Below are 56,461 nucleotides of genomic sequence, written 5' to 3'. Positions count from 1 at the left end.
GTCGACAGGTCGACGTATCGCCGCAAGTCCGAGCCAAAAACGCTGGCGGCCGTCCTGAGCGCGGCGGGTGCGCGGGGGGCGTACGTCGTCCCGGAGGGCGGCAGCAACGCCCTCGCCGTACGCGGGTGCCGGGCGCTCGGCGAGGAGCTGCGCGGGCTGGCCGACGTGGTCGCGGTCGCGTGCGGCACGGGCGGCACGCTGGCGGGCCTGGCCGCCGGGCTCGGCCCCGGCCGGCTGTCCCTGGGCGTTCCCGTCCTCAAGGGCGGCTTCCTGGCCGACGACATACGGGAGCTGCAGGCCGAGGCGTTCGGCGGGCCGCGGGGCGACTGGCGGCTCGACGAGCGGTTCCACTTCGGCGGTTACGCCCGTACGACACCGGAGCTCGATGCCTTCGCCGAGGACTTCGAGGAACGGCACGGGGTGCCCGTGGAACGTCTCTATGTCGCCAAGTTGCTGTACGGGCTTGTCGCTCTCGCCGAGGAGGGTGCCTTCCGTCCCGGCACGACGGTCGCGGCCGTCGTCACCGGGGCCCCGTTCGCCCCTCACGCCGCCTCCCGATAGGCGGCCGCCTCCTCCAGGTCCAGCCTGCGCAGCAGCGTCCGCAGCATCTCGTCGTCGATATAGCGGCCGTCCCGCAGCTTCACGAACACCGCGCGCTCGGCGCCGATGACCTCGCGGGACAGCCGCCGGTAGGTGTCGTCCACGGACTCGCCGGTGACGGGATTGGCCTGGCCCAGCCGTTCCCAGACGGAGTTGCGGCGCCGTTCCAGGACCGCTCGCAGACGCTCGGCGAGGGGGTTGGGAAGGGCGTTGCGTTCGTCGGCGAGGAGTTCCTCCAGGCGGCGTTCGGCGGCCCGGGAGGCCTGCGCCTGGGCGTTGGCCTCGGCGAGGGTCTCGGCCCGCAGGTCCCGGCCGGGGAGCTTCAGCAGGTGGATCAGGGGCGGCAGCGTCACGCCCTGGACGACGAGCGTGCCGATGACCGTCGTGAAGGTCAGGAAGAGGATGAGGTTGCGCTCGGGGAACTCCTCGCCGCCGTTCACCGTGAGCGGGATCGAGAAGGCGATGGCCAGCGAGACCACGCCGCGCATCCCGGCCCAGGAGATGATGAACGGCGCCTTCCAGCTCAGGCCGCCCTCGCGTTCCCTGATCCGCGCCGACATCATGCGCGGCAGGAACGTCGCCGGATACACCCACACGAACCGCGAGACGACGACCACGAGGAAGACGGCGACCGCGTACCAGGCGGCGCGACCGCCCTCGTACTCCCCGAGGCCCTTCAGGACCACCGGCAGTTGCAGTCCGATCAGCGCGAACACCGCCGACTCCAGCACGAACGCGACCATCTTCCACACCGCCTCCTCCTGGAGCCGGGTGGCGAAGTCGACCTCCCACGCGCGGTGTCCGAGGTACAGCGCGACGACCACGACCGCCAGCACTCCGGAGGCGTGCACCTGCTCTGCGGCCGCGTAGGCGACGAACGGGATCAGGAGGGAGAGCGTGTTCTGGAACAGCGCTTCCTTCACGTGCGTGCGCAGCCAGTGGATCGGCACCATCAGCACCACCCCGAACCCGATGCCGCCGACCGCCGCGAGCAGGAACTCGCCGATCCCGCCGGCCCAGGTGGCGCCCTCGCCGACGGCGGCCGCGAGAGCGACCCGGTACGCGGTGATCGCGGTGGCGTCGTTCACCAGGGACTCGCCCTGGAGGATCGTGGTGATCCGGGACGGCAGGCCCACCCGGCGCGCGACCGCCGTCGCCGCGACCGCGTCGGGCGGCGCCACCACCGCGCCCAGCACCAGCGCCGCCGTCAGCGGCAGATCCGGTACGACGAGGTAGGCGGCCCAGCCGACGGCGAAGGTCGCGAAGAGGACGTACCCGACCGACAGCAGCATCACGGGCCGCATCTGAGCGCGCAGATCGAGATACGAGCTGTCCGTCGCCGCACTGTGCAGCAGCGGGGGCAGGACCAGCGGCAGGACGATGTGCGGGTCGAGGGTGTACTCGGGCACTCCTGGCAGGTACGACACGGCGAGCCCGGCGGCGACCAGCAGCAGCGGCGCCGGCACGGGCGACCGCCTGGCGGCCGCGGCCACGGCGGCGCTCCCCGCCACCAGCAACAGCAGCGGCATCACGTCCATGCTTCTCGCCCGCCCCTCGTTTTTTCCGCGCGGCCATCCTCGCCGCCGTCGTAACCTGGCAATCATGAAACAGTGCACGCACGCCGACGCGCTGCCGCTCCCGGAACCCGTGGCGCTGAACGAGACGTGTCCGGAGTGCCTGGCGGAAGGCATGCACCCCGTACAACTGCGGCTCTGTCTCAGCTGCGGGCACGTCGGCTGCTGCGACTCCTCACCGGGGAGGCACGCCACAGAACACCACAAGGAATCCGGTCACCCGGTGATGCGGACCTTCGAGCCGGGCGAGGAATGGCGTTGGTGCTTCGTCGACCACGTACTCGTGTGACCCTGGATCCGGACGGTTCGACCGTCTGACGTCTGGGTACGTCAACCCGGCGCGCGCTCTTCCCAATTGGAGCCGCAGACCCCTAGACACGGAGCGTATCCACAGGTTTACTGTGAGTGACGGCAAGGGGTTGGGGTCCTGGGGACAGGAAAGTTCAGAGCGCGATAGCGTCACCGCTGAACCACACATCGCGTTACCCCGGGGGGCGACCCTCGGCCCCGAGAAGCTTGTACCACCTTGGAGGTGAGGGTGTCCCAGATCGCAGGCGAGCCCGCGACCCAGGACTTCGTGGAAGTCCGGCTGCCGGCCGCGGGTGCCTACCTGTCGGTGCTGCGTACGGCGACTGCCGGCCTCGCGGCCCGTTTGGACTTCACCCTCGACGAGATCGAGGACCTGCGCATCGCGGTGGACGAGGCCTGCGCGATCCTGCTTCAGCAGGCCGTGCCCGGCTCGGTGCTCAGCTGTGTCTTCCGACTCGTCGACGACTCGCTGGAGGTCACCGTCTCGGCCCCGACCACGGACGGCCATGCCCCCTCCAGGGACACCTTCGCCTGGACCGTCCTGTCGGCCCTCGCGGGCAAGGTCTCCTCCGCCGTGGACGAGGACAAAACCGTTTCGATCAGCCTCTACAAACAGCGCGGCGCGGGACCCGGGCCGGCGTGAGGAACGGGGACGGGCCGGTGCGGGACGAAGAGCGCGGCACACGGGAGCTGCCGGACGGCGCTGCCCCCTGCTCGGACGGAGCCGAGATCATGGGGGCGGGCCCGAGCGGTCCGAGCGGTTCCCGACGCATGACGGACGGCATCGACGCCATCCCCGAGCAGGCCCGGCCACACCCGGAGGACGACTCCGTGGAGGCCGGCTTCCTGGCCGACGGACGGGATGACGAAGGTGCCGTGCAGGGCGCGCCTCTGGGCGGGCGGATCGGGGTCTCCCCAGTCCGCGTGGAGGCGAGGGCTCGGGAGAGGGCAACGGGCGGGACGATGAGCGAGCACCAGCGAAACGCCGAGGACGAGGCGACGAGCGCGCACAGCGTGCCGGCCACGCGGCACGACCCCCAGGACCGCAGCGGGGCGCGCGCCATGTTCATCGAGCTGCGCAAGCTCCAGGACGGCAGCACCGAGTACGCGGAACTGCGCAACCGGCTGGTCCGGATGCACCTGCCGCTCGTCGAGCACCTCGCGCGCCGCTTCCGCAACCGCGGCGAGCCGCTCGACGACCTCACCCAGGTCGCCACCATCGGCCTGATCAAGTCGGTCGACCGCTTCGACCCGGAGCGCGGCGTCGAGTTCTCGACGTACGCGACCCCGACGGTGGTCGGCGAGATCAAGCGTCACTTCCGCGACAAGGGCTGGGCGGTCCGCGTTCCGCGCAGGCTCCAGGAGCTGCGCCTCGCCCTGACGACGGCCACGGCCGAGCTGTCCCAGCAGCACGGCCGCTCCCCCACGGTCCATGAACTCGCCGAGAAGCTGGCGATCTCGGAGGAGGAGGTCCTGGAGGGCCTGGAGTCCGCCAACGCGTACTCCACGCTGTCCCTGGACGTCCCCGACACGGACGACGAATCCCCGGCGGTCGCGGACACCCTCGGCGCGGAGGACGAGGCGCTGGAGGGCGTCGAGTACCGCGAGTCGCTGAAGCCGCTGCTCGAAGACCTCCCGCCGCGCGAGAAGCGGATCCTGTTGCTGCGCTTCTTCGGCAACATGACCCAGTCGCAGATCGCGCAGGAGGTCGGCATCTCCCAGATGCACGTGTCCCGGCTGCTGGCGCGCACACTGGCGCAGCTACGGGAAAAGCTCCTGGTGGAGGAGTGACGGCCGACTCGGAGCCGAAGCCGCCGAACCGCTGCCGCTACCGCTGCTTCTGATCAGGCGCGTTACCGGGCCCCCGGATCCCGAGGGCCTGGGTCGTCTCCTGGTTGATCAGGAACACGAGCGTGGCGATCGCGACCATGGCGAGCGCGATGCCCGCCGGAATCGCGATGCTGTCGGCCTGGAGCAGGCTGTAAGCCACCGGCAGGGCCAGAATCTGCGTGATCACGGACGGCCCACGACTCCAGCTGCGCTGAGCGAAGAGGCCCCGCGCGGCGAGCAACGGCAGCAGGGCGAGAACCACCAGCGTCACCCCGAGGGTGACGGCCTGCTGCCGATCGTCCGGATCCCCGGCGAGCCCCAGCACGAGCACCCAGACACCCCCAACGGCGAGCCCCAGCCCTTCCAGCGCGGTGAGTACCGCCGCATACGTCAGCCGCCGCGGACGCGGACCGGCGGTTTCCGGGGTGGTGGGGGTCTGCTCCTTGGTCACCCCTGAAGGGTAGCCCTCCGCACTACCGCCCTCCCGCCTGCACCTGCTGACGCGGCCCGCGCCATCTCAGCCCGTCCGGGGTTTGAGGACGAGGCCCCTCGAGGGCCGAGAGAAGAGGGGCCTTCAAAGCGGGGTCTGGGGGCGGCAGCCCCCAGCACGGCCCGCGCCGACACCGCCACCCCTCAGCGGACGGCATCGACAACCGCGGCTCGAGCGACGGAGTCCCCCGTGTCGAGGCTCACGCCCGATCTCTTACTAGATCCCCACCTCGACCTGTGCCCGGGTACCCCCCAGTAGGTACGCTGCCACTCATGCGTGCACTTCTCGTGGTCAATCCGGCAGCAACCACCACAAGCGCACGTACGCGCGATGTCCTGATCCATGCGCTCGCCAGCGAGATGAAACTCGAGGCGGTCACCACCGAGTACCGCGGCCACGCACGCGACCTCGGCCGACAGGCCGCGGACAGCGACGACGTCGACCTGGTGGTCGCCCTCGGCGGCGACGGCACGGTGAACGAGGTCGTCAACGGACTGTTGCACAACGGCCCCGACCCGGACCGCCTCCCCCGCCTCGCCGTGGTCCCCGGCGGCTCCACCAACGTCTTCGCCCGCGCCCTCGGCCTGCCCAACGACGCCGTGGAGGCGACCGGCGTCCTGCTCGACGCCCTGCGCGAAGGCAGGGAACGTACGGTCGGCATGGGTATCGCGGCAGGCACACCGGGTACCGAGGACGAGGCCGTGCCGGGCCGGTGGTTCACCTTCTGCGCGGGGCTCGGCTTCGACGCGGGCGTGATCGGCCGGGTCGAGCAGCAGCGAGAGCGGGGCAAGAAGTCCACGCCCGCGCTTTATTTGCGCCAGGTGGTGCGCCAGTTCCTCCAGGAGCCCAACCGCCGGCACGGCACGATCACCCTGGAGCGTCCGGGCCAGGACCCCGTGACCGATTTGGTGCTGTCCATAGTCTGCAACACCGCTCCATGGACGTATCTGCTCAATCGTCCTGTGTACGCGGCACCTAAGGCTTCGTTCGATACCGGCCTCGATGTACTCGGTCTCAGCCGCATGTCCACGGTCGCGGTTGCCCGGTATGCGACCCAGTTGCTCACTTCGTCCCCCGACCGTGGGGCCCACGGCAAGCATGCCGTCACCCTCCACGACCTGGACCAGTTCACCTTGCATTCGAAGGTCCCGTTGCCCCTTCAGATGGACGGCGACCACCTCGGGCTGCGTACGAGCGTGACGTTCACAGGCGTACGCCGTGCACTGCGTGTGATTGTGTGAGCGGAACGGGCTAAAGTCCTTTCACTCGAACGTTTAGGCCAGGATCCACCCCATGGAAGTACGGCTGTGACCTAGTCGACACCGAGGAATCAAAAAAAACTTTCCGGAAGGGGTTGTATCCGTCGCTGAGGTTTGCGAGTCTCTACATGGCGATCGGGACGGCCCGCAACACCAGCCTCCACGGATCACCGGAATCCCCCTTCAAATCACAGGACCCACGCCAGGGAACCTGGCGGTAGGCCCTTCACTTGTTGAGGGATTCGTGAAAGCGTTCACATTCACAAGCAACCTGCAAGTAATATTCAAGGAGAGGTAGCAGCCATGGACTGGCGTCACAACGCCGTTTGCCGCGAGGAAGACCCCGAGCTCTTCTTCCCCATCGGCAACACCGGTCCTGCGCTGCTGCAGATCGAGGAAGCCAAGGCCGTCTGCCGTCGCTGCCCGGTAATGGAGCAGTGCCTGCAGTGGGCGCTCGAGTCCGGCCAGGACTCCGGCGTCTGGGGTGGTCTCAGCGAGGACGAGCGCCGCGCCATGAAGCGCCGCGCCGCCCGCAACCGGGCCCGTCAGGCCTCCGCCTGACACACCCGCCCCGCTACAGCCTGAGCTTGGCGGCGCGTACAGCGAGTACGCATCTCCCGCCCCCGAGCCGCAGCGCGCAGTACCCCCGATGCGCTTAGCGATTGCAGAGCAGCAACGAGCACTGGCCCTGGACCACATGGTCCAGGGCTCTTTGCTGTGTACGGCACCGGGACCATGTGTGCGCGTGGACCACTTCGGCGCTCGAACAGCTTCCGCGTGGACTACTTCTGCGTGCGCACCGGGATGTCCAGGATCACCCTGGTCCCCCGCTCCGGCGCCCTGACCATGTCGAACGTGCCGCCCAACTCGCCCTCCACCAGGGTCCGTACGATCTGGAGGCCGAGATTGCCGGCGGTATGCGGATCGAAGCCCTCGGGCAGACCCACGCCGTCGTCCTGCACGGTGACCAGGAGCCGGGCCTGCTGGGTCGTACCGCCACGGACCGCCGAGACCTCGACCGTGCCGGTGTCACCCTCGCGGAAGCCGTGTTCCAGGGCGTTCTGAAGGATTTCGGTCAGGACCATCGACAGCGGGGTGGCGACCTCGGCGTCGAGGATGCCGAAGCGGCCGGTGCGCCGGCCGGCGACCTTGCCGGGCGAGATCTCGGCGACCATCGCCAGCACCCGGTCGGCGATCTCGTCGAACTCCACACGCTCGTCGAGGTTCTGGGAGAGCGTCTCGTGCACGATCGCGATCGAGCCGACCCGCCGTACCGCCTCTTCGAGGGCTTCGCGGCCGCGGTCGGACTCGATGCGCCGGGCCTGGAGGCGGAGCAGGGCGGCCACCGTCTGGAGGTTGTTCTTGACCCGGTGGTGGATCTCCCGGATCGTCGCGTCCTTAGTGATCAACTCGCGCTCGCGGCGGCGCAGTTCGGTGACGTCCCGGAGCAGTACCAGTGAACCGATGCGCGTGCCCTTGGGCTTGAGCGGGATCGCCCGGAACTGGATGACGCCGTCGCCCGACTCGATCTCGAACTCACGCGGCGCCCAGCCGCTGGCGACCTTGGCGAGCGCCTCGTCCACCGGGCCGTGGGTCGGGGCGAGTTCGGCGGTGGTCTTGCCCAGGTGGTGGCCGACGAGGTCGGAGGCGAGGCCGAGGCGGTGGTAGGCGGACAGCGCGTTCGGGGAGGCGTACTGGACGATGCCGTCGGCGTCGACACGGATCAGGCCGTCGCCGACGCGCGGCGAGGCGTCCATGTCGACCTGCTGATTGGCGAACGGGAACGCGCCGGCCGCGATCATCTGCGCGAGGTCCGAGGCGCTTTGGAGGTACGTCAGCTCCAGCCGGCTCGGGGTGCGGACGGTCAGCAGGTTGGTGTTGCGCGCGATGACGCCCAGGACGCGCCCGTCCCGTCGTACCGGAATCGACTCGACGCGGACCGGCACCTCCTCGCGCCATTCGGGGTCGCCCTCCCGCACGATCCGGCCCTCGTCGAGCGCGGCGTCCAGCATCGGGCGGCGGCCGCGCGGGACGAGGTGGCCGACCATGTCGTCCTGGTACGAGGTCGGGCCGGTGTTGGGCCGCATCTGCGCGACGGAGACATAGCGGGTGCCGTCGCTGGTGGGGACCCACAGGACGAGGTCGGCGAAGGAGAGGTCGGAGAGCAGCTGCCACTCCGAGACCAGCAGGTGGAGCCACTCGAGGTCGGAGTCGTCGAGGGCCGTGTGCTGGCGTACGAGTTCGTTCATGGAGGGCACGTGGCCGAGCGTACCTGGCGGTACGGAGATCGTTCGAAACCAGCCACTACAGGAGGCGATCCGGCCCCGGAAACACCCGCGGGCCGCGGCGCCTGAGAGGGACCCTCAGCCCTCCCGGCACCGCAGCCCGGAGCAACATCGGCCGTGGGGTGTGCGGTCCCGGTCGGCCGAAGGATGAGGAGCCGGGGCAGTCAGGGCAGAGAGCTCCGGTTCCTCGGTCCGTCTTCCTGTGCGGGGAAGACGGAAGTCGGTGCGTTCTCGTACTACGCACTCCCCGCAATTGTGGACTAGACCACTCTCGTGTGTCCATGCGTTGAAGCCTGTTTGCTGTTGACGCTTCTTCGCGGGCCCCGACCAGTTGGAGTACTAGTAGGACGCCCTGGTATCCAACACGCAGCCTAACCCGTGTGGGTTCATGTGCGGGGCCAGTTGGCCATGGCAATTTCCGCGAGCGCCTCCAGTTCCTCCCGGCTCGCCCCGTCGCGCGCCTGTTGTGACATGCCCTGGATCATCGCGCCGGCATGCCGGGCGAGGGCGGCGGTGTCGACCTCGGCGGGGAGGACGCCGGTGGCGACATCCGCTTCGATACGGCTCCGGATGGCGGCGATGTTGGCGTTGCGCCGTTCTCGCAGCGACTCCTCCACCTCGGGCGTCGAGCAGTTGGTCGCGGCGTGGACGATCAGGCAGCCGTGCGGACGGGTCGGGTCGGTGTATTCCGACGCGGCCTCGTGCAGCATCCGCCCCACGGCGGCACGGGCGGTGGGTTCCTCGGCGAGGGCGCGATCACCGAAGGCGCCGTACCGCACGCCGTACTCGCGGACGGCCTCCTCGAAGAGGGACTGCTTGTCACCGAAGGCCGCGTAGAGGCTCGGGGCTCCGATGTCCATGACGCGTGTGAGGTCGGAGACGGAGGTCGCCTCGTATCCGTGCTCCCAGAAAGCGCGGATCGCCTTCTCCAGGGCGGTCTCGCGGTCGAAGGAGCGGGGGCGGCCGCGGGGTTTGGATGCCGGACGGGCCGTCGCCCCGGCCCCCTCGCTCTCCTTGTTGCTCACCATGGAGTGCATTTTATAGCGGGCGCTAGACAAATGTCAGCGGCGTGATCTACGGTCATTTCTGTAACGACCGCTAGGTAAATGCGAAGGGGGCGCCGGCATGGGTGCGCTTGCGGGCAGGACGGCTCTGGTCACTGGGGCGAGCAGGGGGATCGGGCGTGGGATCGCCGAGCGACTGGGGCGTGACGGCGCGCGGGTCGGCGTGCACTACGGCAGGAGCGAGGCGGCGGCGAAGGAGACGGTGGCCGCGATCGAGGCGGCCGGCGGCTCGGCGTTCACGATCGGCGTCGAACTGGGGGCGCCGGGAGACGCCGAGGCGCTGTGGGAGGAGTTCGACCGGCACGCGGACGGGCTGGACATCCTCGTCAACAACGCGGGGATCGGCACGTCGTCACACCTCGGGCAGATCGAAGAGGAGGAGTACGACAGGGTCTTCGCGGTGAACGTGAAGGCGCCCCACTTCATCGTCAAGCACGGCCTCGGCCGGCTGCGGGACGGCGGCCGGGTCGTCAACATCTCCTCGGGCCTGGCACGCACCGCGGCGATGCCGGACAAGATGGCGTACGCCATGACCAAGGGGGCGCTCGACGTCTTCACGCGGGACCTGTCCAAGGTGCTGGGCAGCCGCGGAATCACGGTGAACTCGGTGGCGCCCGGGATCATAGACACGGACAACACCGCCGAGTTCCTGCATGGCACCGAGGGCGGGTGGGCCCAGGCCGAGGCATATTCGGCACTGGGCCGGGTGGGGACACCGGCCGATGTGGCGGACGTGGTGGCGTTCCTGGCCTCGGACGCGGGCCGATGGGTGACCGGGAGCTGGGTGGACGCGACCGGGGGGTCACTGACGTAGCGGCCCTGCCGAAAGGCACCAGGGATGCGGCGCTCGGAGCGCCCGCGCTCAGCGCGTCTCCGTCACCTTCGCCAGGGCGCGCGGCGCGTCCGGGTCCTGCCCCCGGGCGATGGTGACCTCGTACGCCAGGAGCTGGAGCGGGAGGATCTCCAGGATCGGCTGGACCTCCTCGGCCACTCCCTCGGTGGGCAGGACGAAGCCGGCTGAAGCCTGCTCGACCTGGTGCCGGGCGCCGATGACGACCAGGTCGGCTCCACGGCCGCGGAGCCGGTCGAGGACGGGCTGGAGCACCTCGCCGCCCTTGCCGTCGGTGACGACCGCGATGACCGGGGAGACGTTGTCGACCATGGCGAGCGGGCCGTGCAGGAGGTCTGCGCCGGAGTAGGCGAGGGCTGGGATGTAGCTGGTCTCCATCAGCTTGAGGGCGGCTTCCTTGGCCGTGGGGTAGCCGTAGCCACGGGAGGTGATCACCATGCGTTCGGCGAAGCGGTAGCGGGCGGCGAGAGCGCGGATCTCGTCCTGCCGGGCGAGTGTCTGCTCGGCGAGGTCCGGGAGTGCCTCGGCGGGGGCGCCGTCGCCGCCGCGCAGCCCCTCGACGAAGAGATACAGGGCGAGAAGGGAGGCCGTATAGGTCTTGGTCGCGGGGAGGGCCCTCTCCGGTCCGGCCATGATGTCGAGGTGGTACTCGGAGACGGCGGCCAGCAGAGAGTCGGGGTTGTTGGTCACCGCGAGGGTGATCGCGCCGGCCTCGCGGGCGGCCCGGGTCGAGGCGACCAGGTCCGGGGAACCACCGGACTGACTCACGGTGATGACGAGGACGTCGGCGAGGTCGGGGCGGGCGCCGTAGGCGGTGGTGGTCGACATCGAGGTAAGACCGCAGGGCAGGCCGAGGCGGATCTCCAGCAGGTACTTGGCGTAGAGCGCGGCGTTGTCGGAGGTGCCACGGGCGGTGAGCAGGACGAAGCGGGGTGCGCGGGCGGCGATCTCCCGGGCGACCCGGCGGATGACGGGGGCGCCGTGGGAGAGGATCCGGCGCAGCACGGCGGGCTGTTCGGCCATCTCGCGGGCCATGATCAGGCCGGGCAGTTCGTTGTGCGGGGCGTGGGGGTCCGGAGGGTATGGGGTCGTGGCGGTCATGGGGCCCCTTTCCTGCTCTCGCGCTCGTCGTGCCGGGCCGGGCGTCCGGCGCTTCGGACGGACAGTCTCCATTCCACTCCCCCACGCGGGATGACGCCTTCCCGACGGGCTCCCGAAATGTCCGCGAGGCTTCCGTTCACCTGGGCCGCGGGACTCCGCTCTGTTAGATTGGTCTAAACCACATGCCCCTTCAGGGTGCCCTTGAAGTCCCTCTTCAGATCGGCAGGCCAGCGTGGAAGTTGTCATCGTTCCGGACGCCAAGGCGGGTGGCGAGCTGATAGCCGAGGCCATGGCCCAGCTGCTCGGGCGCAGGCCCGACGCCCTGCTCGGCGTGGCCACCGGGTCGACACCGCTCCCCGTCTACACGGCGCTCGCGGCCAAGGTGCGCGCCGGCGCCGTGGCCGTCGCGAGGGCGCGGATCGCGCAGCTCGACGAGTATGTGGGCCTGCCCGCCGAGCACCCGGAGTCGTACCGGTCGGTGCTGCGCCGGGAGGTGCTGGAGCCGCTCGGGATCGGGATGGACGCGTTCATGGGGCCGGACGGTACGGCCGAGGACGTCCAGGGGGCCTGCGCGGCCTATGACGCGGCGCTGGCCGCGGCCGGGGGCGTTGATCTGCAGTTGCTCGGGATCGGGACCGACGGGCACATCGGGTTCAACGAGCCGTGCTCGTCGCTGGCCTCGCGGACGCGGATCAAGACGCTGACCGAGCAGACCCGGGTCGACAACGCGCGGTTCTTCGACGGCGACATCGAGCAGGTGCCGCAGCATGTCATCACGCAGGGGATCGGGACGATTCTGGAGGCGCGGCATCTGGTGCTGCTGGCCACCGGGGAGGGGAAGGCGGACGCGGTCGCCGCGACCGTCGAGGGACCGATCGCGGCCGTCTGCCCGGCCTCGGCGCTGCAACTGCACCCGCATGCCACGGTCGTTGTCGACGAGGCCGCCGCGTCCAAGCTGAAGCTGGCGGACTACTTCCGGCACACGTACGCCAACAAGCCGGACTGGCAGGGGATCTAGGCGACGGCCCGGGCCAGGGTGCGGCGCATGGACCGTCCAGGAGACCGTCCATGCGTACGGCGGGCACCCGCATCCGCATCCGCGTCGGGGAGCCCGCCGTGCGCTGCGCCCGGCTCTGCGCCGGACCTGGCCCGGTTCCCGCCGGGTACGAGCTGCCCCTAGAGGACGGCCGGCTCGTCCTCGGTCGGCTCGTCCTGGGCGGTCAGGCCGGCCACCCAGAGCGGCATCAGCCAGTGGGCCACGAGGACGGTGGCGAGGACGGGTGCCGCGTAGAAGCGGAGGGCGTCGCCGTCGGCAGCGCCCGCCGCGAGCAGGCCGGCGACGGATCCGGCCAGCAGCCAGGTCATCAGGCGGTGGGCGCGGGCGAGCACCCGCATGCGCTCCGCCGACTGGCGCTCGTCCAGGGCGCGTTCGCGTAGTTCCAGCAGGCCGCGGGTGGCGCCGTTGATCACGCCGGTCGCCGTCATCCAGGGCAGCATGAGCACCGCGGCGACGGCGGCGGGCCACACCGGCTCGGCCCGCGCGAGGCAGAAGTAGCCGGTCAGCGCCACGATGGCCACGGTGAGTGTGACGTGCGCGGCGACGACCAGCCGGCGGCGCTTGGTGGTGGCGTACAGCGGGCGCCCTCGGCGGTCGTTCATCAACCGCAGCATGCTCCGGTCGTAGCGCGTCAGCTGTGTGGGCGTCATGACTGTTTCCTCCCGTAGACCTCATCCGTGAGCGGGCGGAACGGTTCGAGGGAGAACAGGGCCTCGACCGGCAGATCGAAGAACTTCGCGATCTTCAAAGCCAGGTCGAGGCTCGGGTTGTACTGCCCCCGCTCGATATAGCCGATGGTCTGGTAGTGGGCTCCCACTGCCTCGGCCAGGCTCTGGCGCGACACCTTGCGTTCGGCACGCACCATCGCCAACCTGTTGTGCACCTGCTCGCTCATGTATAAGAAGTACTACATTCGAGGGCACAGCTGCAACAGCTAAGGTCGCGCTGGGAGGGCTCACGCCCCGGCGATGACCTCCGCCGCGGCGAGCCCGCACACGCGTGCCGCGCCATGTGTGGCGAGGTGCAGGGCGCCGCGGGGCTTCGCCTGTGGCACGCCCATCTCGACGACGATCGTGTCCGGGCGGGCCCGCAACAGGGTGTCGAGCGCCGTTGCCATCCAGGGGTGGCGGTGTTCGTCACGGACCACGGCCACCACTCGGCGCCCGCCGGCCGCTTCCAGGACCGCACGGCCGGCGTCCTCACCCGTGTAGCTGCCGGTCTCCGTGCCGGGCAGCAGCCGGGCCAGTTCGGCGGCGACGCCCCACGGTGTCTCGTCACCGACCGCGATGTTCGCGACCGGAGTGAAGGCGGCGACATAGGGCGGTTCGGTGAGAGGGGTGAAGGCCCCCTCACCTGCCGCGCCGGTCACCCGCAACGCGCGCCGGGCCGCGACGAGGCCCACGTCCGTCCGGCGGTCGCCGTCGGTCGCCGGTGCCGCGGTCGCCGTCCAGCGGGCCAGCTCTCGGACCCGTTCCGCGGCCTCCGCCAGTCGCTCCTCGGGGAGTTCGCCCGAGCGGACCGCCCCGACCAGGGCGTCGCGCAGGCGTCGTACCGTCTCGTCGTCGGCCAGGCCGCCGCCCACGCAGATCGCGTCGGCGCCGGCCGCGATGGCGAGGACGCTGCCGCGTTCGATGCCGTAGGTCGCCGCGATGGCCTGCATCTCCATGCCGTCGGTGACGATCAGGCCGGTGTAGCCCAGGTCGCCGCGGAGGAGGTCGGTCAGGACCGGGCGGGAGAGGGTCGCCGGGTGGTCGGGGTCCAGGGCGGGGACGAGGATGTGCGCGCTCATCACCGCCCTCGTGCCGGCGGTGATCGCCGCGCGGAACGGGGAGAGTTCGCGGTCGGCCAGCACCGAGGTGTCCGCGTCGATGCGGGGCATGGCGTGGTGGGAGTCGACCGCCGTGTCGCCGTGGCCCGGGAAGTGCTTGGTGCAGGCCGCCACTCCCGCCGACTGGAGGCCGGTGACGTAGGCCGCGGTGTGGCGGGCGGCCAGGGCGGTGTCGGCGCCGAAGGAGCGGACGCCGATGACCGGGTTCGAGGGGTTGGAGTTCACGTCGGCCGACGGGGCCCAGTTGAGGTTCACCCCGCAGGCGGCGAGGCGACGGCCCAGTTCGGACGCCACCTCCCGCGTCAGCTCCACGTCGTCCACGGCGCCCAGGGCGTGGTTGCCGGGGAAGGAGGAGCCGGTGCGCACCTCCAGGCGGGTGACGTCGCCGCCCTCCTCGTCGATCGCGACGAGCACGTCGTCCCGCTCGGCGCGCAACTGGGCTGTCAGGGCGGCCAGTTGCTCGGGCGAGGCGATGTTGCGGCCGAACAGGCCGACGGAGGCGAGGCCCTCACCGAGGCGGCGCAGCAGCCAGTCGGGGGCGGTGGTGCCGGTGAAACCCGGTTGAAGGACCGTCAGCGCATCGCGCGTGAGCCCGTCTTTCGAGGTCGTACCGCTGGCGAATGTCGTCATCGCTTTGCGTTATCCCTTCACCGCGCCGGCCGTCAGTCCGCTGACAGCCCTGCGTTGCAAGAAGACGAAGAGGACCAGGATCGGAATGGCGAAGAGGGAGGACGCCGCCATCGTGGCGCCCCAGTCGTTGCCGAAGGCGGTCTGGAAGCTGGACAGCCACAGTGGCAGGGTCTGTGCCTCCGCCTCCTTGTTCAGCACCAGGACCAGAGGGAATTCATTCCATGCGGTGATGAAGCCGAAGAGCGAGGTGGACATCAGGCCCGGCGCCAGCAGCGGCAGGATGACCTTGCGGAACGCCTGGGACCGGGTGCAGCCGTCGACCATCGCGGCCTCCTCCAGCTCCCGGGGCACGGCGGCGACGAAGCCGCGCAGCGTCAGGATGGTGAAGGGCAGGATCATCATCATGTAGAAGACCGTGAGCGGCACGAGGCTGTTCAGCATCGACGCGTCCCGCACGATCATGTACATCGCGATGATCATGACTTCCCACGGTGCCATCTGGGCCAGCATGAAGCCGATGACGAAGCCCCGCCGCCCCTTGAACCGCATCCGGGCCAGCGCGAAGGAGCCCGCGAGCGCGACGACCAGGGCGAGACCGACCGCGCACAGCGTGACGATCAGCGAGTTGGAGACGTACGTCCAGAAGTGGTCGACGCCGGTCGCCTTCCTGAAGTGCTCGAAGGTGATGTCGGTCGGGAACCAGACCGGGTCCCGCGAGATGATGTCGCCGGTCGGCTTGAAGGCCGTGGAGAACATCCAGTACACGGGGAAGACGAAGCCGATGAACAGGACGACGGCCGTGACATTGGGCCACAGGCGGCCGAAGAGCGAGCGCTTCACAGCTCGTCCTCCTCTTGCTTGAGCACGATCCGCAGGTAGTAGGCGGTGAGGCCGAGCAGGATCAGGATGGTCAGGACGGCGATCGCCGCACCCATGCCGTAGTGCTGGTTGCCGACGCCCTCGATGTAGGCGTAGACGGGCAGGATCTCGGTGAGCCGGTCGGGGCCGCCGCCGTTGATGGTGAAGACCTGCACGAACGCCTTGAAGACCCAGATGATCTCCAGGAAGGTCGTGGCGTAGAGGAAGGGGCGCAGGAACGGCAGCGTCACCGTGGTGAAGCTCTTCCAGGCGCCCGCGCCGTCCAGCGCCGCGGCCTCGTACAGCTCGCCCGGGATGGTGGTCGTAGCGGCGTAGAGGTTGATCGCGACGAACGGGATCGACATCCAGACGATCAGCAAGGTGACCACGAAGAACGTCGACATCTGGCTGCTGGTCCAGCTGTAGTCGGCCATCGAGTGCCAGCCCAGCTTGTCCAGGACCCAGTTGACGACGCCGAATCGCTGCGCGAACAGCCACTGGTAGACGGTGCTCGCGGCGACCACGGGCATCGCCCAGGCCAGCACGAGCCCGACCAGCAGCATGACCCGCATCCGTCGGCCGAGGCGGGCGAGCAGCAGGCCGACCAGGGCGCCGATGACCATGATCAGGACGACGTTGACCGCCGTGAACAGGATCGAGCGCAGGGTGACGCGCCAGAAGTCCTCGCCGGTGAGGACCTCCTTGTAGTTGTCGATGCCGTTCCACTCGGTGACGTGCTGGATCAGCTGCGCCATGTTGAGGTTCTGGAACGACAGCAGGACGTCCTTCAGCAGCGGCCAGCCGAGCAGCAGCACGGTGGCCGCGCAGGCCGGCAGCAGCAGGAGGTACGGGGTGAGCGCGCCCGCGCGGAACGCGGCTCGGGGCCGCGGGCCGGCGGACCCGCTCTCATCCCTCTTGGTCACGTCCACCGGGCCGGAGGGCGGCCGTTCGGTCTGCACGGTCATGCTCGCGATCTCTCTTCTCGACCTACGTACGTAGACCCGCGTGCGGTCGCCGGGGCGGGGGCGGCATGCGCATCCCCGCCCCGGCGCGAACACCGGCGCCTTACTGCTGCTGCTTACTGCTGCTGCGACAGGCGCTTGTTGAACTCGTCCTCGACCTGCTTGGCGGCCTCGGCCGGCGACTTACCGTTCAGCACCGCGGTCATGTACGTCTTGATCGGGTTGGGCGCGTTCTCCACGGCGGCCCACTCCGGGATCAGCGGCGTGGTGCCACCGCCCGCGGCGGCCGGCGCGGCGGCCTCGGCGACGGCGTTGCCCTTGAGGTTGGTCTGCAGCGACTCCTTGTTGGGGATGACGCCGTTGAGCTTGGCCAGCTCGCCCTCGTACTGGTCGGACAGGGCGATCCTCAGGAACTCCTTGGCCAGCTCCTGCTTCTCGCTGCCCGCGGCGACCGCGAGGTTGGAACCGCCGAGGAAGACGCCCTCGGGCTTGTCGGCCGTGGCACCCGGGATGGTGAAGTAGCCGATCTCCTTCTCGATCTTCGGGTTGGCCTTGATGGCGATGCCGGCCTCCCAGCCCATGCCGATGAAGGCACCGACGTCGCCCTTGCCGAAGACCTCGCCCTGCTGCGGGGTGGCCTCGTCCTTGTCCTTGGGGGCCTTGGACAGCGCCTGGAACTTCTTGTACGTCTCCATGGCGGCGGCGATCTTCGGGTCGTCGAGGTTGGAGACGTACTTGTCGCCGTCCTTCTTGACCAGTTCGGCGCCCTCACCGATGGTCAGGCCGACGAAGTGGTACCAGTTCTGGCCCGGCAGGTAGATGGGCTCGGCGTCGGTCTTCTCGCCGATCTGCTTGAGGTCGGCGTAGAACTCGTCGCGGGTCTTGGGGGTGTCCTTGATGCCCGCCTCGGCCCAGACCTTCTTGTTGTAGAGGACGACGCGGTTGGCGAAGTACCACGGGGCGGCGTACTGCTTGCCGTCGTAGATGGACGACTCGTTGAGGGACGCGGTCCAGTCGGCGCCGATCTCGGTCTTGAGGTCGGCGAGGTCGGCGAGGCCGCCGGTCTTGGCGTAGGCCGGGGTCTGGGTGTTGCCGATCTCGAAGACGTCCGGCGGGTTCTCCTCCGACAGGGCGGTGGTCAGCTTCTGCTGGATGCCGTTCCACTGCTGGATCTCGAACTTGACCTTGGCCTTGGTCTTCTTCTCGAAGGCCGCGGCGACGTCCTTCTGCCACTGGTCCGGGGAGGAGCCGTCCATCACCCACACCGTGAGCGTCTGGCCCGCGTACCCGTCCGCCCCGGCCTTGTCCCCGCCGTCGCCGTTGTCGCCCCCACACGCCGCCAGGGAGATCATCATGCCCGCGACACCGATCGCGGATATCAGCTTGCGCTTCACGCCACCCTCCTCAGGGATGCCCACACCTCCCCCGCCAACGGGCCGGGACCTGGACCAATGGTGTAGACCAGTAGGGGGAGCTTGGACCAGGCCACGAAGCGTGTCAAGGGTGGCCGAATAGCCCCTGACCAGCCGTTATGGGACCTACATATGCAGGAACCTTTAAGTAAGAAGGCAGCGAAAAGACCGACGCCGGAGTACTCTCGTCCGCTAGACCACATGCAGCTGTGGACTAGACCAAAAGAGGCGGGCGACGGTATACAGAAGGGATCACGATGTGACCCGCATCCGGAGCCGGGAAGGCAGACCATGAGTACCGATGTCAGCAGTGCGGAGAACGAGGGTGGGGCAGGCGTTCGTACCGCGCGCGTGCCCAAGTACTACCGCCTGAAGAAGCACCTGCTCGACATGACGGAGACGCAGTCGCCCGGCACGCCGGTCCCGCCCGAGCGCACCCTGGCCGCCGAGTTCGACACCTCGCGCACGACCGTGCGCCAGGCCCTCCAGGAGCTGGTCGTCGAGGGGCGCCTGGAGCGCATCCAGGGCAAGGGCACGTTCGTCGCCAAGCCGAAGGTCTCCCAGGCGCTCCAACTCACCTCGTACACCGAGGACATGCGCGCCCAGGGCCTGGAACCCACCTCGCAGCTGCTGGACATCGGCTACATCACCGCCGACGACCGCCTCGCCGACCAGCTCGACATCACCGCCGGCGGCCGGGTGCTGCGCATCGAGCGACTACGCATGGCGAACGGCGAGCCGATGGCCATCGAGACCACCCATCTGAGCGCCAAGCGCTTCCCGGCCCTGCGCCGCTCCCTGGTCAAGTACACCTCCCTCTACACCGCGCTCGCCGAGGTCTACGACGTCCATCTCGCCGAGGCCGAGGAGACCATCGAGACCTCCCTGGCCACGCCGCGCGAGGCCGGCCTGCTCGGCACCGACGTGGGCCTGCCGATGCTGATGCTGTCCCGCCACTCGCTGGACCGGCAGGGGCAGCCGGTGGAGTGGGTGCGGTCGGTGTACCGGGGGGACCGGTACAAGTTCGTGGCGCGGCTCAAGCGGCCGCAGGATTAGCCCCCTTGCGGTGGCGCACGCGGTGTAGCGCTTCCCCTCTTCCTGTTCTACGTTCCTCCCGTCGCCGCATGGACGGGAGGACTTGCCGATGCATCACGACCGTACGGCTGCCGTGCACACCAATCCTCCACATCCGATATGCGGACAGGGTCTTCCGCTGTAGTTGCACCGTCACCTACATTGCCCGGGCGTTTCACAGGTGATCAGTGAGGGGACGGAGCCGTCAGATGTCAGATGCCCCAGAGGTGAACAGAGGGGTGGTGACACCGGTGCGTGTCGTCATCGCGCTCTGTCTCGTCGCGCCCTTCGTGGCGATGTTGTGGGTGGGTTCGTACGCCAAGACCGACCCGGAGCTGGCCGGCATCCCGTTCTTCTACTGGTACCAGATGCTGTGGGTCCTGATCTCCACCCTGCTGACGATGGTCGCGTACAAGCTGTGGCAGCGTGACCAGCGCGCGCGTGCCTCCCAGAAGGGCGGTGCGTCGGAATGAACGACGGCGTGAACGGCGTCGCGCTCGGCGTCTTCATCTTCTTCTTCCTGGCCGTGACGGTCATGGGCTTCCTGGCCGCGCGCTGGCGCAAGGCCGAGAACGAGCACAGCCTCGACGAATGGGGCCTGGGCGGCCGGTCGTTCGGCACCTGGGTGACCTGGTTCCTGCTCGGCGGCGACCTGTACACGGCGTACACCTTCGTCGCCGTACCCGCGGCGATCTACGCGGCGGGCGCGGCGGGCTTCTTCGCGGTGCCCTACACGATCCTCGTCTACCCCCTGATCTTCACGTTCCTGCCCCGCCTGTGGTCGGTCTCCCACAAGCACGGCTATGTGACGACCTCGGACTTCGTGCGCGGGCGCTTCGGCTCGAAGGGCCTGTCGCTGGCCGTGGCCGTCACCGGTCTCCTGGCGACCATGCCGTACATCGCGCTCCAACTCGTCGGCATCCAGGCGGTGCTGGACGTGATGGGCGTGGGCGGTGGCGAGAACACGAACTGGTTCATCAAGGACCTCCCCCTCCTCATCGCCTTCGGTGTGCTGGCGGCGTACACCTACTCCTCGGGGCTGCGCGCCCCCGCGCTGATCGCGTTCGTCAAGGACACGCTGATCTACATCGTCATCGCGGTGGCGATCATCTACATCCCGATCAAGCTGGGCGGGTTCGACGAGATCTTCACGGCGGCGAACGAGAAGTACACGGCGGCCAAGGCCGGCGGCCTGGTGCCGCCCGAGGCGGGTCAGTGGACGTACGCCACGCTGGCGCTGGGCTCGGCGCTCGCGCTGTTCATGTACCCGCACTCGATCACCGCGACGCTCTCCTCCAGGAGCCGTGAGGTGATCCGCCGCAACACCACGATCCTGCCGCTGTACTCCCTCATGCTCGGCCTGCTCGCCCTGCTGGGCTTCATGGCGATCGCGGCCGGGGTCAAGGCCACCAACCCCCAGCTGGCGATCCCGCAGCTCTTCGAGGACATGTTCCCGGCCTGGTTCGCGGGCGTCGCCTTCGCGGCGATCGGCATCGGCGCCCTCGTCCCGGCCGCCATCATGTCCATCGCGGCCGCGAACCTCTTCACCCGCAACATCTACAAGGACTTCATCAAGCCGGACGCCACGCCCGCGCAGGAGACCAAGGTCTCCAAGCTGGTCTCGCTGCTGGTGAAGGTGGGCGCCCTGGCCTTCGTCCTCACCATGGACAAGACGGTCGCGATCAACTTCCAGCTCCTGGGCGGCATCTGGATCCTGCAGACCTTCCCGGCCCTGGTCGGCGGCCTGTTCACCCGCTGGTTCCACCGGTGGGCGCTGCTGGCCGGCTGGGCGGTCGGCATGGTCTACGGCACGGTCGCCGCGTACGGCGTCGCCTCGCCGACGCAGAAGCACTTCGGCGGCTCGTCGAAGGAGATCCCGGGCATCGGTGAGATCGGCTACATCGGCCTCACGGCGTTCGTGCTCAACGTCGTCGTCACGGTGGTCCTGACCTTCGTCCTGAAGGCCGCGAAGGCCCCGGAGGGCATCGACGAGACCAAGCCCGAGGACTACACGGCGGACGCGGGCGACGCGGGCGTCCAGGTGGAACTGCCGCCGGCCACGGCGGGCACCTCCCACTGAACCACGTGACATCGGCAGGCCGTCGGAGGAGATCCGGCGGCCCGTCGTCGTACCCACCGTCGGCTAGTCCCGCGTGCGCCTGGCCATCGCGCCCCAGAAGTAGTCCAGTTCCCGCACCCGCATACTGACCCAGTGCGGCGTCTTCCTCCGCACACCCCTGGGCAGCCACCGTCGCAGACGTCCCGGCAGGAGCGCCTGCTGCTGGCGGCAGAACGGCTCCCGGATCTCCCCTCGCGGTACGCAACCGCGGGGCGGGTAGGGGCAGAGCTGGAACTTGCAGTCGGGCAGGCAGGAGGTGCCCGGCGTGGGCGGGTCCGAGATGCCGGCACGCAGGTCGGGCCGGAGCGGCCCGCGGTCGCCGCGGATGCACGGCGGCAGCGACATCCGCGGCTGCTCCGCGCGGGCCATCCGCTCCTCGACCTCGTCCGGGTGGCCGTCCCGTTCGACAAGGTTCAGCATCACCAGCACGTCGGCGACGAGACGCTGGGCGCGCGCGTCGAGGGTGCTCCACCCGACCGAGGGCGGGATCCACAGGCTGTGCTTGCGATATCCCTCCGGGTGGCCGGTGCGCGCGCCGATGTTGTCGGCGACGCCCTTCTCGTCGATCCACAGGAAGCGCTCCGGCTGCCCGGTCTCCAGCGCGAGGGCCACCAGGTCGCCCGCCTCGGCGACGAACGGATGCAGGGGCCGCCGGGACGGGTCGCCGTTCGCGTGGGCCTGGCCGGGCGCCCTGTTCACCGTGCCGGCCATCGACAGCCAGCGCTCCACGGTCCGTATCGCGGTCGCCCCGCCCATGACCTGGGTCGGCTCGCGTGGCCCGTCACGGTCGCCCGGGGCCGCCGCTGCCTCCTCGTCGTGCTCGTGGACGCCGTCCGGAAGCTCCCACAGGCACAGTGCCTGGAGCAGGATGAGCTGCGAGTACCAGCACCGGGACTGCTGCAGCACGGTCTCCGCCTGGCGGATCAGGTCGGCGCGACCGCCCGAGTATGCCTGCGGATGCCGTATGCGACGGTTGGCCGCGTACTTGAATCCCTGGGCCAGCGCGGCCTCGAAGGCGAGGGGGAGGTCGGGTGCGCCGCCCGTGGCCTTCGGGTCGAGGTGGCGCAGCCACTTGGTGAGGCGTTCCCGGGCCTCGTCACGGTGGGCCTCGTCGACCGAGCCCAGCAGCATGGGGATCAGCCAGGCACGCATCACGAACTCCCGGAACAGATCGACCCGTTTCCTGCGGTAGTCCCGGTTCAGTGTCCGCCGGTCCTGCTGTAGGCGGCCGATGCGCTCGGACCGGGCCCGTGAAGGTGCGGCGGCCCTCGCCACGCCCATGCGCTCGGCCCATTTCTCGTACTCCTGCCGCTTCCATGCCTTCAAGGCCCCGAGCCTGTCGTCGTACTCCTTGATGGGGTCGCTGTGCAGCCCGACCCGTCCGCGGATCACGGCGAACGCCGCGTTGCCGCCCGTGCCGAACTCCTGCGCCGCGGCCAGGCGTATGGAGTAGGAGGGCTCCCGCACGCCGATCTCGAAGAGCTGTGCGTACAGCGGGGTGGTGTCGATCCGGTCGGAGACGCCCCGCAACGCGGCTCCGAGTTGCTTGAGCAGTCTCAGTTTCGCGTCGCCCAGGGTGCGCCGATCGCCCTTGAAACCGGCCCAGCTCCTGCGCACCCGCTCCACGATGTCGCCGAGCAGTCGCGGCTCGTCCTCCACGCTCTCGATCTCCACCGCGGCCACGTAGAGGTCCAGGGCCTTCGGGTCGTCGGTACGGCGGTCCGCTGCCCTGCACAGCCGGTACGCCAAGGTGTGCCCCCGCACGGGTGACTGACGGACCAGCTCCTCGATCTCCTTCTTCACCTCGGCGCGGACGCCTCCCCCGCGGGCCCTGAGCTTCGCCGCGCGCCGGCGGGACAGCAGCACCAGAGCGATGAGCAGTTCACGACTGGGCCCGGGCGGCTGAAGCGCCTGCTCGACGAGCTCTCCGGCGCCCCGTTCGCCCAGGTGGTTCAGGACGCGGTAGCCGTAGTAGGCCTGGATGATGCTGTGCGGGAACCGGACTCTGCGTTCGAAGCCCTCCACCAGGGAGAGCTTGTCCGCGTTCCTCACGAAGCGTGCGAGGGCGGCACGGCACTGGTCCATGTTCCCCTCGCGCAGCCGCTTCCGCTCCTCCTCGCCGAGCCGCTCGCACAGCGCGTCCCAGATCTGCTGCCGGTGCCACTCGGAGAGGACGTTCCCGCGTCTTCCGTACCGGTCGAAGGCGCGCCGGCTGGTCCACAGGTGTGTGGCCCTGACCTGCGCGCGCCGCGTCGGGCCGGGGTGGACGTCCGTGTCCAGCAGTTCCCCGAAGCCCACCTCCAGCTTGTCCTGGAGGAGCCCGACGCAGGCCATGGCCGACACCACCTCCAGGGTGTCCCGGCGCTCCTGCGGGGTGAGCGCGACGTCCTCGCGCAGCCGGCCCTGGCACACCGCGTGGTCCCACGTCTCCAGCAGCCACAGGCGCAGCGTGCCGCGGTCCCGGCCGCGGGTGCTCATATGCTGCGGGTCGGTGTCCGGCCGGTCGTGCTCCAGGGCTCCGTGGCGGTGCAGTTCCCGGGCGACCTGGAGATAGACGGGTGACTCGGTCACCTCCGCCGTCTCCACGATCCAGTCCACGCGGCGCTCGTCCGTCTCCGGGCCATGCGCCTGGACGAAGCGCAGGGCCTCCTCCTCGCTGAGCGGTTCCAGCTCCACGATCGCCGCCGAGGTTCTCTCCAACGGGCTGTGCGGTCGTGAGGCGATGACAAGGGGCAGCTTCTCCTCGTGGGCGCGCTCGATGGCCCGCCGGATGATGTTGTCCCGGTTCTGCTGGTGGCCGTCGCCCTGGAGGGCCTCCTCCAGGCCGTCCGCGATGACGACCGGCTTGTCGTCGGCGAGCAACTGCTGCCAGACCCGCTCGGTCTTGCCGCGGGCGAGGATGCCCCTGGGCGCCTCCTCGGCGAAACGACGCCTGGCCATGCGTTCGAAGTTCAGCTCGGTTCCGTCGGTCGCGTCCCGCAGCCGGATCGGTACGGGTACGGCGTTCTGCTGGGCCAGCAGTTCGGTGAGCCGTACCAGGACGGCGGTCTTGCCCACCCCGACGCCGCCGACGAGCAGATAGGGCCGGCGCGTGTCGCGTTCCCGCAGCCGTTCGGCGAGCACCTGGGCGATCTCCTCCCGGCCCACGATCTCGGCGGTGTCCGGTCCGGCGGTGGGCACCAGCCGCCAGGGATCGTCCCGCGCCTTCGCGAGGTAGCGCCGCTTGGTCCACCGGTACCACCAGAACAGGAAGAGCGTGGCGGCGACCGACGCGGTGAGCACCGGGCCGACGAAGCGCAGGACCGTTTCGAACCCCTCGTTGCCCTTCCGCCACTGCTCGAAGCCGGTCGTGTCCTGCGTGATCAGGATGTACAGGCCCTCCACGCACCAGGCGAGCAGCGCGAGTGCGGCGACCAGCCAGATGGCCCGGGTGACGTTGGTGTAGGAGATCCATCGACGCCACTTCCTGGGGCGGGTGGCGCCGCGGCGGGCCTCCAGACGGATCGTCAGCGCATGCCAGTGGCCCACGAATCCGTGCCTGGCCCAGCTGCCCGCACGTCTCGGGGCCAGCGTCGCCATCGGCGCGTTGCGCGGCCGCTCCTTGCCGGGCGGGCGGCGGACGACCCTCGTCATCGTGCGTCTCCTTCCGAGAAGGCTCTCGAAACGGAGCGACCGCGGGCGCCGACACCTACCTCCATGGAAGCACTCGCGGAACTCCCCGCAACCCGGCGCACCATGCGCGGCGCCCACCGCCGCCGCGCACTCCCGGGTCTCGCCGGCATCACTCTGCTCACCCATGAGTTGACGCTCTGAAACCACCGCGACACAACATCTGGGGGTGACACGACAGCCCGGCACAAGATGTATGCTCATGCTCGCTGTCGTCGCAGGGGAATCCGGTGCGAATCCGGAACTGTCCCGCAACGGTGTACTTGTGCATGTCTGTGCACAGGAGTCAGTCCGAGGACCTGTCGACAGTGCGCCCGGCCACCCGGTCGGCGCGCCTGACGTCCGGGCCTCGTGGAGTGGGCCGGTGGACGCGACGCCGCGTGCGCTCGTGTGCTGCCCCCTGCCCTCCGCCAGGCCCCCGTGCCGAGCGAGGGAGAGCCCCCACGTGACCATCGCGCCAGCAGACCCGGCCTCAGCCGTCCCGACTGTCGAGGACGCTCCGGGAACCGCGTTGCTGCGGACCCTGACCGAGCTGACCGCCGACCTCCCCGACGCCGACCCCGGCCGGGTCGCCGCCGCCGCGCTGCGCGGCCGGTCCGCCCTCGCGGACGAGGCGGAGCTGCGGGAGCTGGCGACCGAGGCCGCGGCAGGTCTGATCTCCGAGGACCCCGCCTACTCCCGGCTGGCCGCCCGGCTGCTGACCATCGGCATCCGCGAGGAGGCCGCCTCGCAGGGCGTCACGTCCTTCACCGAGTCGGTCGCGGTCGGGCACCGCGAGGGCCTCGTCGCCGACCGGACCGCCGACTTCGCGCGCATCCACGCGGCCCGCCTCGACGCCCTGGTCGACACGGGCGCCGACGACCGCTTCGGCTACTTCGGCCTGCGCACCCTGCACAGCCGGTACCTGCTGCGGCACCCCTACACCCGCAAGGTCATCGAGACGCCCCAGCACTTCATGCTGCGCGTCGCCGCCGGTCTCGCCGATCACACTGCGCTCAATTCAAGAACGGGCGTCCGCGCGCTGGACGAAGTCGCCGCGCTCTACGGGCTCATGAGCCGCCTCGACTACCTCCCCTCCTCCCCCACGCTCTTCAACTCCGGCACCCGCCACCCCCAGATGTCGTCCTGCTACCTCCTCGACTCCCCCAAGGACGAGCTGGACTCCATCTACGACCGCTACCACCAGGTCGCCCGTCTCTCGAAGCACGCCGGCGGCATCGGTCTGTCGTACTCCCGCATCCGCTCCCGGGGTTCGCTGATCCGCGGCACCAACGGGCACTCCAACGGCATCGTCCCGTTCCTGAAGACGCTCGACGCCTCGGTCGCCGCCGTGAACCAGGGCGGCCGGCGCAAGGGTGCCGCCGCGGTCTACCTGGAGACCTGGCACTCCGACATCGAGGAGTTCCTCGAGCTGCGCGACAACACCGGTGAGGACGCCCGGCGTACGCACAACCTGAACCTCGCGCACTGGATCCCGGACGAGTTCATGCGCCGGGTCAACGCCGACGGGCTGTGGAGCCTGTTCTCCCCGTCGGACGTGCCCGAGCTGGTCGACCTGTGGGGCGAGGAGTTCGACGCGGCGTACCGGAAGGCCGAGGAGAGCGGTCTCGCGAAGAAGACCATCCCGGCCCGTGACCTGTACGGCCGCATGATGCGCACCCTCGCGCAGACCGGCAACGGCTGGATGACCTTCAAGGACGCCGCCAACCGCACCGCCAACCAGACGGCCCTGCCGGGCCATGTCGTCCACTCCTCCAACCTCTGCACGGAGATCCTGGAGGTCACGGACGACGGGGAGACGGCGGTCTGCAACCTGGGGTCCGTCAACCTCGGCGCGTTCGTGGACACGGCGACCGGTGACATCGACTGGGAGCGGCTGGACGCCACCGTCCGCACCGCCGTCACGTTCCTCGACCGCGTCGTCGACATCAACTTCTACCCGACCGAGCAGGCGGGCCGGTCGAACGCCCGGTGGCGGCCGGTGGGCCTGGGCGCGATGGGCCTCCAGGACGTCTTCTTCAAGCTGCGGCTGCCGTTCGACTCGGCCGAGGCCAGACAGCTCTCCACGCGCATCGCCGAGCGCATCATGCTCGCCGCCTACGAGGCCTCCGCCGACCTCGCCGAGCGCAACGGCCCGCTGCCGGCCTGGGAGAAGACCCGTACCGCCAAGGGTGTCCTGCACCCCGACCACTACGGCGTCGAGCTGACCTGGCCGGAGCGCTGGGCCGCCCTGCGCAGCCGTATCGCCACCACCGGCATGCGCAACTCCCTGCTGCTGGCCATCGCGCCCACGGCCACCATCGCGTCCATCGCCGGCGTCTACGAGTGCATCGAGCCGCAGGTGTCCAACCTGTTCAAGCGCGAGACGCTGTCCGGCGAGTTCCTCCAGGTCAACTCCTACCTGGTCGACGAGCTGAAGGCGCTCGGCGTCTGGGACGCCCGGACCCGTGAGGCGCTGCGCGAATCGAACGGCTCGGTGCAGGACTTCGCCTGGATCCCGGCGGACGTACGGGCCCTGTACCGCACGGCGTGGGAGATCCCGCAGCGCGGACTGATCGACATGGCCGCCGACCGGACGCCGTTCCTGGACCAGTCGCAGTCCCTGAACCTCTTCCTGGAGACGCCGACCATCGGCAAGCTCTCCTCGATGTACGCGTACGCCTGGAAGCAGGGCCTGAAGACGACGTACTACCTGCGCTCACGCCCGGCGACCCGCATCGCCCGCGCCGCCCAGGGTCAGGCCGCCCAGCCCGAGAAGACCATCCCCGTCCAGCAGGTCGCCGAGCCCGACGCCGTCGCCTGCTCCCTGGAAAACCCCGAGTCCTGCGAGGCCTGCCAGTAATGACCGCCCGTAACGCCAATCTCCTCGACCCGGGCTTCGAGCTCACCCTGCGCCCCATGCGCTACCCGGACTTCTACGAGCGCTACCGGGACGCCATCAAGAACACCTGGACCGTCGAGGAGGTCGACCTCCACTCGGACGTCGCCGACCTCGCGAAGCTGTCCGAGGGCGAGCAGCACATGATCGGCCGGCTGGTCGCGTTCTTCGCGACGGGCGACTCGATCGTGGCGAACAACCTGGTGCTGACGCTGTACAAGCACATCAACTCACCCGAGGCGCGCCTGTACCTGAGCAGGCAGCTCTTCGAGGAGGCCGTGCACGTCCAGTTCTACCTGACGCTGCTGGACACCTACCTCCCCGACCCGGAGGACCGGGCGGCGGCCTTCGACGCCGTCGAGAACATCCCCTCGATCCGCGAGAAGGCCGAGTTCTGCTTCAAGTGGATCAACGAGGTCGAGAAGCTGGAGAGCCTGCAGACCAAGGCCGACCGGCGTCGCTTCCTGCTGAACCTGATCTGCTTCGCCGCGTGCATCGAGGGCCTGTTCTTCTACGGCGCCTTCGCGTACGTCTACTGGTTCCGCAGCCGGGGCCTGCTGCACGGCCTGGCCACCGGCACCAACTGGGTGTTCCGCGACGAGACGATGCACATGAGCTTCGCGTTCGACGTGGTCGACACGGTCCGCAAGGAGGAGCCGGAGCTCTTCGACGACGAGCTCCAGCAGCAGGTCACCGACATGCTGAGGGAGGCCGTCGAGGCCGAGCTCCAGTTCGGGCGCGACCTGTGCGGTGACGGCCTCCCGGGCATGAACACCGAGTCGATGCGGCAGTACCTGGAGTGTGTCGCCGACCAGCGTCTGACGCGGCTCGGCTTCGCTCCGGTGTACGGCTCCGAGAACCCCTTCTCCTTCATGGAGCTCCAGGGTGTTCAGGAGCTGACCAACTTCTTCGAGCGGCGTCCCTCGGCGTACCAGGTGGCGGTGGAGGGCACCGTCGACCTGGACGAGGACTTCTGAGCCTCTGCCTTGTCGCGTTCCTGGGCCTCCCTGATCTGACGGTCGATGCGCCGGTCGTGCACGATCCCGATCACTGACGGGAGGACCAGGAGGACGAACATGCCGAGCACGACGACCATGGCGAGCAGTGTCTGTGTCTGTTCCGTAGTCATGACAACACTGTCGCGCCGGACACTCCTTACGAACAGTGGCAGGACTGCCGCCAACCCTCGATTTACTGCCACTTTCGAGGCACACTGGCAGCATGCTGCTGTGCTTTCCGGGGGACAACCCCCGGACCCCCGGCCGAAGCCGACACCGACCAGCGCGGCAATGCGAGGTAGCCCATGCTCAGCAACGTCGCCGCCGTCCTCCTGGACGGTGTACATCTCTTTGAAATGGGCGTCGTCTGCGAGGTGTTCGGCATCGACCGCAGCGACGAGGGCCTGCCCACCTACGATTTCGCGGTCGTCTCGGCCGAGGGGCCGACCCTGGGCACCCATGTCGGCGGGCTCACCGTCTCGACGCCGTACGGCCTGGAACGGCTGGACGAGGCCGATCTGATCACCGTCCCGGCCGGCAGCGAGTACGTCACCCGCGACTATCCGCCCGAGCTGCTGAACGCCCTGGTCAGGGCCGTGGACCGGGGCGCGCGGGTGCTCAGCGTCTGCTCCGGCGCCTTCGTACTGGGCGCGGCGGGGCTGCTCGACGGGCGGCGGTGCAGCGTGCACTGGCGGCACGCGGAGGAACTGGCCCGGCGCCATCCGCGGGCGGTCGTCGAGCCCGATGTGCTCTACGTCGACGAGGGACCGGTGATCACCAGCGCCGGCACCGCCGCCGGCATCGACGCCTGTCTGCACATCGTGCGGCAGGAGCAGGGGCCCGAGGTCGCCAACAAGATCGCCCGGCGCATGGTGGTCCCGCCGCACCGGGACGGCGGACAGGCCCAGTACATCGAGCGCCCGCTGCCCCGCTCCCAGTGCGACACGGTCGGCGAGGTGCTGGCGTGGATGGAGCGGCACCTCGACGAGGAACTCACCGTCGAGCAGCTCGCCGAGCGGGCGCTCATGTCCCCGCGCACCTTCGCCCGTCGCTTCCAGCAGGAGACCGGCACCACTCCCTACCGCTGGATCCTGCGCCAACGTGTGCTGCTGGCGCAGGAGTTGCTGGAGGCGACGGACGAGACCGTGGACGCGATCGCCGGTCGAACGGGGTTCGGCACGGCGGCCGCACTGCGCCACCAGTTCGTACGGGCCCTGGGGACGACCCCGAACGCCTACCGAAGGACGTTCCAGGGACCGAGCGCCGCGTAGGCCGGTGCCGACGGCTAGTCCCTCGGCACCGGCCTCAGCAGCAGCCTGTTCGGGCGGAGTGTGATGCCGACGCGGGTCGCGTCCTGGGAACCCGGCACCTGCTCGAAGCGGTACTTCGTGGACAGCGCCGCCGTGATCAGCGACAGCTGCGCCATCGAGAAGTGGTCGCTCGGGCACTTGCGGTTGCCCACGCTGAACGGACTCATGGCGTATTTCGGCACGTCCTTGACGCGGTCCGGAAGCCAGCGGTCGGGGTCGAAGTCGAGGTTGTCCGCGTACGACTTCGCGTCCCGCTGGATGGCGTAGGGGCTGTAGATGATGTCGGCCCCGGCCGGAATGCGATAGCCACCAAGTGACGTATCGGTCACCGCCCGTCGCGTCAGAATCCAGACCGCAGGGCGCAAACGCATCGCCTCCACGACGACATTGTTCGTGTGCCTGAGGCTACGGACGTCCTGGAATGCCACGGGCCGCCCGCCGGTGACGGATTCGACCTCCGCACACACCTTGTCGGCGTGTTCCGGATGTTCCGCGAGCACATGCAGCAGCCACATGATGGTGGAGGCCACGGTTTCGCTGCCCGGGGTGACAATCGCGACGACCTGGTCGTGGATCTCCTGTTCCCCGATGGGGTCGCCATTCTCGTCCTTCGCCTCCAGCAATGCCGTCAGCAAATCGTCCGGCCTTTGACCAGATGCCCGGCGTTCGGCGACGATCTCGTCGACCAGGAGATGCAAATCGGCCAGGGCCCGGTTGAATTCGCGGTTGGCCGGGAGCGGCAGCTTGTACAGCGGCCCGAGCGGGATCACCATCCGCCGGTACATGCCCCGGAAGACGGTGGCGAGCGCGTTGCACAGCCGCTCGGCCCGCTCGTCCATGTAGTCGCCGCGCAGCAGACAGCGGGCGGCGATGCGCACCGCGATCCGGAAGGACTCGGAGGTGCAGTCGATGGTCTCGCCGGGCTTCCAGCGCTCGGTCAGCGCATGCGCCTCCTCCTCCATGATCGGCCCGTACGCGGGGATCGCGTCGAGCCGGAAGGCGGGCTGGATGGTGCGCCGCTGACGCCGGTGCCGGGGGCCGTTCGCCGTGGCCACGCCCTCCTTGCCGAGCAGGCCTTCCAGGGACTCCCACAGCGGCCCGTCGATCTTGAAGTCGGTGCTCAGCGCCAGGGCGCCGGTGAGGTCGGGCGTGGTGACGGCGTACACCGTCTTGGGACCGAGCCTGAGGCGTACGACGTCGCCGTGGTCCCGGAGCGCGGCCATGAAGGCCAGCGGATCTCGGGCCAGCTTCCAGCCGTGACCGAGAAGCGGAACGCCTCCGCCCGCGAGGGGCGGCTCACGCAGGTCCGAAGCCACACGGGGCCCGGCTTCGGGGCGGACGGACTCGACGGTCATTTCTCACCTGCCGTTTCGTTGTTGACGTACGGGGGCGTGGACCGGTCGTCCCAGCTGTCGACCATGTACCGGCCGGACTCGTGGTGGAACCAGTAGACGGAGCTGAACCAGTTGCGCATATTGCAGACGCAGGCGCGTACGGCGGCGCTGAGTTCCTTTCCCCACACCGTGCCGTCGGCCAGGGAGTCAGCGAACTCCAGAGCGTCCTGCTCGGCCACGAGGAAATCGGATATGCATTCCTCGACCCGTTGCCTGACGTCCGTCACCGCCTCTTCCAGGGTCAGCCCCCTGTCTTTGATGAGGCTGATTCCGAGATTATGGACCTCGTCGCCCGCGATTTCCTTGGGCAGTGAGCAGAGATCGTTGTACCAGGCGGCGAATTCCTGACTCAGCAACGCCGCCCGCCGATACGCCGAATGTTTCCGTACGGGGTCCGGAAGTTCCAGCCCCGCGGCCGGCTCCAGCAGATCGGTCCAGATCCAGTGCGCGAAGGTGAGCCGGCGCAGGGCGAGGTATTCCTCGACCGTGGGGATATACCCCTCGGTGCGGTTGCGGAATTCCCTGTCGTACGCCTCGATCACCGCGTGGAAGTGCCGGGCGAACCGTGTGTTCCAGGTGCGGGGCAGGAACGAGTACAGCCGCACCATGCTGTCCGCGAACCCCGCGACCAGCGCGTCCTCGTGGTGCAGATGGTCCTCGGGGGAGTCGAGCGCCGCGTGCAGCCGGAACCGCAGCCGCCGCCAGGCCGCCGGGCGGCGGTGGACGATGTCCCGGTCGTGCCGGTCGTCCCAGACGAAGAACCACGCGCTGTAGTCCGCAATCGCCTGGAGGACCTCCTCGGGGGCGCCAATGTAGTACCCCGCCATGAGGTCGGTGTAGCACAGACCGTCGGCATATTCCTCGACCTTGTCGGCCGGCATCAGCCGCTTTTCCAGCAGCCAGGTACGGGTCTTCTCCTGAAGCTGGGGCCAATACGGATGAAGTTGCCTGGGAAACGCTGATTCGATCACCGGGAGAGAGAGCGATGGTGGTACCGGGACCGCCGTCGGTGTCGATGTGGTGCTGTGTGAGAAAGCATGCACGAACAAACCCCTCTCAGCCGCCAGTTGTGTAGTTGTGCACGCCCCCTCCCGCTGTGCCGGGCGTGCGCCGTTGCGTATCCCCGCACTTCCATTCAGCACCACAACTGACCGATCTGGGAACGGATTTGCTTCATTCACTACCCCACGATGCCGAGAATCTCCCCCTATGTGACTGGATATGGATCACGAGTTGCCTGTATGGGATCGAACGTGCGACGGACATGCGAACGGCGCCCGGTCAGGGAGGTGAACCTGAACGGGCGCCGTGCGCACGGGGCCTGTGGGGCCTTTGAGAGGGCCTCAGTCGTTCGCGACCACGGGGTAGCGGGGCTCGTTCTCGGCCATCTGGCGGAGCGCGTCCTTGCGCTCCCGCTTGGAGAGACGGTCGATGTAGAGGTAGCCGTACAGGTGGTCGGTCTCGTGCTGCAAACACCGAGCGAAGTACCCGGTGCCGCGCACCCTGATCGGGTTGCCCTTCTCGTCCTGCCCGGTGACCTCGGCGTAGTCGGGGCGGGCCAGCGGCGCATATGCCGTCGGGACCGAGAGGCAGCCCTCGTTGCTGTCGTCCAGCCGGCGCTTGTCGGCGGGCAGCTCGACGACCTTCGGGTTGCACACGACACCGACGTGCCGCCTGCCCTCGTCGTCCATGCAGTCGTAGACGAAGACCTTCAGGTCGACACCGATCTGGTTGGCGGCGAGGCCGACGCCCTCGGCGGTGCGCTGCGAGGCGAACATGTCCGCCACGAGCTGGTCCAGCTCCGCGCCGAACTCGGTGACGTCCTTGCACTCCTTGTGCAGCACCGGATTCCCGACGACGGTGATCGGCCGCGAGGCGCCGCGCTCACGCCAGGCGTTCTCGCGCTCCTCCGTGTCCTCGGTGTCGACGACGAACCCCTCGTCGTCCACGGGGAGCACGCCCGCGTGCTGCTGCTCGGTGTCCTGCTGGGCCATGACCGACGTATGCCTTCCTGCACAAGAAAAGAGGGTGTGATGCTGATACAGGGTACGGGGAACGCGTCCCTGGAGGGCGCGGGACTGTGTCGATATGCGGCTCCGCCGCGGGGCGCGACCAGCCACGACGAAACCGCAGTCGGCAATGGTCTAACAGACCTCTTCGAGATCCCGCCAATCCCGAGAATCCGGACTGTCCGCAACCCACCCGTCCAACAACCCCCGCACCAAGGCGGCCGGCGCAGCCACCCCGCACTCCCGCTCCGGCACCCACAGCTGCCCGTCCGTCCGGTGCCCCAGGGGCCCGGGGTGACCCGGCTCACTGTGGTCGTGCGGGTCCAGATGCTCCCCGTCGCCCTCGTCCGACGGCATCCGCGACTCGGAGCACATCCGGCACAGCAGCCGCACGGACGACGACCAGTCCTCCGCGGCGAACCCGGCGTCCGCGGCCAGCTGCTCCAGCGCGTCCCGGTCGTCCTCGGTGGCGGCCTCCAGGAGGACCACCCAGGTGGGGACCGGCGAGGGCGCCCACAGCTCGATCTCGTCGAAGACGGGGTAGGCGTGCCCCGCCGACGTGGTCCGCTCCCCGTGGGGCACCCCGTCGTGCAGCACGACCTCGCCCCAGCGCCGCCCGGAGGACGGCAGCGGGATGGACAGCACCTCGATCCGGGCGGGGTCGAGCCGCCGCCCCCACACGACCTCGGCCTCCCCCTCCGGGGACAGCCGTACGGCCGCGCTGCCCAGGTCCATCCCGAGCGGTTCACCGGAGTCGGTCGCACCGCCGGGCACCCGCAGCCCGTACGCCTGCCAGGCCCGCCGGGCCAGCGGCCAGTCCTGGAGGGCGGTGGCCGCGATGCCGACGTTCCACCAGTCGGGCGCCCCGGTCTCCCGGTCCAGCAGGGCCACGGCGCGCAGTCCGGCCGCGCGGGCCTGCTCCCAGTCGTGCCGGAACTTGTGCAGCAGGGCGAGGTTGAACCAGGACTCCGAAAGCCAGGGCTCCAGATCGGCGGCGCGGGTCAGCAACGCGCCCGCGTCCTCGTACCGACCGTCGCCGATCAACGTGAACGCACGGTCGGTGGCCTGCCGCCAGGAGGCGGAGGGCCGGTGCCGTCCCTTGCCGAAGATCCTCACGATTCCCGCCTGCCAGTTCCGTGGAGTGGGCTGGCTAGTGCTCGCCCCCGGACACCCTCTCATTCGCATCCAACCACGTACGGCTGGAAGGGCGCTCATTACCCATGGGTTACCCAGCCACAGGGGGTGTAAGACAGTCTCTGGACAGCACCCGTGCGAGCGATCCCACCACCTCCGGCGCATAGTCCCCGGCGGTGCCCAGCCGCAGCTCCTCCAGCGCCCTCAGCGGGCCGCCGGGCCCGGTGTCGCGGGCCTTCTCCTCGTAGGCGTTCACCGCCCGCACGATCCGCGCGGCGACCGGCTGCTCCGGGCAGGGGTCGGCGAGCCGCTCCACGACCGTGGCCACCTGCGGGTTCACCCCGGTCTGCCGTACGACGGCCCCGCCCAGCAGCGCGATCCGCCGCTGTTCCTCGACCGGCAGCACGGCGGTGGCCCCATGCGGCACCGGATCGACCAGGCTGAGCTGCCCGATGTCGTGCATGAGGGCCGCGTACTCCAGCACGGTGAGTTCGGCCTCGGACAGGCCCAGGTCCCGCCCGACCTCGCGGCTGAGCGCGGCCACCCGCCTGGCGTGTCCGGCCGGCGTGTACCCGGCGATCTCGGTGGCCCGGGCGAGGGAGGCGATGGTCTGCCGGTAGGTCGCCCGGACGGCGGCGTACCGGCGCAGGGACATCTGGGTGAGCAGGAGGGGAAGCGAGAAGACGGGCAGTGCCCACAGCCCGGCCACGGCGACCGCGAGCGCCATCACCGCACCCGTCGCACAGACCGCCGACCCGATCCCGAGCGTCGCGCGCAGCTGGTCCCGCAGCAGCGGCCCGAACGGCCACCGGGTACGGGAGTGCGCCAGCGCGGCGGCCAGCAGGGCGTCGCACAGGGCGGTGAGGGCGAGGACGGCCAGCAGGAACAGGGCGTAGGCGGTGCCCCAGCCGTGGAACGTGCCCTGGTTGTACAGGGGTTGGAAGCAGACGGCCGCGAAGCCGACGGTGAGCACGCGCCGGGCGAGGTGGTCGAGGACGGGCCGGCCGCGCGCGATGTGCGGCACGCTGCCGAGGAGCGCGGCCGCGAGGACCACGCTGAGGACCTGTGTGACGCCGTGCCCGGTGGGGTGCCCGCCGTTCTCCCCCAGCAGGGCGTACGAGAGAGCGGCGGCGGCGCCGAGGGGCGCGGCCTCCCTGCCCTCCGCTCCCGACCAGCGGGTGAGCTCGCCGAGGGCGACGAGGATGCCGAAGGCGAGCGCCGTGCCGCGTTCGTCGAGGCCGCTCCCCAGGGTGTCGATCAGGCAGCCGACGGCGAGAAGGGCGGCGCAGGTGTGCACGAGGGTGAGCAGGAAGGGTGGTCTCGGGGCGCTCATCGGTGCGCCCCCGGGGCACTGGAGACGGGCGGGCGGGGCGGCGGCACGGACGTTTCGTCGGCGGTCACGGCGGGATGCCACCCCTGCTGGTCCACGGCTCTGACGAGGGCCGTGACCATCGCGGGGTCGAACTGCGAGCCCGCGCACTTCTCCAGTTCCCGCAGGGCGACGGGTACCGGCCGGGCCCTTGAGTACGACCGGTTCGACGTCATCGCGTCGAACGCGTCCGCGACCGCCACCACCCGAGCCGACTCCGGGATCTGGCTCCCCCTCAGCCCGTAGGGGTAGCCGCTCCCGTCGAGCCGCTCATGGTGGTGCAGTACGGCGGCCCGGGCCTCGCCGAGGAAGGAGATGCCCCGGACCATCTCGTGCCCGTACTCGGGATGCAGCTCGATCACGCGCCGTTCCTCGGGCGTGAGCGGTCCGTCCTTGCGCAGCAGCCGCGTGGGCACGCCCAGCTTGCCGACGTCGTGCAGGATCCCGGCGAAGCGGAGCACCTCGACGCGCTCGTCGGCCATGCCCAGCTCCCGCGCGATCATCATCGAGGCCTGGCCGACCCGCTCACTGTGGCCGCGGGTGTAGCCGTCCTTGATGTCGACGGCCTGGACCAGCGCCCGGATGGTCGCCTGGTGGGCCGCGCGTTCCCGGTGGTACTGGGCGAACACCCACCACGACACGCACATCGGCAGCAGCACCAGCAGCGCGGCGACCGGGCCGTAGGGACTGCGCCAGAGCACGGCCATCATCAGCCCGGCCAGACCGTGCACGGCGATCGGCGCGAGCGAGTGCGGGAACAGCCCTCGCCAGGCACGCCGTACCGGCACGCGCTCGGCCAGCGCGAGAATCCCGCCGTCCAGGACGGTCAGGACCAGGCAGAACGTCAGCGCCGCGGCTCCGGCGGGCGCGAGCGCGTACGGGAAGTCGGAGGCGAGGACGGCGTCGTGTCCGCCGAGCGCCTCGTGCACCCGGGCGGCCGCCCACACCGCGACCGCGGACTGGGCCGCCCGCCACAACCGGCGCAGCCGGCGCGGCCGTTGGCCCACGGGAGACAGCAGGGCTCCCGGTACGGGTACCAGCGCCGCCGCGGCCGGCGGCAGGAGGAAGGCCCCGGCGAGGAGCACGGGGTAGAAGCTGCCCGCGGGCCGCCACCTGGCGGCGATCCGCTCACCCCCGGCGTAGAGGCCGGCGAGCAGTGCCACCGCCCACCAGGGGGTGTCGGCGACCGTCAGCGGACGCAGGCAGAACAGGGCAGCGAGGGCGGCACAGACGACGTACACGCGCGCCCGTGCTGGTATCGCCTCCATGTGCTCCTCCCCGGCCAGGCCTTCCCGGCACGGGAGCCTAGGGCGGCCAAGGGGAGGTTCGCGGTGTTATGACCGGGGGATTAGCACGTTCGAGTGACGGCCGTCCGTACAGGACGCCCGTGTGCCGGACGCCTGGGGCTCAGGACTCCTGCGGCGTGGCGGTCACGTCATGGTCGGGCACGGCCTGGCCGGAGCGGATCAGGTCGAGCCGCCCGAGGACCTTGGCACGCAGGTCGGTCGGCACGTCGTCATGCCCGCAGCAGCGCTTGACCAGCTTCTTCACGGCCTCTTCGAGGCCGTACTTCTCCAGGCACGGCGAGCACTCCGTGAAGTGCTGCTTGAACTTGTCGCGGTCGACGTCCGGCATCTCACTGTCGAGGAACTCGTAGAGATGATCGAGTACCTCACTGCAGTCCGTCTCGTGCGGCTCTCCGCAGCTCATGAGCCCGAGCCTTTCGCTTCGTTCGACTCTCCGGCGCCGGCCGGGACCAGTCCGCGCTCGCGGGCGTAGTCCTCGAGCATGCCGCGCAGTTGACGGCGGCCCCGGTGCAGCCGGGACATCACCGTACCGATGGGTGTCCCCATGATGTCCGCGATCTCCTTGTACGCAAAGCCCTCGACATCGGCGAGGTAGACGGCGATGCGGAATTCCTCGGGGATCGCCTGGAGGGCTTCCTTCACGTCCGAGTCGGGCAGGTGGTCGAGCGCCTGCGACTCCGCGGAGCGCAAGCCCGTCGACATGTGCGACTCGGCGCGGGCGAGCTGCCAGTCCTCGATCTCCTCGGCCGCGGAGCGCTGGGGTTCACGCTGCTTCTTGCGGTACGAGTTGATGAAGGTGTTGGTGAGGATCCGGTACAGCCACGCCTTCAGGTTGGTGCCCTCACGGAACTGGTGGAAGGACGCGTACGCCTTGGCGTACGTCTCCTGCACCAGGTCCTCGGCGTCGGCCGGGTTGCGCGTCATGCGCAGGGCGGCCGAGTACATCTGGTCGAGGAATTCGAGCGCGTCCCGCTCGAAGCGCGCGCTGCGCTCGGCGGTCGTCTCCGCGGACGTGTCCACGCTCATGCCCTGGCCCTCGGGCTGCTCCGCCTGGCCGTTGTCGGTCCCTGCGTCGGTACCGGGAACCGGACCCACCTCCTCAAGATTCCGGGCAGCACCGAAACCGGTCCCGCCTGAATCGGAGGATAGACGACCTGCCGTGCCTGCCGCCCCTCGAATAGGAGCGGTCCTGGCCGCGTGCAGCACCGTCCAGTCCAGGTCAGTACGGCTGCTGCGGGCCGGGCAGAAGGTCGAACCCATGCGGCGGACTTCCTCTCCTACGACGTCTGCGCTGCTCGTTCAGCACCGCTGTCCGCCACAACAGAGGCCGGGGCCCCGACATTCCCGAGCCTTTACCCGAGTGACCCGCTCCACTTCACGACCGCGTCCGTGACGATCGCCACGGCCTCGTCCTGATCGAGGGGCGCCCTCTTGGGCACGGCGAACCCGTGATCGCCGTACGGCACCTCGGTCAGCTCGAAGTCCCCGGGCGGGAACTCCTCCGGTTTCCCGAAGGGATCGTTCCCGCCCTGTACGACGAGAGTCGGCACCCCGGAGCCGAGCAGCTCGTCGGCGCGGGACTTCTCGGGCCTGCCCGGCGGGTGGAGGGGGAAGCTCAGCGCGAGCACGGCGTGGGCGCCGAGTTCGACGGCCGTGCGGCAGGCGACCCGGGCCCCGGCGCTGCGCCCCCCGGAGATCACGGGCAGCCCGGGCTCGGCGAGCGCGGGCCAGATGGCGCGCCAGCCGACGTCGAGGGTTTTGGGGGCGGGTGCCAGCTTCTTGCCGGCGACGCGCCAGGGCTGTTCGACGCGGGCGACCGTCACTCCGTGTCCGGGCAGGACCTCGGCCAGCGCGCGCAGGTCCCTGGCCTCGATGCCGCCGCCCGCGCCGTGGCTCACGGCCAGCACGAGCCGGGGCCGCTTCGCCGGGTGCCAGGTGACGCGGGCGTCCCCCGCGTCCGTACCAATGATCTCTGTCGTCACATCTGTCCTGTCGGTCCTGTCGGTCCTGTCAGTCCCGTCGGTCACATCAGAAGAGTGTGCCCTCTTCGGGGCCCTCCAGCTCCTTCAGCAGCTCCGGGCCGTTGTTGCGGACGTTGCTGACCAGCGTGGGGACGGGGTAGGCGCGCATCAGGCCGGCCGGCGGCGGGTCGAGCAGTGTCCGCAGCTCCTCGGGGTCGGTGCGGGCCGGGTCGAGCCAGGCGTCCCAGCGCTCCGGGGTCAGCATCAGCGGCATCCGGGGGTGGATGTCGGCCAGCGTGTTCGGGCCCTCCGGCGGCGTCACCGCCAGCGGGGTTGTCTCCGCCTCCGTCGTGATGACGGAGCAGGTCACCCACCAGGCCCGAGGGTGCTCGTCCGGCAGGGTCCGGTCCCGCCAGAACTCGTACAGCCCCGCCATCGCGAACACGGATCCGTCGGCGGGCAGCACGAAGTACGGCTGCTTGCGCGGCCGTTTCCTCTTGCCCTCGACCTCCAGGTCCCGCTCCTGTGTGCCGGTGACCCACTCGTAGTAGCCGTCGGCGGGGATGATGCACCGCCGGGAGGTGAAGGCCCGCCGGTACGACGGCTTCTCGTGCACCGTCTCCGCGCGCGCGTTGATCATCTTGAAGGCGCTCTCGGGGGTCTTGGACCAGCTGGGCACCAGCCCCCACTTCAGCTTCCGCAGCTGTCGGACCGGCCGGGGGTCCGGTCCGTCCTTCAGGGGGCGGTCGAGGACGACGTGGACCTCCTTGGTGGGTGCCACGTTGTAGTCCGGCTCCAGGGTCTCCTCGGGCTCCCACTTCTCGATCTCGAAGATCCCTGCCAGGTCCTCGGGCGCACGACTCGCCGCATACCGTCCGCACATCTGATAACCACCCCTCCGACCTGCGAAAACGCTGGATCCTGCCGCCTCAGTCAGCACCGATTCGGGCAGGCCGTCACTGAGCGCGGTCGCGGCGGACCAGTCTCGCAGGTCGGGTGCCGGCCGGCCGTGCCCAGGGGCTCCGCGTTCGCCGTCAGGAACGATCGTGGCCACGTCGACGTCTGAGATAGCACCCGCACGTACGTGCCACACTGCCAGACTCCATCCGCCCACAGGGAGCCGTCGCCTTACATGGACAGCACCGCATCCGCCTCGCTCGCCGCCCTCTGGGACGAGGTCTCCGGTACTCAGCCCGACCCCGATCTGTGGGTCGTGGTCGCCACCCTGGTCGTCGCGCTCGCCGTCGTCGTCCCGCACGTCCTGTGGCGTGTCTCGCGCAACGCCATCACCATCGCCCACGAGGGCGGGCACGGTCTGGTGGCGCTGCTGACCGGCCGGACGCTGACCGGCATACGCCTGCACTCCGACACCAGCGGCCTCACCGTCAGCCGCGGCAAGCCGCACGGCATCGGCATGATCCTCACCGCGGCCGCGGGCTACACGGCACCCCCGCTCCTGGGTCTCGGTGGCGCCGCGCTGCTGTCCGCCGGCCGGATCACCCTGCTGCTGTGGCTGGCGACGGCCCTGCTGGTGGCGATGCTGGTGATGATCCGGAACGCGTACGGGGCACTGACGGTGTTCGTGGCAGGCGGCACCTTCGTGCTGGTGAGCTGGCTGGCCGGCCCACAGGTGCAGGCGGCGTTCGCGTATGTGGTGGTGTGGTTCCTGCTGCTGGGCGGTGTGCGCCCGGCGTTCGAGCTGCAGGCGAAGAGGGCGCGGGGCGGAGCGGGCGACTCGGACGCGGACCAGCTGTCGCGGCTGACGCATGTGCCGGCGGGGTTGTGGTTCTTCCTGTTCCACGCGGTGTCGCTGTGCTCGCTGATAGGCGGCGGACGGTGGCTTCTGGAGGTGTGACGCGGCCCGAAGGGGCGTGGTCACAGAGGTGTGGCCGGGTCGGCGTCCGGCTCCGCGGCGGGGGCGCGACCAGCCACAACGGACCCCCGGACGACGGACGGCCGGCGGACCCCCCTCCTTATAGAGTGGGCCCCATGGCCCCGAACGACGCACAAACCGCCCTCTGGCCCGCCCCGCACGCGAGCGGAGCCGTCGACGCGACGGTCCACGTGCCCGGGTCCAAGTCGGTCACCAACCGCGCTCTCGTCCTCGCCGCCCTGGCGAGCGAGCCCGGCTGGCTGCGCCGCCCCCTGCGCTCCCGCGACACCCTGCTGATGGCCGGCGCGCTGCGGGCGATGGGCGTAGGCATCGAGGAGGGCGTCGGCCCCGAGGGCACCGGCGAGGCGTGGCGTGTCCTTCCCGCGGGCCTGCGGGGCCCGACCACGGTGGACGTCGGCAACGCGGGCACGGTGATGCGCTTTCTGCCGCCGGTCGCCGCGCTGGCCGACGGACCCATCCGTTTCGACGGCGACCCCAGGTCGTACGAGCGCCCCCTGAACGGCGTGATCGACGCCCTGCGCGTCCTCGGCGCCCGGATCGACGACGACGGCCGGGGCGCGCTGCCGCTGACGGTGCACGGCGGGGGCGCTCTGGACGGCGGGCCGGTGGAGATCGACGCCTCCTCGTCGTCCCAGTTCGTGTCGGCGCTGCTGCTGTCCGGCCCGCGCTTCAACCAGGGCGTGGAGGTCCGGCACATCGGCTCCGCGCTCCCCTCGATGCCGCACATCCGCATGACCGTGGACATGCTGCGCGCGGTCGGCGCCCAGGTGGACACCCCGGAGTCGGGCGGCGAGCCGAACGTCTGGCGGGTCACGCCGGGGGCCCTGCTCGGCCGTGACCTCACCATCGAGCCGGACCTCTCCAACGCCCAGCCGTTCCTGGCGGCCGCGCTGGTGACCGGCGGCAAGGTCCTGGTCCCGGACTGGCCGAGCCGCACCACCCAGCCCGGCGACCGGCTGCGCGAGATCTTCACCGAGATGGGCGGTTCCTGCGAACTCACCGAGTACGGGCTCGTGTTCACCGGTTCGGGTGCGATCCACGGCATCGACGTGGACCTGAGCGAGGTCGGCGAACTCACCCCGGGCATCGCCGCGGTCGCCGCCCTGGCCGACTCCCCCTCCACGCTCCGCGGCGTCGCGCACCTGCGTCTGCACGAGACCGACCGTCTGGCCGCGCTGACCAAGGAGATCAACGAACTCGGCGGCGACGTCACCGAGACCGCCGACGGCCTGCACATCCGCCCGCGCCGACTGCACGGCGGCGTCTTCCACACCTACGAGGACCACCGCATGGCGACGGCCGGCGCGATCATCGGCCTCGCGGTCGAGGGCGTGAGGATCGAGAACGTGGCGACGACGGCGAAGACCCTGCCGGACTTCCCCGAACTGTGGACCGGGATGCTCGGGGCGTAGGGACTCAACGCCATGCGCCGCTACGGCAAGCACACCGACGAGGACGACATCCGTACCCGCCCGGGCCGTCGCAACACCCGGCCCCGTACGAACATCCGGCCCAAGCACGAGGACGCCGCCGAGGGCATGGTCCTCACCGTCGACCGGGGCCGGCTGACCTGCCTCGTCGAGGACCGGGTCGTGCTGGCGATGAAGGCCCGCGAGCTCGGCCGCAAGGCAGCGGTGGTCGGTGACCGGGTGGCGCTGGTCGGCGATCTGTCCGGCAAGAAGGACACGCTCGCACGGATCGTGCGGATCGAGGAGCGGACGTCGCTGCTGCGCCGTACCGCGGACGACGACGATCCCTTTGAGCGCGTGGTCGTGGCGAACGCCGACCAACTCGCCATCGTCACCGCCCTCGCCGACCCCGAGCCGCGCCCCCGGCTGATCGACCGCTGTCTGGTGGCGGCGTTCGACGGCGGCCTGGAACCCCTGCTGGTGATGACGAAGTCGGACCTGGCTCCGCCGGACAAACTCCTTGAGCTGTACGGGGCGTTGGACATCCCGTACGTCGTCACCAGCCGGGAGGAGCTGACGGCCGGGGGCGCGGCGGACCGGGTGCGGGAGCAACTGGAGGGCCGGGTCACGGCGTTCGTCGGTCACTCCGGTGTGGGCAAGACGACGCTGGTGAACGCGCTGGTGCCGCAGGAACGCAGGCGCAGTACGGGCCATGTGAACGCGGTGACGGGCCGCGGGCGGCACACGACGACGTCGGCGCTGGCGCTGCCGTTGGCGGGGCCGGGCGGCTGGGTGATCGACACCCCCGGCGTCCGCTCGTTCGGGCTGGCTCATATCGACCCGTCCCGGGTGATCCACGCGTTCCCCGACCTGGAACCGGGAACCGAAGGCTGTCCCCGTGCGTGCAGTCATGACGAACCGGACTGCGCGCTGGACGACTGGGTGACGGAGGGCCACGCGGATCCCGCGCGGCTGTACTCGCTGCGGCGGCTGCTGGCGACGCGGGAGCGCACGGAAGGCGACTGAGGAAAGGGATCGGAAGGGGGATTGACCTCCGCGTTGTTTGTCCCCCGGTGAGACCGGTAAGGGCATAATCGCACCGAGCCGAATCCAAGCCCGACCAAAGCCAGACGAACCCGATGAAGCGGTCACAGAACGCAGGGATACGGGAGGACAGCACATGGCGTGGCTGCTGGTCATCGTGGCGGGGCTGCTCGAAACCGGCTTCGCCGTCTGCCTGAAACTGTCGCACGGCTTCAGCCGGCTCTGGCCCACGGTCGCCTTCTGCGTCTTCGCCCTCGGCAGTTTCGGACTCCTGACGCTGTCGCTGAAGAAGCTGGATGTGGGGCCGGCGTACGCGGTGTGGACGGGGATCGGGGCGGCGGGCACGGCGATCTACGGGATGATCTTCCTCGGGGACATCGTGTCGACGTTGAAGATCGTGTCGGTCAGTCTGGTGATCGTGGGGGTCGTCGGCCTTCAGCTGTCGGGCTCGGCACACTGAGCCCACGGTCCCGCCTAGGGGAAGTCAGCCCGCCAACTGCCGGTGCAGCGCGCTGCGTACGAGGTCGGCCACGCCGCCTTCACCGGGTGGGGCGGCGACGCAGGACAGGGCCAGCCTGACGACGAGTTCGCAGGATCGGGCGAGGTCGGCGAGGTCGGACTTGTTGATTCCAGGGGCGGGTCCGGGGCTGGAGATGACCACTACGGCCCTGTCGCGCACGATGGCCACGAAGTCACCCGGGGACGGGAGCGGCCCGTCGGCCCGTCGTTGCGCCGGTACGGCCGAGGTGGACGGCACCGCCGACAGCGTCGGCGAGGGCAGGCGCTCGCTCCAGCAGCCGGTGAGCATGGCCCGGACCAGGGCGTTGTCCCGGGCGAGTGCGGCGGTCCACTCCGCGGTGGCGGTGAGGCGTTCCCGGGCGTCGCTGTGGGTGGCGAGGGCGCGTTCGACGCCGGCGAGGTAGCCGTCGGCCTCCCTGCGCACGAGCGCGCGGGCGAGCCCTTCCTTGCTCCCGAACTCGTTGTACAACGTCTGCCGGGACACTCCGGCCGCGGCGGCCACGTCCACCATCCGCACGGCGGACCACGGCCGACGCGCCAGCGCCGTGTAAGCGGCGTCCAGCAGGGATTCCCGCGCTGCCGGCATCATCGCCTCCCTGGGACGAGCGGCTCTGCGCCCAGATTTGACGCGCACAGGGGCACTGTCAAGGGTTCGCGAAGGCACGCGGGGGCGCGCGTCGACGCCTGCGCCGACCGGCCGCGTGGGCGGGGGTCAGGGAGCGGATCCCCTTGGCGGGGCCGGGAGAAGGCGGCGGAACTTGATCCGCCGGCCCCTGTAGCCCCACCCCGACCACGACAGATACCGTTCGTTCCATGCCGGACTACCTCGACGACCTCCGCCTCGCCCACGTCCTCGCGGACAACGCCGACGCGGCCACCATGGACCGCTTCAAGGCACTCGACCTCAAGGTCGAGACCAAGCCGGACATGACCCCGGTGAGCGAGGCCGACAAGGCCGCCGAGGAGCTGATCCGCGGACAGCTCCAGCGGGCCCGCCCGAGAGACGCGATCCTCGGCGAGGAGTACGGCATCGAGGGCAGCGGCCCCCGCCGCTGGGTGATCGACCCGATCGACGGCACCAAGAACTACGTACGCGGCGTCCCGGTCTGGGCCACTCTCATCTCCCTGATGGAGGCGGGCGAGGGCGGTTTTCAGCCGGTCGTCGGCGTCGTCTCCGCCCCCGCCCTCGGACGCCGCTGGTGGGCGGCCAAGGGTCACGGCGCCTTCACCGGCCGTAGCCTCGCGTCCGCGACCCGGCTGCAGGTCTCCCGCGTCTCGAAGCTGACGGACGCCTCGTTCGCGTACTCCTCGCTCAGCGGCTGGGAGGAGCAGGGCCGGCTCGACGGCTTCCTCGACCTCACGCGCGAGGTGTGGCGCACCCGCGCGTACGGCGACTTCTGGCCGTACATGATGGTCGCCGAGGGGGCGGTGGACATCTGCGCCGAGCCCGAGCTGTCCCTGTGGGACATGGCGGCCACAGCGATCGTCGTGACGGAGTCCGGCGGCACCTTCACCGGCCTCGACGGCCGCCCCGGCCCGCACAGCGGCAACGCCGCCGCCTCGAACGGCCTGCTGCACGACGAGTTGCTCGGGTACCTCAACGAGCGCTACTGAGCGCCCCCTTGTTGACCCCCTCTTTACCTGTCACTCTGAAGGTCCCCCCACTTGTGAACTTGTGCACCGTTCAATAGGCGCCTCCGGCGTCGGGCATGAACAGCGGTGCTGGGGGCACTTCAGGAGGTGGCTCCATCCATGCTCGTACGTGACGCCATGAGCACCGTGGTCCTCACCATCGGCCCCACCCACACCCTTCGCCAGGCTGCCGCGCTGATGTCCGCCCGCCGGATCGGCGCGGCCGTGGTGCACGACCCCGATGCCGGCGGTATCGGCATCCTCACCGAACGCGACATCCTCAACTCCGTCGGCCTCGGACAGAACCCGGACCACGAACACGCCCACGACCACACCACCAACGACGTCGTGTTCGCCGCCCCGTCATGGACCCTGGAGGAGGCGGCCCGCGCCATGGCGCACGGCGGCTTCCGGCATCTGATCGTGCTGGATCACGACGAGCCGGTGGGCATCGTCTCGGTCCGCGACATCATCCGCTGCTGGGCCCCTGTACGGCAGCACGTGCCGGCCTAGGAAGCGGCCCGGGCGACGGCACGTGAACCGGGCCGGGCTCCCGAGGGAACCCGGCCCGTCCGCCACGGCAAGCGGTCCAGTGCTGGTTGCCCCGACCACTCCTACTCCATGACCAAAATCGATCTTGATCCTATACTGGACTTCATCCAAGTTAAGTTAAGATCCAAAGTCACATTCATTCGGAACCTGGTCCGCCTGCTGTTAAGGTGTTCTGCATGAGTGACCTTCTGGAACGGCTGCGCGGACGCGGATGGCGGATGACCGCGCAGCGGCGCGTCGTGGCCGAGGTCCTCGCCGGCGATCACGTCCATCTGACGGCCGACGAGGTGCACGCCCGGGCCGTCGCCAAGCTGCCCGAGATCTCCCGCGCGACCGTGTACAACACGCTGGGTGAGCTGGTCACGCTCGGCGAGGTGCTGGAGGTCTCCACCGACAAGCGAGCCAAGCGGTACGACCCGAACGCCCACCGGCCCCACCACCACCTGGTCTGCGCCCGCTGCGGCGCGATCCGGGACGTCCACCCGACGGGCAACCCGATGGCCGACCTCCCCGACACCGAGCGCTTCGGCTTCACGGTCTCGGACGTCGAGGTGACGTATCGCGGCGTCTGCCCCAACTGCGCGAAGGCCTAGCGCCACCCTCTTTCGGCCCCGGCACCGGTGAGTGCCGGGGCTTTGTGCTGCCCGCGTGCGGGCGGGGTTCCCGAATCTGACGGTCCGTCATATGGTCGACGGCACCCACACGTCCGTTCCGCACTCCGCGAGGAGACCGAAGTGGGAGAGCCGTACCCCAAACTGAGAGCGACCGACCTGACGCGTACCTTCGGCCGAACCCCCCACGCAGTCCACGCCCTCGGCCCCCTCGACCTGACCGTCGCCCCCGGCGAGTTCGTCTGCGTCGTCGGCCCTTCCGGCTGCGGCAAGTCCACGCTGCTGCGTATCGCCGCGGGCCTGCTCCGCCCGAGCACGGGCACGCTGGAGATCCGCACGTCGAGCGCGCGCCCGGCGGCCATGATCTTCCAGGACTACGGCATCTACGACTGGAAGACGGTCCGCGCGAACGTCCGCTTCGGCCTGGACATCCAGCGCGTCCCCCGCCGCGAGGCGAACGCCCGCGCCGACGACTGGCTGGCCCGCATGGGCCTGTCGGACTTCGCGGACGCCTACCCGGCCGCCCTCTCCGGCGGCATGCGCCAGCGCGTGGCGATCGCCCGGGCACTGGCGGTCGAGCCCGAACTGCTGCTGATGGACGAGCCGTTCGCCGCGCTCGACGCCCAGCTCCGCACGATCCTCCAGGACGAGCTCCTGGAGCTCACCCAGACCCTGAGGACGACCACGCTCTTCATCACCCACAGCCTGGAGGAGGCGATCGTCCTCGGAGACCGGGTGCTGGTCATGTCCGCCCGCCCGGGCCGGATCATCGCCGGGCACCGCCCGCCCTTCCCGCGCCCGCGCACCGGCGACATCCGCGCCACACCGGAGTTCACGGCACTGAGGAGCGAACTGTGGGATCTGCTGCGGAAGGAGGCGGTACCGGCATGACGACCCTCACCAAGCCGCCCGCCGGGTCCGTCCTGGTCCGCCGTCCGGGCCCGCGGGAGCTCCACCCCGCCCGCACGCACCGCCGCAGGCGCGCCCTGGAGCTGTCGCTGGCGGTCGCCGTGCCGCTCTGCCTCGTCCTCCTGTGGCAGCTGGCCGCGGCCCAGGCCTGGATCGACGACCGCGTGTACCCGGCCCCGTCCACGATCCTCGCCGACGGCTGGGACCGGGCCGCGGCCGGCGACCTGTGGCCGGACGTGTGGGCCACGCTGCAGCGCGTCCTGGCGGGATACGCGGCCGGCACGGCGGCCGGCTACGCCCTGGGCCTGCTGATGGGTTCCCTGTCCCTGGTGCGCGCGGCACTGGAGCCGCTGCTGGACGCGCTGTACGTCGTACCGAAACTGGCCCTGCTGCCGATCTTCCTGAACATGTTCGGCCTGGGCGAGGGCCCACAGGTGGCCCTGGTGGCGGCGACGGTGTTCTTCTTCGTCTGGATCTCCACCATGTCCGCGGTCATGTCCGTCCCCGTCGGCCACCGCGACGCGGGCCAGGTCTTCGGCGCCTCGCGGTGGCAGATGTTCCGCCACGTCCTGCTGCCCGCATCCCTCCCCGCCGTCCTGGTGGGCGCACGGATCGCGGCGGGCGTGGCGGTCCTGGTCATCGTCGCGTCGGAGCAGATCGCCGCGACCGACGGCCTGGGCCATCTGATCTTCGACTCACGCGCGCTCTTCCAGAACGACGTGATGTTCGTCGGCATCGTCTGCGTCGCGATCCTGGGGGTGCTCTTCTCCGAACTGATCCGCTTCGCCGGGCGCCTGCTCACCCCGTGGGCACCCAGGGACCGAGGAAGGGGCCAGTCATGACCAGGAGGACGCACGCGTACGGCGTGGTCGTCGCCGTCGGAGCACTGCTGGCGTCGGCCGCGTGCTCGTCGCCGTACGAGCCGGACTCCTCGTCGAAGGCGGCCGCCGGGCAACGCACCGTCCGCCCGGTGGAGGGCTGCGGCGCGAAGTCCTGGACGGACCCGAAGGACCTCTCCCCGAACCGCGCACCGGCCCGCTGCCTCCCCGGAGCCCCTCCCCCGCAGCCGCAGTCCGAGCCCCGCGAGCTGACGATCGCGACGGGAACACTGAGCGCCGAATACGTGGCACCGCTGCAAGTGGCGCTCGACAAGGGCGAGTTCGAGAAGGAGGGCCTGGACGTCGAACTGAAGGTCCTGCCCACCCCGGACGCACTGCCCCTGCTGGCCAAGGGGGACATCGACGCCCTGTGGGCGGCCCCGGAAGCCGCGGTCATGAACGGCGTCAAGGGCGGCTTCGACATCAAGTGGGTCGCGGGGAACTTCTCACCCGACCCCAGGTCGAAGAGCGGCCTGTGGGCGCGTCTGAAGGCGGGCGAGAGCGCGAGCCGCGTCGCCATGGCCGGCCGCAGGCTGGGCACGATGATCGGCAAGGGCTCGGTCATCGCGTATCCCATGGAGCGGGCACTGGAGCAGCACGGCGGCGGCCTGGCCGACATCCAGTACCAGCAACTCGGCTCGGCCGACGTCCTCACCGCCCTCCAGAACGGCGGCGTCGACTCCGCCTGGCTCCTGGACCCGGTCTGGCGCAAGGTGGACGGCAAGCGGGGCTACGCCTTCCTGGGCGGTCAGCCCCAGGGCGAACCGCTGGGCGGCATGCTGTACGGCCGCACCCTGCTCCAGGACGACCTGGACGCGGGCGTGGCACTCCTCAGGGCCTACCTCCGCACGGTGAACACGTACTTCGCGTCGGACTACAAGCAGGATGCGACCTTCGTCACCTACCTGGCGAAGCTCCTGAAGTCGGAGGAGACCGTCCTCAGGTCCACTCCGCCGCTGCGCATGGACTGGGAGATCCGCTCCGGCACGACGACCCGGCTCCAGTCGGCCTACGACGCCCAGGGCGCGGCCGAGGGAAGCCCCCTCCCGGAGTCACGGACCGTGAACCGCGCGCTGTACGAGGAGGCGGTGGGTCACGCACCCTGACGCCACCGCTTCCGGCAAAACACCTAGGGCCGGAACCCTTACGGATTCCGGCCCTAGGCCTTCAGTAGCGGGGACAGGATTTGAACCTGCGACCTCTGGGTTATGAGCCCAGCGAGCTACCGAGCTGCTCCACCCCGCGTCGATGAACGCAACATTACGTCAGCCGTGCCGACAGAGGCAAATCGCGTTCCTTTCACCCCGCCCGGCATTCGAGGACGAGCCATTGCCGTCCCGATCGCCTACCCACCGCACGGGGCTTGGCGCCGACCTAGGCACCTCCAGCCCGCCCGGCGTTCGAAAACGAGCCATTGCCGTCCCGATCCCCCACCCACCCGCACAGGGCTTGGCGCCGACCCAGGCACCTCCAGCCCGTCCGGCGTTTGAGGACGAGGCCGCAGGCCGATAGCGGGGGTCCAGGGGGCGGCAGCCCCTTGGCCGGGTCGAAGGGGCGGAGCCCCTTCAAGGGATGGGAAGGGTAGGGGCGGCGGGGGCGAGGCACCCCGACGGCAACGGCAGTACCGGCCCCCACCAACGCACCTCACCGCAACAACGCCACCCAAGCCCAGCGCAGCGTCACGCCGAGAGCTCCTCCCGCAGAGCATCCCGCAACCGCGCCGCCCGCCGCGCGACCTCGGCCGGCCCCAGCGCCACCGCCCGGTCGGCCCACCGCTGCCCCTCCGCCAGCTCACCGCGACGCGCGTAGACCAGGGCGAGCCGCAACGCCGACCGCCCGTGACCGGCGTCAGCCGCCCGCGTCCACCACACCGCGGCCTCCGGCTCACTCCCCTCCCGGGCCAGCAGCAGCCCCAGATTGAAGGCGCCGTTCCGCGACCCGGCCTCCGCGGCCTCCCGGTACCACCGAGCCGCCTCCACCACGTCACCCCGGGCCGCGGCCAGCATCCCCACCCGGACCTGCGCCCGCCGGTGCCCCTGGGACGCGGCCCGCTCGTACCACTCCTCGCACTCGGTCTTCTCGTGCACCGTCTCCCCGAGCTCGTGCGCGGGCTCCGGCGGCCGACGAGCGTCCAGCACGGTCGCCAGCCGATACGCGGCCTCCCCGCTGCCGGCCCCGGCCGCACGCCGCAGATGCCGCTCGGCGGCGTGCTCGTCCCCGTCCCGCAGCCGCGCGATCCCGACCTGCAGCGCCGCCTCCGTGTGCCCGGCGGCGGCGGCCCGCTCGTACCAGCGCAGCGCGGCCCGCTCCTCGCCCCGCCCGGCGTGCAGGATCCCCAGGTTGAAGGCGGCGTCCACGCTCCCGGCCTCGGCGGCCTTGGAGAACCACGGCTCGGCACCCGTCGTGTCCCCGCCCTGAAGCAGCAGGATCGCCAGCGCGTTCGCCGCCTCGCGGTGACCGGCGTACGCCGCCCGCCGGTACCACTGCTCGGCCTGAGCGATGCGGCCCTGCTCGGCGCAGAGCAGCCCGAGGTTGTACGCGCCGTTCACATCACCGGCGTCCATCGCGGCCCGGTACCACCGCTCGGCGGTCTGCGTCTGACCGCGCTCGGCGTGCAGCGCGCCCAGCGCGTTCGCCGCGTTGCCGTCGCCGTCCTGCGCGGCCCGCAGCCACCACACGGCGGCACTCTCGGTGTCTCCGGCGTCCCGCAGCAGGAACCCGAGCGCACAGGCGGCCCGCGCCTCCCCGTCCTTGGCGGACGTGAGGTACCAACGCCCCGCCTCCTTGAGCTCCCCGCGCTTCTCCAGGATCGCCCCGAGGTGCAGCGCGGCCCTGCGGTGCCCGCGCGCGGCAGCCTGCCGGTACCACTGCTCGGCCTCGTCCAGCAGCGCCTCGTCCGATGCGACACAGTTGTCGGGTCCGTCCTCGCCCGCGCGCACCGCCTGCCGGTCGAGCGCACGCGCCAGGCGGTACGCCGCCTCCCTGTGCCCGCGCTCGGCCGCGGACCGCATCCACCGCTCGGCCCCGTCGTCGCTGCGGTGCTCCAGCAGATCGGCGAGCGCGTACGCGCCCAGCGCGTGTCCCTGCTCGGCGGACTGCCGCAGCCAGTACTCGGCGGCCGGCTCGTCGCCGCGCTCGCGGTGATGCCTGCCCAGCGCGTGTGCGGCCGCGGCCGACCCCGCGACGGCGGCGATCCGCCACCATCCGGCGGCCTCGTCGGCGTATCCGCGCTGGTGGAGCAGGACTCCGAGGTTGTTGGCGGCGGCCCGGTCCCCCGCGGCGGTGGCGGCACGCAGATGGGACTCGGCGCCGTCGAGGTCACCGCGGCGCAGCAGCATCGCGCCGAGGACGCTCATCGCCTCGACGTCACCGGCCTCGGCGGCGAGCAGCTGCCGTGCCTCCTCGGCGGCCTCCCCGGCCTCCCCGGTCTCGTCCGGGTCCGTCGGCCGGTCGAGGGCAAGGTCTCCCTCCGGCCGCACCAAATCGCCCGTCGGCTGCACAAAGTCGGCAGGCTGCACAAACCGCCCTGTCTCCAACAGAGTTGCCTTGTCCCCCATAACGTCCATCGTCGCACCACCTGCAACCTGGGTACACCTGGTATACCGCAGCCAGTGAGGTCACTTCAGCGTTTTGTCGACATGCCCACAGAGAGACAAGTCAAACACAGTTCTCCCAACTCCCCACGGCGGCACGACCGTCCTGCTCCCCGGCACATGCGTTCGCACACCACAAAGGCCCGGATCCTCTGGAGGATCCGGGCCTTTGCTGTCGAACGAAATGTTCGCCGACTTCAGTAGCGGGGACAGGATTTGAACCTGCGACCTCTGGGTTATGAGCCCAGCGAGCTACCGAGCTGCTCCACCCCGCGCCGTTGCTCAGCAACCGTATCACGGCGCGGGGTGGGCTATTCGATCAACCGCCGTCCCTAACCGCTGGTGGGACTGCCGGACGGGCTCGGACTCGAACTCGGGCTCGCGCCGCCGCCACTGTCGCCGCCGCCCTCGCCGCCGGTCTTGTCCGCCTGGGCCTGCGCGTCCTCGGCCCGCTTCAGCGCGTCCTCGAGGTCCTCCTGCGCCCGGCCGTACGCCTCCCAGTCGCCCTTCTTCAGGGCTTCCTGGCCGGCTTCGAAGGCCTTCTGGGCGTCGTTGAGCGCGTCTTGGACGTTGGGGTTGCTGGACGTCGGCGGAGGCGTCGTACCGCCGCCGTCCTCATCGCCCTCGTCCGGTGGCTCGGTGGTCGGGCCCTCCGCTCCGAAGACCTTGTTGAGGGCCTCGCCCAGCGTGTCCTCGAAGGCGGTGGTACCTCCGTAGGAGACCAGTACCTTCCGCAGCAGCGGGTACTTGAGTCCGCCACCGCGTACGTAGACCGGCTCCACATAGAGCAGGCCGCCGTCCAGTGGGACCGCCAGCAGGTTGCCGTACTCGACCTCCGAGTCGCCGCCTCTCAGCAGCCTGATGGTCTCGGCGATGTTCTGTTCGGAGTTGAACTGGCTCTGGACCTGGCTGGGTCCGTTGACCGTGGTGTTGGTCGGCAGTTTCAGCACTCTGATCTTGCCGTAGTCGCTGGTGCCCGCTTCGGCGTCGACGGCCATGAACGCGCTGAGGTTGTCCCGGCCGTTCGGCGTGAACGTCGTCGTCAGCGAGAACGCCTGCGCCGCCTGGTCGGGCATCTTCATGCTCAGGTAGTACGGCGGCACCGCGCTGCCCGACTTGTTGGTCGGGTCGTCCGGCACCTGCCAGACCTCACTGCCGCTGAGGAACGTCGTCGCGTCCTTCACGTGGTAGCGGGTGAGCAGCTCGCGTTGGACCTTGAACAGGTCCTGGGGGTAGCGCAGATGCGCCATCAGGTCCTTGGAGATCGCGCTCTTCGACTCCACCGTGCCCGGGAACGCCTTCATCCAGGTCTTCAGGACCGGGTCCTTGGTGTCCCACTGGTAGAGCTTGACCTCGCCGGTGTAGGCGTCGACGGTCGCCTTCACCGAGTTGCGGATGTAGTTGACCTGGTTCTGCTGGGCCACCACCGCACGGTTGTCGTTGGTGGCGGTCAGCGAGTCGGCCGTGGTGTCACCGAGAGTCGTGCGCGAGGAGTACGGGTAGCCGTTCGTCGTCGTGTACGCGTCCACGATCCACTGGATGCGGTGGTTCACCACCGCCGGGTAGGCGTCACCGTCGATGGTCAGCCACGGGGCGACCGCCTCGACGCGTTCCTTGGGCGTGCGGTTGTACAGGATGCGCGAGCCGTCGCCGATCGCACCGGAGTACAGGATCTGCGGCTCGCCGAACGCCACCGCGTACGCGGCCCGGTTCACCGGGTTGGAGAGACTGACCCCGCTGTCGGCCTTGTAGCTGTAGGTCTTCTCACCGCTGTCGTCGGAGTAGTCGATCTCCTTCTGGGGACCGCCGACGATCGAGTACATGGTGGTCTTCTCGCCGTAGTAGACCCGCTGCTCGTACGTCCCGAGGTCGCCCTTGGACGGCAGGTCGGACTCGGTGAAGTCCGGTCGGCCCTGGGAGTCGGCGTTGGTGCCCTCGGCGGCGACCACGCCGTAGCCGTGGGTGTACCGGAAGTGGTCGTTGATCCAGTTCCGCTTCGGAATGCCGTTGAGATTGATCTCACGCAGACCGATGACGGTGTCCTGGTCCTTGCCGTCCTTGGCGTACCGGTCGACATCCAGGTTGGTCGGGAACGCGTAGTAGTTCCTGATCTGCTGAAGCTGCTGGAACGTCGGCGAGACGATGTTCGGGTCCAGGATGCGGATGCTCGCCGTGGCGTCGACGTCGTCGCGCAGCTGGGTCTTGTCCTCGGTCTTGCTCGTGCCCGGGTACTCGGTGACCTTGGTGCCGTCGATGCCGTAGGCCTCGCGCGTCGCCTTGAGGTTCTTGTCGACGTACGGCGCTTCCTTGGCCTGCTCGTTGGGCTGGACCTGGAACTTCTGGACGATCGCGGGGTACAGACCGCCGATGAGGATCGCCGAGAGCACCATGAGGCCGAAGCCGATGACGGGCAGCTGCCAGGTGCGCCGCCACAACGTGGCGAAGAACAGCAGCGCGCAGATGACGGCGATGCAGAACAGGATCGTCTTGGCCGGCAGGTACGCGTTGGCGTCGACGTACCGAAGGCCCGTCCAGTTGTCGGTCGCCTTGAAGTCGCTGGACTTCACCGCGAGCCCGTACCGGTCGAGCCAGTAGGCGACCGCCTTCAGGGCGACGAAGATGCCGATGAGGACCGACAGATGGCCGGTGGCCGCTGCCGTGGCGCGAGCGCCCGGGCTGGTGATGCGCAGCCCGCCGTACAGGTAGTGGGTGAGCGCGGCGGCGATCACGGAGAGGATCGCGGCGGCGAAGCCGAAGCCGAGCAGGAACCGGTACCAGGGCAGGTCGAAGGCGTAGAAGCCGACGTCGAGGTGGAACTGCGGGTCCTTCTCGCCGAACGGCACGCCGTTGACCCACATCAGCCACGTCCGCCACTGGCTGGAGGCGGAGGCGCCGGCGATCAGGCCGACCAGAGCGGTGATCGCGAGCAGCAGCCACTTCTTGTACGGCGCGATGCCCATGCGGTAGCGGTCGAGGCTCTGCTGCTCCATCGACATGGCGCTCAGCGGCGGCCTCAGCCTGTGGGCCAGCCAGATGTTGAAGCCGACCGCGAGGGCCATCAACAGACCGAAGACGAAGAAGAGTCCGATCTTCGTCCACAGCGTCGTCGTGAACACCGACGAGTAGTTAACCGACCGGTACCAGAGCCAGTCCGTCCAGAAGCCCGCGAACATGGTGAACGCCATGCCGAGGACGGCGAGGACGCCCAGTGTCATGAGCAGCGTCCGGACACGCCGGGACGGGCGGCCCACTCTGATCCGTGGCCCGGTCGGGCCTCCGCCGCGGTCCGGCATCTGGAAAGCCAAGGTTCGCACCCCGAGGTTCGCTGTTGATCCGTCAGGCCCGCGTCTTCGTGGACCCACCGTGGCCCCCCGTGATCGTGGGCCCACACCTATGTCAACTTACTCACCGTTTACTCAGTTCCCGATTCCGGCCAGGAACGAGAGAGGATTGTGACCATGTCCAACACTCCCATGGCGGCGAGCCCGCTCACCCGGGCCGTTCTCGAGATCGACGAGTACGCCTCCGGCCTTGGCTGGGACCAGCCCGCCCGCCTTTTCGCCCTCGTAGACACCGCACGGCTGCGGGCCCAGGAACCCGGCCTCGCCGCCCAGCTCGGCCTGGGGGACGAGCAGGAGTCCTCCGGCCTGACCCCGATCGAGCAGGACGAGATTGAAACGGGCAAGGCGCTCGATGAGTTCCTCGGCACCATCGCCTGGCCCGACGCGGTGGTCGGCTGCGCCCTCACCGTCGAACGGCTCATGCTGCCCCCGTCCGCCGAGGCACAGGTCCCGGAGGGGCTCGGCGATGCCAAGCTCGCGAAGTGGGTGGCGGCCCACCCCGACCGTCAGGAGGTCCGCATGACGGTCGCGGTCCTGCGCGACGGCGCCCGCGAATCGGCCCTGCGCCTGCGCGAGAAGGACACCCCGACGGAGGTCCTCACCGGCCCGGACCTGATCCCGGGTCTGGCGGAGGCACTGGCGGCGACGTTCGAGGACTGATGTCTTCCCGGTACGGCACCGGGTCTCGTACGGCAGTGGGGGGGGCAAGACAGGAGGGGGGGAAACCACAACACGGTGGTCCCGGAAG

At 69.9% G+C, this 56,461-nt stretch carries 51 protein-coding genes, 2 tRNA genes and 1 riboswitch (1 of these 54 cut by a window edge); of the genes, 25 read left to right on the top strand and 28 right to left on the bottom strand.

Going from position 1 to position 56,461, the window contains the following annotated elements; genetic code table 11:
• Positions 1–561, top strand: partial view of a 1-aminocyclopropane-1-carboxylate deaminase/D-cysteine desulfhydrase gene (locus ACFU95_RS03435; RefSeq protein WP_383821034.1) — the 3' portion only. It extends 357 nt beyond the left edge of the window; the window shows 561 of its 918 coding nt (coding positions 358–918); its start codon lies off the left edge, out of view; its stop codon occupies positions 559–561.
• Here the strand turns inward: ACFU95_RS03435 and ACFU95_RS03430 are convergent.
• Positions 543–2,138: a Na+/H+ antiporter gene (locus ACFU95_RS03430; protein ID WP_383821032.1), complete on the bottom strand. Its 1,596-nt coding sequence runs from the start codon at positions 2,136–2,138 to the stop codon at positions 543–545. The genes ACFU95_RS03435 and ACFU95_RS03430 overlap by 19 nt on opposite strands.
• A 64-nt stretch (positions 2,139–2,202) precedes the next feature.
• Between ACFU95_RS03430 and ACFU95_RS03425 the strand changes: the two genes are divergently transcribed.
• The 3 genes from ACFU95_RS03425 (at position 2,203) to ACFU95_RS03415 (ending at position 4,274) form a co-directional block, all read left to right on the top strand.
• Positions 2,203–2,463, top strand: a complete 261-nt coding sequence (locus tag ACFU95_RS03425; protein WP_383821030.1) for a UBP-type zinc finger domain-containing protein — start codon at positions 2,203–2,205, stop codon at positions 2,461–2,463.
• A 249-nt stretch (positions 2,464–2,712) separates the two neighbouring features.
• Positions 2,713–3,126: an anti-sigma regulatory factor gene (locus tag ACFU95_RS03420; protein ID WP_004925829.1), complete on the top strand. Its 414-nt coding sequence runs from the start codon at positions 2,713–2,715 to the stop codon at positions 3,124–3,126.
• 17 nt (positions 3,127–3,143) lie between these two features.
• Positions 3,144–4,274 carry an RNA polymerase sigma factor SigF gene (locus ACFU95_RS03415; RefSeq protein WP_383821407.1) on the top strand — a complete coding sequence of 377 codons (1,131 nt, stop codon included), beginning with the start codon at positions 3,144–3,146 and terminating at the stop codon, positions 4,272–4,274.
• Positions 4,275–4,311: 37 nt separating this feature from the next.
• Here the strand turns inward: ACFU95_RS03415 and ACFU95_RS03410 are convergent, their stop codons facing one another.
• Positions 4,312–4,764, bottom strand: coding sequence for a hypothetical protein (locus ACFU95_RS03410; RefSeq protein WP_383821026.1), 453 nt, complete (start codon positions 4,762–4,764; stop codon positions 4,312–4,314).
• A 311-nt stretch (positions 4,765–5,075) separates the two neighbouring features.
• Between ACFU95_RS03410 and ACFU95_RS03405 the strand changes: the two genes are divergently transcribed.
• Together ACFU95_RS03405 and ACFU95_RS03400 are read left to right on the top strand one after the other, a co-directional pair.
• Entirely contained in the window at positions 5,076–6,044 is a 969-nt protein-coding gene (locus ACFU95_RS03405; protein WP_383821023.1) for a diacylglycerol/lipid kinase family protein, read from the top strand.
• A 321-nt stretch (positions 6,045–6,365) separates the two neighbouring features.
• Positions 6,366–6,623 carry a WhiB family transcriptional regulator gene (locus ACFU95_RS03400; RefSeq protein ID WP_016639615.1) on the top strand — a complete coding sequence of 86 codons (258 nt, stop codon included), beginning with the start codon at positions 6,366–6,368 and terminating at the stop codon, positions 6,621–6,623.
• A 221-nt stretch (positions 6,624–6,844) separates the two neighbouring features.
• On the opposite strand, the gene ACFU95_RS03395 is transcribed toward ACFU95_RS03400, so the two are convergent.
• Positions 6,845–8,311 (bottom strand): sensor histidine kinase, encoded by a 1,467-nt coding sequence (locus tag ACFU95_RS03395; RefSeq protein ID WP_383821405.1) that lies wholly within the window; start codon positions 8,309–8,311, stop codon positions 6,845–6,847.
• Between the two features lie 422 nt (positions 8,312–8,733).
• Entirely contained in the window at positions 8,734–9,375 is a 642-nt protein-coding gene (locus ACFU95_RS03390; protein ID WP_383821019.1) for a TetR/AcrR family transcriptional regulator, read from the bottom strand.
• A gap of 97 nt (positions 9,376–9,472) precedes the next feature.
• On the opposite strand from ACFU95_RS03390, the gene ACFU95_RS03385 reads away from it, so the two are divergent.
• Entirely contained in the window at positions 9,473–10,225 is a 753-nt protein-coding gene (locus ACFU95_RS03385; RefSeq protein WP_383821016.1) for an SDR family oxidoreductase, read from the top strand.
• Positions 10,226–10,273: 48 nt separating this feature from the next.
• Here the strand turns inward: ACFU95_RS03385 and ACFU95_RS03380 are convergent, their stop codons facing one another.
• Positions 10,274–11,362: an SIS domain-containing protein gene (locus tag ACFU95_RS03380; RefSeq protein WP_383821013.1), complete on the bottom strand. Its 1,089-nt coding sequence runs from the start codon at positions 11,360–11,362 to the stop codon at positions 10,274–10,276.
• Positions 11,363–11,594: 232 nt separating this feature from the next.
• On the opposite strand from ACFU95_RS03380, the gene nagB reads away from it, so the two are divergent.
• Positions 11,595–12,380, top strand: coding sequence for a glucosamine-6-phosphate deaminase (gene nagB / locus ACFU95_RS03375; protein ID WP_383821010.1), 786 nt, complete (start codon positions 11,595–11,597; stop codon positions 12,378–12,380).
• A 158-nt stretch (positions 12,381–12,538) separates the two neighbouring features.
• Here nagB and ACFU95_RS03370 read toward each other — a convergent pair whose 3' ends face one another.
• The 6 genes from ACFU95_RS03370 to ACFU95_RS03345 form a co-directional block, all read right to left on the bottom strand.
• Positions 12,539–13,069: a hypothetical protein gene (locus tag ACFU95_RS03370; protein ID WP_383821007.1), complete on the bottom strand. Its 531-nt coding sequence runs from the start codon at positions 13,067–13,069 to the stop codon at positions 12,539–12,541.
• Positions 13,066–13,314: a helix-turn-helix transcriptional regulator gene (locus ACFU95_RS03365; protein WP_031479464.1), complete on the bottom strand. Its 249-nt coding sequence runs from the start codon at positions 13,312–13,314 to the stop codon at positions 13,066–13,068. The genes ACFU95_RS03370 and ACFU95_RS03365 overlap by 4 nt, the downstream gene beginning before the upstream one ends.
• A gap of 60 nt (positions 13,315–13,374) precedes the next feature.
• Positions 13,375–14,877 (bottom strand): glycoside hydrolase family 3 protein, encoded by a 1,503-nt coding sequence (locus ACFU95_RS03360; RefSeq protein WP_383821003.1) that lies wholly within the window; start codon positions 14,875–14,877, stop codon positions 13,375–13,377.
• A gap of 9 nt (positions 14,878–14,886) precedes the next feature.
• On the bottom strand, positions 14,887–15,717 hold the full coding sequence (locus ACFU95_RS03355) for a carbohydrate ABC transporter permease (RefSeq protein ID WP_383821000.1): 831 nt from the start codon (positions 15,715–15,717) through the stop codon (positions 14,887–14,889).
• Positions 15,714–16,700, bottom strand: coding sequence for a carbohydrate ABC transporter permease (locus tag ACFU95_RS03350; RefSeq protein WP_383820997.1), 987 nt, complete (start codon positions 16,698–16,700; stop codon positions 15,714–15,716). Before ACFU95_RS03350 ends, ACFU95_RS03355 begins: the two co-directional genes overlap by 4 nt.
• Positions 16,701–16,813: 113 nt before the next feature.
• Positions 16,814–18,091: an extracellular solute-binding protein gene (locus ACFU95_RS03345; protein ID WP_383820995.1), complete on the bottom strand. Its 1,278-nt coding sequence runs from the start codon at positions 18,089–18,091 to the stop codon at positions 16,814–16,816.
• A gap of 309 nt (positions 18,092–18,400) precedes the next feature.
• Here ACFU95_RS03345 and ACFU95_RS03340 point away from each other — a divergent pair, with 309 nt between their 5' ends.
• The 3 genes from ACFU95_RS03340 (at position 18,401) to mctP (ending at position 21,263) form a co-directional block, all read left to right on the top strand.
• Positions 18,401–19,165: a GntR family transcriptional regulator gene (locus ACFU95_RS03340; RefSeq protein ID WP_383820993.1), complete on the top strand. Its 765-nt coding sequence runs from the start codon at positions 18,401–18,403 to the stop codon at positions 19,163–19,165.
• A 227-nt stretch (positions 19,166–19,392) separates the two neighbouring features.
• A complete protein-coding gene (locus ACFU95_RS03335) occupies positions 19,393–19,656 on the top strand; it encodes a DUF3311 domain-containing protein (protein WP_383820990.1) in 264 nt (87 codons plus the stop codon).
• Complete coding sequence (gene mctP / locus ACFU95_RS03330) at positions 19,653–21,263, top strand: monocarboxylate uptake permease MctP (protein WP_383820987.1); 1,611 nt, start codon at positions 19,653–19,655, stop codon at positions 21,261–21,263. The genes ACFU95_RS03335 and mctP overlap by 4 nt, the downstream gene beginning before the upstream one ends.
• Positions 21,264–21,326: 63 nt before the next feature.
• Here mctP and ACFU95_RS03325 read toward each other — a convergent pair whose 3' ends face one another.
• Entirely contained in the window at positions 21,327–24,935 is a 3,609-nt protein-coding gene (locus ACFU95_RS03325; protein ID WP_383820984.1) for an NACHT domain-containing protein, read from the bottom strand.
• Between the two features lie 257 nt (positions 24,936–25,192).
• Positions 25,193–25,271: riboswitch (cobalamin riboswitch) on the top strand.
• 145 nt (positions 25,272–25,416) lie between these two features.
• On the opposite strand from ACFU95_RS03325, the gene ACFU95_RS03320 reads away from it, so the two are divergent.
• Positions 25,417–27,813 (top strand): ribonucleoside-diphosphate reductase subunit alpha, encoded by a 2,397-nt coding sequence (locus ACFU95_RS03320; RefSeq protein ID WP_383820981.1) that lies wholly within the window; start codon positions 25,417–25,419, stop codon positions 27,811–27,813.
• Positions 27,813–28,826, top strand: coding sequence for a ribonucleotide-diphosphate reductase subunit beta (locus ACFU95_RS03315; RefSeq protein WP_383820978.1), 1,014 nt, complete (start codon positions 27,813–27,815; stop codon positions 28,824–28,826). Before ACFU95_RS03320 ends, ACFU95_RS03315 begins: the two co-directional genes overlap by 1 nt.
• Here ACFU95_RS03315 and ACFU95_RS03310 read toward each other — a convergent pair.
• A complete protein-coding gene (locus tag ACFU95_RS03310; RefSeq protein ID WP_383820975.1) occupies positions 28,739–28,978 on the bottom strand; it encodes a hypothetical protein in 240 nt (79 codons plus the stop codon). The genes ACFU95_RS03315 and ACFU95_RS03310 overlap by 88 nt on opposite strands.
• A gap of 174 nt (positions 28,979–29,152) precedes the next feature.
• Here ACFU95_RS03310 and ACFU95_RS03305 point away from each other — a divergent pair, with 174 nt between their 5' ends.
• Positions 29,153–30,118, top strand: coding sequence for a helix-turn-helix domain-containing protein (locus ACFU95_RS03305; protein ID WP_383820973.1), 966 nt, complete (start codon positions 29,153–29,155; stop codon positions 30,116–30,118).
• Positions 30,119–30,132: 14 nt separating this feature from the next.
• On the opposite strand, the gene ACFU95_RS03300 is transcribed toward ACFU95_RS03305, so the two are convergent.
• The 10 genes from ACFU95_RS03300 to ACFU95_RS03255 form a co-directional block, all read right to left on the bottom strand.
• Complete coding sequence (locus tag ACFU95_RS03300; protein WP_383820970.1) at positions 30,133–31,512, bottom strand: cytochrome P450; 1,380 nt, start codon at positions 31,510–31,512, stop codon at positions 30,133–30,135.
• Positions 31,509–32,594 carry an epi-isozizaene synthase gene (cyc1, locus tag ACFU95_RS03295; RefSeq protein ID WP_383820967.1) on the bottom strand — a complete coding sequence of 362 codons (1,086 nt, stop codon included), beginning with the start codon at positions 32,592–32,594 and terminating at the stop codon, positions 31,509–31,511. The genes ACFU95_RS03300 and cyc1 overlap by 4 nt, the downstream gene beginning before the upstream one ends.
• Positions 32,595–32,894: 300 nt before the next feature.
• Positions 32,895–33,545 carry a peptide deformylase gene (def, locus tag ACFU95_RS03290; protein ID WP_383820964.1) on the bottom strand — a complete coding sequence of 217 codons (651 nt, stop codon included), beginning with the start codon at positions 33,543–33,545 and terminating at the stop codon, positions 32,895–32,897.
• A gap of 150 nt (positions 33,546–33,695) precedes the next feature.
• Positions 33,696–34,676: a tetratricopeptide repeat protein gene (locus ACFU95_RS03285; RefSeq protein WP_383820961.1), complete on the bottom strand. Its 981-nt coding sequence runs from the start codon at positions 34,674–34,676 to the stop codon at positions 33,696–33,698.
• A 109-nt stretch (positions 34,677–34,785) separates the two neighbouring features.
• Positions 34,786–36,027 carry an HD-GYP domain-containing protein gene (locus ACFU95_RS03280; RefSeq protein WP_383820958.1) on the bottom strand — a complete coding sequence of 414 codons (1,242 nt, stop codon included), beginning with the start codon at positions 36,025–36,027 and terminating at the stop codon, positions 34,786–34,788.
• On the bottom strand, positions 36,024–37,331 hold the full coding sequence (locus tag ACFU95_RS03275) for an HD-GYP domain-containing protein (RefSeq protein WP_383820956.1): 1,308 nt from the start codon (positions 37,329–37,331) through the stop codon (positions 36,024–36,026). The genes ACFU95_RS03280 and ACFU95_RS03275 overlap by 4 nt, the downstream gene beginning before the upstream one ends.
• A gap of 139 nt (positions 37,332–37,470) precedes the next feature.
• On the bottom strand, positions 37,471–37,773 hold the full coding sequence (rsrA, locus tag ACFU95_RS03270) for a mycothiol system anti-sigma-R factor (protein WP_030052446.1): 303 nt from the start codon (positions 37,771–37,773) through the stop codon (positions 37,471–37,473).
• A complete protein-coding gene (gene sigR / locus ACFU95_RS03265) occupies positions 37,770–38,465 on the bottom strand; it encodes an RNA polymerase sigma factor SigR (protein WP_234768037.1) in 696 nt (231 codons plus the stop codon). The genes rsrA and sigR overlap by 4 nt, the downstream gene beginning before the upstream one ends.
• 257 nt (positions 38,466–38,722) lie before the next feature.
• On the bottom strand, positions 38,723–39,352 hold the full coding sequence (locus tag ACFU95_RS03260; protein WP_383820952.1) for an alpha/beta family hydrolase: 630 nt from the start codon (positions 39,350–39,352) through the stop codon (positions 38,723–38,725).
• 46 nt (positions 39,353–39,398) lie between these two features.
• Positions 39,399–40,214: an SOS response-associated peptidase gene (locus ACFU95_RS03255; protein WP_383820950.1), complete on the bottom strand. Its 816-nt coding sequence runs from the start codon at positions 40,212–40,214 to the stop codon at positions 39,399–39,401.
• Between the two features lie 249 nt (positions 40,215–40,463).
• Between ACFU95_RS03255 and ACFU95_RS03250 the strand changes: the two genes are divergently transcribed.
• The 4 genes from ACFU95_RS03250 to ACFU95_RS03235 all read left to right on the top strand — a co-directional run bounded on the left by ACFU95_RS03250 (position 40,464) and on the right by ACFU95_RS03235 (position 44,138).
• Entirely contained in the window at positions 40,464–41,186 is a 723-nt protein-coding gene (locus tag ACFU95_RS03250) for a M50 family metallopeptidase (RefSeq protein ID WP_383820947.1), read from the top strand.
• A 134-nt stretch (positions 41,187–41,320) separates the two neighbouring features.
• Positions 41,321–42,637, top strand: a complete 1,317-nt coding sequence (gene aroA / locus ACFU95_RS03245) for a 3-phosphoshikimate 1-carboxyvinyltransferase (RefSeq protein ID WP_383820945.1) — start codon at positions 41,321–41,323, stop codon at positions 42,635–42,637.
• A 12-nt stretch (positions 42,638–42,649) separates the two neighbouring features.
• Positions 42,650–43,660, top strand: coding sequence for a ribosome small subunit-dependent GTPase A (rsgA, locus tag ACFU95_RS03240; RefSeq protein ID WP_383820942.1), 1,011 nt, complete (start codon positions 42,650–42,652; stop codon positions 43,658–43,660).
• A gap of 154 nt (positions 43,661–43,814) precedes the next feature.
• Entirely contained in the window at positions 43,815–44,138 is a 324-nt protein-coding gene (locus tag ACFU95_RS03235; RefSeq protein WP_383820940.1) for a DMT family transporter, read from the top strand.
• A gap of 24 nt (positions 44,139–44,162) precedes the next feature.
• Here the strand turns inward: ACFU95_RS03235 and ACFU95_RS03230 are convergent, their stop codons facing one another.
• Positions 44,163–44,786, bottom strand: a complete 624-nt coding sequence (locus tag ACFU95_RS03230) for a TetR/AcrR family transcriptional regulator (RefSeq protein WP_383820938.1) — start codon at positions 44,784–44,786, stop codon at positions 44,163–44,165.
• 224 nt (positions 44,787–45,010) lie between these two features.
• Here ACFU95_RS03230 and hisN point away from each other — a divergent pair, with 224 nt between their 5' ends.
• From hisN to ACFU95_RS03200, 6 genes are all read left to right on the top strand, one after another.
• Positions 45,011–45,811, top strand: coding sequence for a histidinol-phosphatase (hisN, locus tag ACFU95_RS03225; RefSeq protein WP_383820935.1), 801 nt, complete (start codon positions 45,011–45,013; stop codon positions 45,809–45,811).
• Positions 45,812–45,949: 138 nt separating this feature from the next.
• Entirely contained in the window at positions 45,950–46,342 is a 393-nt protein-coding gene (locus ACFU95_RS03220; RefSeq protein ID WP_383820933.1) for a cyclic nucleotide-binding/CBS domain-containing protein, read from the top strand.
• Positions 46,343–46,557: 215 nt separating this feature from the next.
• Complete coding sequence (locus ACFU95_RS03215; protein WP_383820930.1) at positions 46,558–46,974, top strand: Fur family transcriptional regulator; 417 nt, start codon at positions 46,558–46,560, stop codon at positions 46,972–46,974.
• Between the two features lie 141 nt (positions 46,975–47,115).
• Positions 47,116–47,883, top strand: coding sequence for an ABC transporter ATP-binding protein (locus tag ACFU95_RS03210; protein WP_383820928.1), 768 nt, complete (start codon positions 47,116–47,118; stop codon positions 47,881–47,883).
• Positions 47,880–48,743 (top strand): ABC transporter permease, encoded by an 864-nt coding sequence (locus tag ACFU95_RS03205; RefSeq protein ID WP_383820926.1) that lies wholly within the window; start codon positions 47,880–47,882, stop codon positions 48,741–48,743. Before ACFU95_RS03210 ends, ACFU95_RS03205 begins: the two co-directional genes overlap by 4 nt.
• Positions 48,740–49,885, top strand: coding sequence for an ABC transporter substrate-binding protein (locus ACFU95_RS03200; protein WP_383820924.1), 1,146 nt, complete (start codon positions 48,740–48,742; stop codon positions 49,883–49,885). The genes ACFU95_RS03205 and ACFU95_RS03200 overlap by 4 nt, the downstream gene beginning before the upstream one ends.
• A 65-nt stretch (positions 49,886–49,950) precedes the next feature.
• Here ACFU95_RS03200 and ACFU95_RS03195 read toward each other — a convergent pair.
• The 4 genes from ACFU95_RS03195 to ACFU95_RS03180 all read right to left on the bottom strand — a co-directional run bounded on the left by ACFU95_RS03195 (position 49,951) and on the right by ACFU95_RS03180 (position 55,665).
• Positions 49,951–50,024, bottom strand: a tRNA-Met gene (locus tag ACFU95_RS03195).
• A 434-nt stretch (positions 50,025–50,458) separates the two neighbouring features.
• Positions 50,459–52,345, bottom strand: a complete 1,887-nt coding sequence (locus ACFU95_RS03190) for a tetratricopeptide repeat protein (RefSeq protein WP_383820922.1) — start codon at positions 52,343–52,345, stop codon at positions 50,459–50,461.
• 228 nt (positions 52,346–52,573) lie between these two features.
• Positions 52,574–52,647, bottom strand: a tRNA-Met gene (locus ACFU95_RS03185).
• A gap of 57 nt (positions 52,648–52,704) precedes the next feature.
• Entirely contained in the window at positions 52,705–55,665 is a 2,961-nt protein-coding gene (locus ACFU95_RS03180; RefSeq protein WP_383821403.1) for a UPF0182 family protein, read from the bottom strand.
• A gap of 165 nt (positions 55,666–55,830) precedes the next feature.
• Between ACFU95_RS03180 and ACFU95_RS03175 the strand changes: the two genes are divergently transcribed.
• Positions 55,831–56,373, top strand: coding sequence for a PPA1309 family protein (locus tag ACFU95_RS03175; protein WP_383820920.1), 543 nt, complete (start codon positions 55,831–55,833; stop codon positions 56,371–56,373).
• The last annotated feature ends 88 nt before the right edge of the window (positions 56,374–56,461 follow it).

Source organism: Streptomyces sp. NPDC057623, from assembly GCF_042800355.1.
GTDB lineage: Bacteria > Actinomycetota > Actinomycetes > Streptomycetales > Streptomycetaceae > Streptomyces.
Note: the sequence above shows the minus strand (reverse complement) of the source record. Positions and strands in the feature narration are given on the sequence as shown.

Excerpts from the sequence above, each read along its gene's own strand:
- ACFU95_RS03430 (WP_383821032.1), bottom strand. The coding sequence starts at position 2,138 with ATGGACGTGATGCCGCTGCTGTTGCTGGTGGCGGGGAGCGCCGCCGTG.
- ACFU95_RS03425 (WP_383821030.1), top strand. The coding sequence starts at position 2,203 with ATGAAACAGTGCACGCACGCCGACGCGCTGCCGCTCCCGGAACCCGTG.
- ACFU95_RS03405 (WP_383821023.1), top strand. The coding sequence starts at position 5,076 with ATGCGTGCACTTCTCGTGGTCAATCCGGCAGCAACCACCACAAGCGCA.
- ACFU95_RS03400 (WP_016639615.1), top strand. The coding sequence starts at position 6,366 with ATGGACTGGCGTCACAACGCCGTTTGCCGCGAGGAAGACCCCGAGCTC.
- ACFU95_RS03395 (WP_383821405.1), bottom strand. The coding sequence starts at position 8,311 with ATGAACGAACTCGTACGCCAGCACACGGCCCTCGACGACTCCGACCTC.
- ACFU95_RS03390 (WP_383821019.1), bottom strand. The coding sequence starts at position 9,375 with ATGGTGAGCAACAAGGAGAGCGAGGGGGCCGGGGCGACGGCCCGTCCG.
- ACFU95_RS03385 (WP_383821016.1), top strand. The coding sequence starts at position 9,473 with ATGGGTGCGCTTGCGGGCAGGACGGCTCTGGTCACTGGGGCGAGCAGG.
- ACFU95_RS03380 (WP_383821013.1), bottom strand. The coding sequence starts at position 11,362 with ATGACCGCCACGACCCCATACCCTCCGGACCCCCACGCCCCGCACAAC.
- ACFU95_RS03370 (WP_383821007.1), bottom strand. The coding sequence starts at position 13,069 with ATGACGCCCACACAGCTGACGCGCTACGACCGGAGCATGCTGCGGTTG.
- ACFU95_RS03365 (WP_031479464.1), bottom strand. The coding sequence starts at position 13,314 with ATGAGCGAGCAGGTGCACAACAGGTTGGCGATGGTGCGTGCCGAACGC.
- ACFU95_RS03360 (WP_383821003.1), bottom strand. The coding sequence starts at position 14,877 with ATGACGACATTCGCCAGCGGTACGACCTCGAAAGACGGGCTCACGCGC.
- ACFU95_RS03350 (WP_383820997.1), bottom strand. The coding sequence starts at position 16,700 with ATGACCGTGCAGACCGAACGGCCGCCCTCCGGCCCGGTGGACGTGACC.
- ACFU95_RS03340 (WP_383820993.1), top strand. The coding sequence starts at position 18,401 with ATGAGTACCGATGTCAGCAGTGCGGAGAACGAGGGTGGGGCAGGCGTT.
- ACFU95_RS03335 (WP_383820990.1), top strand. The coding sequence starts at position 19,393 with ATGTCAGATGCCCCAGAGGTGAACAGAGGGGTGGTGACACCGGTGCGT.
- mctP (WP_383820987.1), top strand. The coding sequence starts at position 19,653 with ATGAACGACGGCGTGAACGGCGTCGCGCTCGGCGTCTTCATCTTCTTC.
- ACFU95_RS03325 (WP_383820984.1), bottom strand. The coding sequence starts at position 24,935 with ATGACGAGGGTCGTCCGCCGCCCGCCCGGCAAGGAGCGGCCGCGCAAC.
- ACFU95_RS03315 (WP_383820978.1), top strand. The coding sequence starts at position 27,813 with ATGACCGCCCGTAACGCCAATCTCCTCGACCCGGGCTTCGAGCTCACC.
- ACFU95_RS03310 (WP_383820975.1), bottom strand. The coding sequence starts at position 28,978 with ATGACTACGGAACAGACACAGACACTGCTCGCCATGGTCGTCGTGCTC.
- ACFU95_RS03305 (WP_383820973.1), top strand. The coding sequence starts at position 29,153 with ATGCTCAGCAACGTCGCCGCCGTCCTCCTGGACGGTGTACATCTCTTT.
- ACFU95_RS03300 (WP_383820970.1), bottom strand. The coding sequence starts at position 31,512 with ATGACCGTCGAGTCCGTCCGCCCCGAAGCCGGGCCCCGTGTGGCTTCG.
- def (WP_383820964.1), bottom strand. The coding sequence starts at position 33,545 with ATGGCCCAGCAGGACACCGAGCAGCAGCACGCGGGCGTGCTCCCCGTG.
- ACFU95_RS03280 (WP_383820958.1), bottom strand. The coding sequence starts at position 36,027 with ATGAGCGCCCCGAGACCACCCTTCCTGCTCACCCTCGTGCACACCTGC.
- ACFU95_RS03275 (WP_383820956.1), bottom strand. The coding sequence starts at position 37,331 with ATGGAGGCGATACCAGCACGGGCGCGCGTGTACGTCGTCTGTGCCGCC.
- rsrA (WP_030052446.1), bottom strand. The coding sequence starts at position 37,773 with ATGAGCTGCGGAGAGCCGCACGAGACGGACTGCAGTGAGGTACTCGAT.
- ACFU95_RS03255 (WP_383820950.1), bottom strand. The coding sequence starts at position 40,214 with ATGTGCGGACGGTATGCGGCGAGTCGTGCGCCCGAGGACCTGGCAGGG.
- ACFU95_RS03250 (WP_383820947.1), top strand. The coding sequence starts at position 40,464 with ATGGACAGCACCGCATCCGCCTCGCTCGCCGCCCTCTGGGACGAGGTC.
- aroA (WP_383820945.1), top strand. The coding sequence starts at position 41,321 with ATGGCCCCGAACGACGCACAAACCGCCCTCTGGCCCGCCCCGCACGCG.
- rsgA (WP_383820942.1), top strand. The coding sequence starts at position 42,650 with ATGCGCCGCTACGGCAAGCACACCGACGAGGACGACATCCGTACCCGC.
- ACFU95_RS03235 (WP_383820940.1), top strand. The coding sequence starts at position 43,815 with ATGGCGTGGCTGCTGGTCATCGTGGCGGGGCTGCTCGAAACCGGCTTC.
- ACFU95_RS03230 (WP_383820938.1), bottom strand. The coding sequence starts at position 44,786 with ATGATGCCGGCAGCGCGGGAATCCCTGCTGGACGCCGCTTACACGGCG.
- hisN (WP_383820935.1), top strand. The coding sequence starts at position 45,011 with ATGCCGGACTACCTCGACGACCTCCGCCTCGCCCACGTCCTCGCGGAC.
- ACFU95_RS03220 (WP_383820933.1), top strand. The coding sequence starts at position 45,950 with ATGCTCGTACGTGACGCCATGAGCACCGTGGTCCTCACCATCGGCCCC.
- ACFU95_RS03215 (WP_383820930.1), top strand. The coding sequence starts at position 46,558 with ATGAGTGACCTTCTGGAACGGCTGCGCGGACGCGGATGGCGGATGACC.
- ACFU95_RS03205 (WP_383820926.1), top strand. The coding sequence starts at position 47,880 with ATGACGACCCTCACCAAGCCGCCCGCCGGGTCCGTCCTGGTCCGCCGT.
- ACFU95_RS03200 (WP_383820924.1), top strand. The coding sequence starts at position 48,740 with ATGACCAGGAGGACGCACGCGTACGGCGTGGTCGTCGCCGTCGGAGCA.
- ACFU95_RS03190 (WP_383820922.1), bottom strand. The coding sequence starts at position 52,345 with ATGGACGTTATGGGGGACAAGGCAACTCTGTTGGAGACAGGGCGGTTT.
- ACFU95_RS03180 (WP_383821403.1), bottom strand. The coding sequence starts at position 55,665 with ATGCCGGACCGCGGCGGAGGCCCGACCGGGCCACGGATCAGAGTGGGC.
- ACFU95_RS03175 (WP_383820920.1), top strand. The coding sequence starts at position 55,831 with ATGTCCAACACTCCCATGGCGGCGAGCCCGCTCACCCGGGCCGTTCTC.